Raw genomic sequence first — 41,854 nt, 5'->3', positions numbered from 1 at the left:
CCTCGACTGGGTCCGGGAACGGCTGGGTTAGTCACGCTGCACCAGGCCGGACGCACGACGAAGGCGGCTCCCACGAGTGAGAGCCGCCCTCGTCCGGGTCCGCTAGCTGTCCACCCGGACGATTGTCGAGCCTGAGCCGTCGGCGCCGTCGGAGTACTGCAGGCGGCCCAGGTACCTCGTGCCGGCGGTCAGGCCGGCCCAGGAGGCGGTCACGTTCGTCTGTGCGGCCACCTGGACGGACTGGCTGGCCGGGGTGACCGTGAGGTTGCCCTCCGCGTTGAGCAGCTCCCAGTGGTTGAGCTTCACCGCCTGCTCGTCGGCTCCGGCGAACAGGTCGACGTACACGTCGTACGACCCGCCGGCCGGCGCCGGGAGGTTCACCTCCTCCTCGGCCGATCCGCCGGCACTGCTGCCGAGCAGAGTCGTCGTACCGCTGCGGTAGACGAAGACGTCGATGTCGGTGCCCGCCGGGTAGTCCGCGTCGAACGTGGAGAACCGGGCGTGCTTGGTGCCGGCCGGGACGTTCACGGTGAACTTGGCCACGTGGTCGTTGACCGCCGGGTTGGTGGTCGGGAACGACACCCCGCCCGGGTTCTTCAGCGCGGCCTCTGCCACGGTGGCGGCTGTCAGGCCGACCGCGGTCGTGTTCAGCGTGCCGGTGTACCCGGCCGTGATCGGCACCTGCAGCGACCCGGCGGTCCCGGTGCCGCTGACCTGCACCGGCGCCTTCACGGTCAGCGGCTTGATCGCCACCGTGCTGGTCACCGCGTGCTTCGACGACTTCCACGTCAGCTTGCCGAACGTGTACTGCTCCAGCGGCGCGCCGGTGTTCTCGACCGTCACCTTGTACGTCGCCGTCCGGCCCGGCAGCGTGACCAGGATCCGCGGTGACACCGTCACCTCGAAGCCCTTCAGCCCCTCGACCTTCGGAAAGTAGACCTCCGGCAGCTTGCCGACGTTGCGGACGGTCCGGGTGACGGTCTGCTTGCCGGCCAGGTCGCCGACCGCGATGGTCGGGTAGTTCAGGTCACTCGGGTCGATCTTGCCGTTGGCACACAGCCCGTGGGTCGCCGGCACCTGCCCGGAACCGCAGACGAACTTGGTCCAGTCCTCGTACGACGAGTCGTAGACCAGCCCCGGGTCCATCGCCTTCTTCGGCTGGACGAGGCCCGAGCCGTAGCCGAACGGGGTGCCCGGCGAGCCGGAGTCGTTCTGGATCGGCTTGCCGCTGGTGTCCTTGTCGGTGCCGGTGGTGAGCAGGGCGGACTTGATCGCCATCGGCGACCAGGTCGGGTGCTTGCCCTTCAGCACGGCCGCTGCGCCGGCGATGTGCGGCGAGGCCATCGACGTGCCGCTCATGAACGCGTACTCGCCGCCGGCCGCGCTGAACGCGGTGGTCGCGGCCAGGACGTTCGTGCCCGGCGCCATCACGTCCGGCTTGAGCAGGTCGCCATTGCCCGCGAGCGCCGGACCGCGGCTGGACGAGCTCGCGACCTTCGGTGCGGTCACCCGGACCGGCGTACCGGCGCTGATCGTGGCGGTCGGGTTCGCGGTGCCGCCGACGTACGCCTTGATCTCCGGCGCGGCCACGTGGTCGAGGTGCACGGTCGGAACCGAGTGCAGATCGGCGTCCAGCGTGCCGGCGGTGATGTTGACCAGGATCATGCCGACGCCGCCGGCGTTCTTGACCTGCAGGCTCTTCTCGACGCGGGCGTTGCCGCCGCGGTCGCAGACGACGATCTTGCCGGCCACCTTGGCCGGGTCGAGGGTGCCCGGCATGCACAGCAGCAGGTTGGCCGGGTTCGCGCCCGCGAGGCCGGCGTCCTTGGCCAGCACGACCGGCGTGCTCGGCAGGCCCGAGCCGATCCCGGCGCCGGTGTAGGCCTCGCCGTTGCCCAGCGTCACCGTGGTCTGGATGTCGCGGTCATGGGTGCCGTTGGCAACCGTCGTCACCCACGGGTAGTTCTTGCCGACCGTGCTCGCTTCGGGGCCGGTGTTGCCGGCGCTGGTGGCCACGAACACGCCCGCGCGGGCCGCGCGCAGGAAGGCGAGGCCGGTGGCGTTCACGAACGTCGAGCCGGAGCCGGAGATCGAGTAGTTCAGCACGTCGACGCCGTCGGCGACCGCGGCGTCGATACCGGCCACGATGTCCGCGTCGGTGCCGCTGCCGCCGCCGCTCTGGTCGACCGCCCACAGCACCTTGTAGATCGCCAGCCGGGCGTGCGGGGCGATGCCCGAGCCCTTGCCGTAGTCACGGCCCATGACGCTCATCTCGACGCCGTGGTTGCCGCCGGCGGTGCTGGCGGTGTGGGTGCCGTGGCCGCCGTAGTCGCGCGGCGACTTGTACTCCTCCGGGATCGGCCGGGTGCCGATGCCCTTGTCGAAGTACCGGGCACCGATCACCTTGTTGTTGCAGGCGACGGGCGCCTCCTCGCCGGCTTGGCAGGTGCCCTTCCACTTCTTCGCGACGATGGCGTCCGACGTCTTCGACGTCTTGATCGGGGCGAAGCTGGCCCGCTCCGGCACGAAACCGGAGTCGAGCACGCCGATGATGACGCCGTCGCCGGCCTTGTCGACGCCGCCCGCCTGCTGCCAGGCGCCGCCCTTTCCGGACAGGCCGAGGAACCGCGGGGTGTCCACGGTGTCCTGGTGCTGCAGCTCGCTCGGCTCCACGCTCTTCACGCCGGACGACTTGGCCAGCTTGACCGCCTCGTCGTGGGACATCTGTGCGGCGAAACCGGCGTACGTGTAGCTGTAGTCGTAGAGCTTCTTCACGGCCGGCGCCTTGGCCAGGACCTCCTGGCGCTCACGGGCCAGGTGCTGCACGTAGCCGACGACCTGACCGGCGCTCTTGAGCAACTTCCCCCCGGGAGCGACCCGGGTGGCGGGCAGGCCGGGGATGTCACCTCCGTACTCCGCCACCGGGGCGTCGTCGAGCTCGACGATGTAGGAGCCGGTCGACGACTCCTTGACCTGCGGATCGGCGACTGCGGGTGTTTCCTCGGCCTGGAGCGCGTCCGCGGCCCGGGCCGCGAGCGGTAGGCCGGCCAGCGACGCGACGAGCGCGGTGGCGACGATGATCGGAGTGCGGCGGGACACGAAGTTCCTCCAGGGCTTGGACGGCGCGATGGTGGAGCATGGCTCGCTGGACCGGTGACGACCGCACACACCACCCCCCAGCGGTGATCAGCGTCACGCGGGCCCGAGTATGCCGGTGGCGGGCACCGATGTCACGCTCGGCACCGCAGGTGTCAGCTGACAGCAAGGGAAAACCCGATGCCCGACCTGAGCGAGTCCATCACCGTGTCCGCGCCGGCGACGTCGGTCTACGGCCTGGTCAGCGACCTGCCCCGGATGGGCGAGTGGAGTCCCGAGTGCACCCGCGTCACCTGGTCGCCCCGTACGCCGGGCCCGGCCGCCGGTGCGCGGTTCGTCGGCCACAACCGGGTGGGCGCCATCCGCTGGTTCACCTTCGGCCGCGTGGTCGACGCCGTACCGGGCGAGCGCTTCAGCTTCTCCATCAACTTCGGGCCGGTGCCGATCTCACTGTGGACCTACGACTTCGCCAGTCTGGACGCCGGCTGCTGCCAGGTCACCGAGTCCTGGACCGACCACCGCCCAGCCGCCCTCCGCGCCCTCTTCCGCCCACTCTTCGGCGACCGCACCCGCCGCAACGACCGAGGGATCAAGGTCACGCTGGAGCGCCTGAAGGCCGCTGCCGAAGCTTCCGGCGGGCGATGACACCGACGATCACGAGCAGCACGACCGCGGCACCGGCGTAGGTGACGACCTGGACCCAGCGGGGGCTCTGCGAGCCGTCGTGCTCGGCCCCGCCCTCGACTCCTGTGGTCCGCACCGTGACGGTCATCGCTCCGCCGTCGTGGGCGAAGACCGCCGTACGGCCGGTTGTGGTGGACGTCGTACAGGGCACCGCGTGGCTCGCGTCGGGGCTGTGCGCCGAACAGGCCACCGAACTGACGTCGGCCGGCGTGGTCACGCGGATCTGGTCGACCGGGACTCTCAGGTCGGACCGTTCGGTCATCCGGCGGGGGTCGGGCCAGTTGAGTTCGTAGCCGCCGGGTACCTCGTCGAGGGCGCCGTGGACGCGGTACTTGAGGATGAAGGTCGTCTCACGCCGCCCGCCCGGCAGGTAGGGCAGGGGCTCGCCGAGCTGGATCCGCAGGTCGGACAGCCGGGTGTCCCAGCCGTCGATCCCGGTGCTCGTGAGCGGCCGCTGGTTCGGGTCCAGTTCTTTGGTCCGCAGCGGGACCGGGTTGCCGTCCGGGTCGGTGGCGGTGATGTCGGACACCTCCCAGACCCGGTCCGTCCCGCGGTCGCCGACCGAGGCGTCGAGCCGGGCGTCGTCCGGCCGCCGGAGCTGGACGACCCGGTCGAGTGGGCGCCCGGACTCGCCGCAGTCGTAGTCGATCGTCTCGGTGACGTCCAGGCCGCCGTCGGGGCGGACGTCGTACTGCGCCGTGACGCGGGTCACGGCCACGCTGCCGGGGTAGAACTGCGGCGTCTGCCCCACCACGATGACGAGGACCGCGGCCACGACGATGCCGAGGAACACCAGGGCGAGGATCCGGTTCACGGCGCCGTCGGTCATGATCGGAGTGTCGCCGACGGTGGGTTCAGGCGGGCTCCCGGTTTGGCCGGGGGCCGGACTTGTTGGTAATCTGGCTCTTCGCGCCCCCACGGGTGATGCTCAGCCGTGCGCGCGACAACCTTCCTGTACTGACCGCATACTCCTGATCGAGGCTCTGCTCCGTGGCGAACATCAAGTCCCAGATCAAGCGCAACCGCCAGAACGAGGCTGCGCGACTTCGCAACAAGTCGGTGAAGTCGACCCTCAAGACGGCTGTTCGTCGCTTCCGCGAGGCCGCCGACTCCGGCGACGCCGCGAAGGCGCAGGAGCACGCCCGCGTGGCCGGCCGCCTGCTCGACAAGGCCGCCAGCAAGGGCGTCATCCACGCCAACCAGGCCGCCAACCGGAAGTCGTCCATCTTCAAGAAGGCCGCTTCCCTCTGACGCAGCTCTGACGATCGGCCGTCCACCCGGACCGGCCGATCGTTGTGTCCCCTGAACCCAGCCGGTCGTCCGGCTGGGTTCCTTGTGTCCGGGGCGGGGTTGCTACGGCTACCGGCGGCCGTGGGCGCGGCTGACGGTGATGACCATCCGCTCGAGGGCGTAGCCGGCGTCTCCGGACGCGCCCTTCACGTCGGCGTCGGCCTGGGCCACCGCCTTGATCGCGGTCGCCAATCCACCCGGCGTCCAGCCGCGAGCCTGCTGCTTGAGCTGCTTCAGCTTCCACGGCGGTACGCCGACCTCCCGGGCCAGATCCGCCTCGCGCAGACCGCCGGGCGCGCTGGAGAACTTCGCGAGCCCCCGCAGACCGCCCGCCATCGCACTCGTCATCAGCACCGGCGCGACGCCACAGTCGAGTGCCCACCGCAACTGCTCGAGAGCCGGCTCCGTCCGCCCCGCGATCGCCGCGTCCGCGACCGCGAAACTGGTCACCTCGGCGCGACCGCCGAAGTACTGACCGATCAGCTCCGTGGTGACCGGCTGACCGCCCGAGTCCGACACCAGCTGCGAACACGCGCCCGCCAGGGCCCGGAGGTCATGACCGACCGCGTCCACCAGCGCGGACGCCGCCCGCTCGTCCACGCTGCCGCCGTGCAACCGGATCTCCCCGGCCACGAACTGCGGCAGCTCCCACGCCTTCGGCGCGGTCGCGACGACCTCGGTGACGGATGCCTTCCGCAACTTGTCGAGGACCGCCTTGCCCTTCTGGCCACCGGAGTGCACGAGCACCACCAGGACGTCCTCCGACGTCGCGCCGGCGTACTCGATCAGGTGCGGGGCCATCTCGGACGGGAGGTTCTCGAGCGCCCGCAGGACCAGCACCCGCTCCGACGCGAACAACGACGGGCCGGTCAGCTCCGCTAACACCCCGACGTCCAGCCCGACCGCGTCCAGCTCGGTCACCTCGACCTCGGCGCTGCCCTTGGACACCGCCGCGATCGCTGACCGGACGGCCCGGTCCGCAAGGAACCCCTCGGACCCCGTCACCAGCAACACGTCGCCGAGTTTCGGCGCAGCACCCCTACGACCAGCCACCCCGCCAGCCTCCCACACCCCACCGACACTCGGTTACTCCACCCGCAGGTCCGACATGAGCTCTGCCGGCCAAGACCACCCTCGCCCGCGCCGCCCGCCCGAACCCGACCTCGAGGGCGACAACTGACGGGGCGGTGACCATCCTCTGAGGGTCTTGAACAGGTAATAACCTGGTCAACGCCCCCAGATCCTGTCCACGGTTCCGGCTGGTCGCGCTCGCACTACGCGACCCGCAAGCCCGGATACCCATTGGAAGGGAGGCCTGGTCGGGGGCGAGGATGAGTGCATGGCCAAAGCCGTGCAGCCTGTCGACGCTCTCATCGTCGTCGACGTGCAGACCGCCTTCGTCTCGGGCGAGAACCCCGCACCCGACGCGATCCGCCTGCTCGACCACGTGAGCGACTTGCTCGACCGGGCGCGACAGGCAGGCGCGGTCGTCGTCCATCTGCAGAACGACGGGGCGCCAGGCGCCGACGACGAGCCGGGCACCCACGGCTGGGAGCTGTACCTGCCGACCGAGCCGGGACCCACCGAGCACGTGATCCGCAAACCCAGGGACGACGGGTTCGACGGCACGTCGCTCGGCGGAGTCCTCGTCGGGGCCGGTGTCCGGTCGGTGGCGATCTGCGGTCTGATGTCGGAGATGTGCGTGCAGGCCACCGCCAGAACGGCGCTGGCCCGCGGTTACCGCGTCGTTGTCCCACACGACGCGCACGCCACGTACGACGCCCCCGCAGTCCCCGGCGTCAGCGACGCCGTCCCGGCCCACGTGGTCTCTCGAGTCGCCGCCTGGGCCCTCGGCGATCGGGCAGAGAACACCGTCCCGGCGGCCGCCGTGACCTTCACCCGCAGGTCATCGTGAGATCGCCTGCTGGTTCGTGGTGATACTCAGCCGATCGCCCGAGTTGGTGATCGACAGGGCGCCCGTGGTGCTCGTGGTGACGGTCCGGGTGGACTGGTGGGACAGGAGCTCGAGGGTCCTCGGTGCTGGATGACCGTAGTCATTGTCACGGCCGGCGGAGATGACGGCCAGGCGGGCGCCGGTCGCGGCGATGAAGGCAGGGTCCTGCTGGGCCGAGCCGTGGTGCGGGACCTTGAGGACGTCGGCGCGAAGATCGACGCCGGTGGCCAGGATGGCGCGCTGGGACTCGGGCTCGAGGTCGCCGGTGAGCAGGATCCGGAGGCCGGAGGCTTCGGCCATCAGGGTGATGCTCGCGTTGTTCTCCGGGGATCCCTCGCCGGTCGACGGTGCGCCCGATCTGCCGTCCGGGGGCAACGCGGGGACGCGCGCGGGCCAGAGGTTCGTCCACCGGAGCGACCCGACCTCCCGTCTTTCTCGATAGGTCACCGTGCGCAGGGCGATCCCGTGGTGCGCTGCGAGATCAGCGACTCGGTCGTACTCGGCCGGCGGCGAGAAGTACGGCGTCACCTCGATCTCGCCGACCTTCCGATTCTCGAGTACGCCGGCCAACCCGCCCACGTGATCGGCGTGGAAGTGACTGAGCACCAGGACCGGGATGTACTCGACACCGAGGTCACGCAGACACCGATCCATCGCCGCAGGGTCCGGACCGGTGTCGACGACGACAGCCGCGGTGTCGCCGGCTCGCAGGACCAACCCGTCTCCCTGACCGACGTCGCACATGACGAAGAGCCAGTCGTCGGGCGGCCAGCCGATCGAACCGACCGGACGCAGGATGACGACAGCCAGCAGGACGACCGCGAGCACCATGGCGATCGGGCGCGCGAGGATGCGGTGCAGGCCGAACACCAAGGCGATGAGAGCACGGTCAGCAAGGTCACCCCGACGGCGGTAGCCGGCCAGGCGTTCGCGGCGCCCGGCAGGTCGGCGCCTTCGCGGGCTATCAGAATGATCCAGCGAGCGGGCCAGCCTGCTGCCCAGCCGATGAGTTGAGCTGCCTCGGTGCTGATGAGAGCCACGCCGGCCGCGGCGAATCCGAGAATGGTCGCCGGCCCCACGGCCGGTCCCGCCAACAGGTTCGCGCCAACGGCAACCAATGACACCTCGCCGGACAACCAGGCGACGACCGGCGTACAGGCGAGCTGGGCGGCGAGCGGACAGGAGATCGCGTCGGCCAGCCACGTCGGCATCCACTGCGCGAGCGCATCACGCCAGCCGGGGCCGAGGACGACGATGCCTGCGGTCGCGAGCACCGACAACGCGAACCCGGCCGACCTCGCGAGCGACGTGTCGAGCAGCAGCAGCGCGATCACCGCGAACGACAGGCTGCGGACTGCGCGACGCCGGGAGCCCCCGCCTGTCATCGCGGCCAGCGCGATCAGACCCATCGCGGCCGCACGGAGAACACTGGGCTGCGGTCTGGCGAGGACGACGAACACGACGACCGTCATCAGACCGACCGCGGTCAGTCCGCGAGCTCGTACGCCGATCAGTCGGGCGAACGGAAGGATGAACGCGAGCAACAGGGTCAGATTGGTGCCGGACACAGCTGAGAGATGCGTCAGGCCCGTTGTCCGGAAGTCCTCGGTGAGATCGCCGGGCAGGCCGGACTCGTCGCCCATCACCAGCGCAGGGACCAGGCCGCGTACGTCGTCCGGCTGGTCCGCGACGGATTCGCGGAGTCCCTCGCGGACTTGCTCGGCAGCGCGCAGCCACCAGGGTGGCCGTTCCGCATTCCTCGGCGCCGAACGGATCGAGAGCATCGCGGCCACGTCGGATCCCCGTTCGACCGCCTCGAGCCGGCCGTTCGCATCGACGCGCTGCCCGAAGCCCACTTGTTGCCAGTGCGTCGAGCCGATGACCAGCACCGGCGTCCGCACCCGGGTGGTGGTCCCCCGTGCCCGGACCTCCTCGATGGTTGCCTTCAGCACCACGTACGGCGGCCGCCGGCCGCCTGGGCTGCGTCGCACCGATGGATCGCTGTCGACCTTCAGTTTCACGCCCACCGAGGCGCTGTCGGCCGCCAACCCCACGACCGGGCCGGCTTGGAGCCCCTTGACCTGCAGTGCAGCCGCCACGCCCATCCCCGCGACCACAGCCAGCACGCCGACCACGGCCCACCCGGCCTGCCGGACAGCACGTCGCAGGAACAGAGCCAGCGCACCAGCCAAGGTAAGGGCGACGGCTGCGGTCAGGAAACCGATGAGAGGGGGTCGGGCCATCAGGACGACCGAGGTCAGCCAGGCGATGGCGGCCGGAACCAGGAGGCGGGCGTCCAGTGGTTCGCGGGGGTTGGTGGACTCGTCAGATGCGGACATGGGATTTCAGGGAGTCGAACTTCTTGGGGCCTACGCCGGAGACCTCCTGGAGTTGGTCGATCGTGGTGAACGGGCCGTTCTGGGTGCGGTAGTCGAGAATGCGTTGCGCCAGGACGGGGCCGACACCGGGGAGTGCCTCGAGTTGGTCGAGCGTGGCGGTGTTGAGGTTGACCGGGGTGCTGGCCGGGCTAGCGGGGTTGGCGGTCGCACCCGGGCCACTCGTAGCGCCGCCTGGCGGTGGCGCGGGTCGGCCGACGATGATCTGCTCGCCGTCGGTGACCTGGCGGGCGAGGTTGAGGGTGGTGAGGTCGACACCGGGCAGCGCGCCGCCGGCAAGGCTGAGTACGTCGGCGATGCGAGAGCCGGTGGGTGCGTGGACGAGACCGGGACGGCGTACCTTGCCGGCGACGTGGACGACCACAGTGCCGGCAGACGGGCTCGGAGCACCAGGCGAAAGCTGTGTCGCTCCTGCCACCGGGGACCCCGTGGCGACGACGGACGGTGGACGCGCGTCGGGCAGTGTTTCGGGGCGGGCTCGGAAGACAGACCACGTCGCCCAGGCCAGGCCGACGGACAGTACGGCGGCCAGGACCACGACATGACGTGGTGACAGGGTCCAGCGGGCCTCACGTAGTCGCTCGGGCCGGACAGTTTCGGGGATCCATCCACCTCGCACCTCCTCATCACGCTCCTCCAGTTCTTCCTCGGTCTCGTCGTGCCGAGGTGGCCGCGGCGCAAGACGCGCCAGCGCACGCTCGCGCGCACCCGGGTCGGGCGCGGCGGCACGGCGAAAGACCTTCACGCCAGAGAAAGTACGAGTCCGCGGACCTCCCTGACGGGCGATTCGCAGCCTGTGGAAAACCCGGACCGGTGGAGTCAGTGCGGTGCGATCACCACGGCCAGGAGCCCGGGACCGACGTGCGCGCCGATGACCGCGCCGACCTCGCGGAGGACGATCTCCTCGGTCTGCGGGAGCCGGTCGGCGAGGTTGTCGGCCAGGGTCTGGGCCTTCTCCAGGTTCGCCAGGTGGTGGACGGCGACCTGGACGGGCATGTCGCCGGCTCGCTGGACGGCGATGTCGGCCAGCCGGGCGATGGCCCGGCTGGACGTGCGGACCTTCTCGAGCGGGACGATCCGGCCGCTGCTGATGGTCAGCAGCGGTTTGACGGCCAGCGCCGTCCCGAGGAGGGCCTGGGCGGCGCCGATGCGTCCGCCGCGGCGGAGGTACTCGAGGGTGTCGACGTAGAAGTACGCCGAGATCGGAGCCATCCGGACCCGGGCGGCGGCCTCGACGGCGGCCTGGTTCTCGCCCTTGGCGGCCGCCTCGGCCGCGGCCAGGACCGGGAACCCGAGTCCCATCGCGATCGAGCGGGAGTCGATCACCCGGACCGGGATCGGCGACTCCTTCGCGCCGATCATGGCGGACTCGACCGTGCCGGACATCTCGCCGGACAGATGGATGGACACGACCGACTCGGCCCCGGCCGCGGCACACGCGGCGTACGTGTCGGCGAACGTCTGGGGCGCCGGGCGACTGGTGGAGACAGGGGTGAAGGTCTTGAGCGCCTCCGCGACCGCGTCGGCCGAGGTGGCGCCGTCGTCGTACGACGTGCCGCCGATGACGACCTGCACCGGGACGACGGTCAGCGGGAGGCGGAGGACCTCGTGCCTGGACAGACCGGCCGTGGAGTCGGTGACGACGTGCACGCGGGCTGACATGCAGCGAGGTTACCGGACGGTTTTTGCCGGCGCGCGCTCTCCGACCCCAGGGGAGTTGTCGGCGCGCGGTGCCAGACTCCGGAGCATGAGGGAGACCGCCGCAGAGATCACCGAACTGCAGGCGCTCCTCGACGCGGCGTACCAGCGCTCGACGGAGCATCTGCGCAGCATCATCACGGGCCCGCGCCGGCTGGACGCCGACGCGCTGGTGCGGGTTCTGACCGGCATGTGCACGCTCAACGTGGCCACGGTCACCGCCCGCGGCGAGCCGCGGATCAGCGCCGTCGACGGGCACTTCATCCATGCCCGGTGGGTGTTCAGCACGGCTGGGACGGCGGCCAAGGCCCGGCACCTGCGGGCCAGACCGGCGACCAGCATCTCGTACGTCGACGGCGAGCGGATCGGCGTGTTCAGTCACGGCGACGTCGAGTTCCTGACCCCGGAGCACCCGGACTTCGAGGAGATCGAGGCCCACCTGACCAAGTACTACGGCAGCTCCCCGTCGAGCTGGGGGCCGGACATCGTGTACTGCCGTCAGCAACCGACCTGGATGGTCGGGTACGGCGACCAGAAGGCACTGCTCGCGGAGACGGAGAAGCAGACCGCGAAACGGAAGAAGTAGGGCACAAGGCAGCGAGGTGAAGGCCACCCCTCCGGAGCCTTCACCTCGCTCGGCTGACTTCCCTGTGAGTCAGCCTTCACCTGTTGCGCTGACCTCCCCTGTCGGTCAGCACTCACCTCCCGACGCCGGCTCCCCCTCGTTGCCGGCGCTTCACCGCTGCGCTGACTCCCCCTCGTCGTCAGCCGAGTTCAGTCCTCGCCGAGCCACTCCCCGTGCCGGTTCCGCGAAATACCGGTCTGACCGCGAGCTCGTCGAGGTCCCGGGAGGCCCCAGTGGCTGACCCCGCCGGCGGGTGACCAAACCCGCCGGCTTCCCCGTGTCAGCCGGACCGGCACTCGTCCCCTGTGTCGTGTGCTCGATCCAGTACTGGGACCCCGCCCCGGGTGTGGTGCCCTGACGGCGCACGGCACCCGGTTCAGGCAGGACAGATCCGCACGACGCAGCACTCCGGAGCTCTCGACAGCCGATCGGCGCCCCCACCGTCCGGCCGCCGGATGCCCTCCGCGTCGCCTCCCCAAGCTGGTCGGCAGTCCGGCGCAGCACCATGGCCTCATCACGGTTCACCGCCCATTCTCTGCCTGCGCGCCCGGTCTCGGACTCTGCTTCGTGGAACCTGTCCTACGGCTGTAATTCTTCGGCCGGCGGGCATGTCAGGACGAGGCAGATGTACCGGCAGTTACCCGGCAGCTTCAGCGGATGCGCGTCACGAAAGCGCGGTGAGTACGTCGTTCGCCAGCCGCTGAACGGCGGCCGCCGGGTCCGGCTCAGGCCATCCGGAGGCGACCGAAGCGGTCGCGCACGACTGCTGCAGCACCGCCCACGCGGTCGGCAGCATCGGCGGGTCCATCGACTCCTGCCACGCCATCAGCTGGCCGCAGAGGACATCGGCCTCCGCGGACTTCCCCAGGGCGTGCAGCACGGCGACCGCCTCAGGCAGTACTTCGAGCAGGTAGACGACTCGTCCCTCGAGGAGCAGCCGGTTGACCGCGTCCCGGATGCACACCTGGGCCTGCTCCGCGTCGCCGCCCTCACGGGCGAGTCGTGAGCGGTAGAGCATCACCAGGTAGTCGAAGTACCCCCGATGCCCGCGGATGTCGGCGTCGGCCTCGTCCAGGAGCGCTCGTGCCTCGTCGTACCGGCCGTCGTGGTACTCGACCATCGCCTGGCAGCCGGCGACCTTCGTACGCTCGGGATCGTCGGAGGCCTGGCTGTCCCGGGCGAGCGCGGCCCACCGCCGTGCCTCGGAGAGATTGCCCAACTCCAGGTCGACCCGGCTGAGTGCCATGTACGCGATCTCGTCCGGGTAGACGCCCGGATTGACCAGCGCGGCCTCCCAGGCGAGCAGCAGCTCCTTGGCTTCGGGCAGCCGGCCCCACCGCAGCAGGGCGAGCCCGCAGGTCGCCTGAACCGTCGCGGAGCGCTGCACGTCACCGTGCTTGCGCGCGTCGTTCACCAGGCCCGGGATCTCGGCCAGGCTCTGGATGTCCAGCAGGTGCGAACCGGACGACACCCAGCCGCCGCGGGCCACCAGACCCATCTCGGTCTCGCCGGGGATGAGCTGACGCGCTTCTTCGTAGTACCGCCGGGCACCGTGGACGTCGCCGGTCAGACTGGACAGACGTCCGGCGATGGCCAGGAGCCGTCCGCTGACCTCCTTGTCCGGGACGTTCTCCGCGCACACCGTCGCCCAGCGGATCCCGCTCTCGGCCACGCTCGCCTGGTACTGCCACGCGATCCGGAAGCCGAGCACGATCCGCGCGGCCACCTCCCACTGCCCCAGCTCGGCCGCACGCTCCAGAGCGACCTCGAACAGCGCCGAGTTCGCATGCGCGGCCCGGTACCGCCGGTCCCGGTCGGGCGACGACCACGCGCCTTCGAGGCCGGAGACGTACGTCGAGCACCACGCCACCGCGCGGTCGCGGAACTCGGTCAAATCATCGCCCTGCGACGACAGTCCGGCGTACGCGTGCTCCCGGATCGTCTCCAGCAGCTTGTAGCGAGCGCCGTACAACTGCTCGAACTCGTTGACCGGCTGCAGCAGCGACTTCTCCACCAGCTCGGCCAGCAGCATCGGTACGTCGGCCTGGTCGATCGGATCGCCGGTACACACGCCCGCGACCGCGTCCAGCGTGAACGGCGACCCGAGCACGGACGCCCGGTAGAGCAACTGCCGGGCGGCGTCGGACAGTGCGTCGACGCTCCACGCGATCGTGTCCGCGAGCGTGCGCTGGTGTGGGGCCCCGAACCTTCGCGGCCCGGACAGCAGCCGGAACCGGTCGTCGAGCGCCGCCAGGATCGTCTCCACCGACAACGACCCCGCCCGCGCCGCCGCCAGCTCCAGCGCGAGCGGCAATCCGTCGAGCCGCCGGCACAGCCGGGCGACCGTCGCAGCGTTCTCCTCGGTCAGGTGGAAGTCAGGACGGACGCGGGCGACCCGTCGGCAGAACATCTCCACCGCCGGACTCGCGGCGATCTCGTCGAAGTCCTTGTCGTTCGCCGGCAGACCCAGCACCGCCACCCGCCGGACCACCTCGTCGGGCAGGCCGAGCGGGATCCGCGACGTGACCAGTACGCCGACGCCCGGGAAGCTGCGGACCATTCGGTTGGCCACGGCCGCGACCCCGTCGAGCACGTGCTCGGCGTTGTCCTCGACGATGACCAGGTCACCCGGTTCGCGTCCGGACAGCACGTCGTCGAGGTCCGACGTACCCGGTGCGGTGCCGAAGGCGTCCAGGATGGCTGTGGATACGGCGGCATCGCGCTGGACGGTCGTGAGGTCGACGACCACGACGGTCGTGTCGACGCCGGAGAAGCGATCGGCCGCGGCCAGGGCGAGCTCGGTCTTGCCGACACCACCCGGGCCGACGAGGGTGACCAGCCGGTTCTGCCGGAGCAGTCCTTCCAGTTCGTGCAGCTCCTGCTCGCGACCGACCAGGCCGTCGGGAATCGGTCTCGTGCCTCGCCAGCGCAGTCCGGTCGGCGCGGGGGCGGCGACCGAGATGACCGGTCGCACCGTCCGGTGCCCGGCCGCGGCCAGGAAGCGCTCGGCGTCGCCATCGTGCAGGCCGAGGGCCTCACCGAGCAGCCGGACGGAGTCCTTCCGGGGGCGCGCGACCCGGCCGGCCTCGATCTCGCGGATGGATCGCACGCTCAGGCCGGCGCGGTCGGCGAGCTCCTCCTGCGAGAGGCCGGCCTGGACCCTCAGGTCGAGCAGGAGATCGGCGAAGCCCCGCCGTCCCTCAGCCCGGCCATCCGTGTCCGACAAAGCCCGTCACCCCTCTTGAGCCTCACGTTCCCGTCACAACATAGCGTGACTGGGCCGTCCGCGCCGGGGACGCCCGGTGAGCAAGATACGTCACACGTCACACCGCACGGTTGACGAGGGCAACAAGTTTACTTCGAATTTCCATTACCGAACCGGCAGAGAATTGATTCAAGCGGTTGCGCTAACCGTCGTCGGCTTCTTGTCGGCCGAGTACAGAGAAAGCACTCCGGTCCAGTCCTCGAGCCGGGCGCTGGTGTCGGCGCGGCCCGATTCGGCGTTCAGCAGGCTGCCGTCGCAGATGCCGCGGGTGGCGCGGATCAGGAGTTCGGTGCCAAGCCCCACCGACCGGGCCCGAAGGATGTCAAGCGCTGCCATGGCCGCAATTCAAGCGGAGTCGTGTTTCGCATGCGTAACGCCGTCCGCAACATCACGATAAGTCACAAGAATTCCGGAATGTCCGGTTACCTGGTGGTCCATTAACCGGGCAGCCAGGAAAGCCGGACCTGGCGGCGCGGATTGTCGACGTTGGTGTCCACCAGGCAGATCGACTGCCAGGTGCCGAGCATCATCCGGCCGTCCAGCACCGGAACGGTCGCGAACGGCGGGATCAGCGCGGGCAGCACGTGGTCGCGGCCGTGGCCCGGCGTGCCGTGCCGGTGCCGCCAGCCGAAGTCACGCGGCAGCAGGTCCTCGAGCACGGCGAGCAGGTCCGTGTCGCTCCCCGCGCCGGTTTCCAGGATCGCGATCCCGGCGGTCGCGTGCGGCACGAACACGTGCAGCAGTCCGTCACCCTGGGCCTGGTGGGCCTCGGCGTTCACGAACTGCTCGCACCTGCTCGTCAGGTCGAACACGACCTCGGACCCACCAGTGGCTACGTCAATCAACTCAGAACGCATCTGCGCAGCCTAGCCGTCCCGCGCGGTGGCGGGACGGCCGGAACGCGCCACTAGGCCGGGACGATGTTGACCAGTTTCGGCGCCCGGACGACGACCTTGCGGACACCGCGGCCGTCCAGCGCCTTCTGTACTGCCTCGGAGGCCAGCGCCAACTGCTCCAGGTCGGCGTCGGTGATGTCCGGGGACACCTCCAGCCGGTCCTTCACCCTGCCGGCGATCTGGACCACGCAGGTGACCGTGTCCTGGACCAGCAGGGCCGGGTCGACCTTCGGCCAGCCGGCCTTGGCGACGGTCGGCTCGTGGCCCAGCGTCTCCCACATGTCCTCGGCGGTGTACGGCGCGACCAGGCTCAGCAGGATCGCCACCGTCTCGGCCGCCTCCCGGACCGCTGGGTCGGCCGTGCCCGGGCCGGCGTCGATCGCCTTCCGGGTCGCGTTCACCAGCTCCATGATCCGGGCGACCATGACGTTGAACCGCATCGAGTCGATCAGCTCGGCCGCGTCCGCCACCGTCCGGTGGGTGATCTTGCGCAGCTCGACGTCACCGGTCGAGGGATCCGAGCCCAGCGGCGCCTCGACCGATCCCGCCAGCCGCCAGGCCCGCTGCAGGAACTTCAGCGAGCCTCCCGGCGACATGTCGGCCCAGTCGATGTCGTCCGACGGCGGGCCGGCGAACACCATGGTCAGCCGGACCGCGTCGACGCCGTACTCGTCGATCTGGTCGCCCAGGTTGACGCCGTTGCCCAGCGACTTGCTCATCGCCTTGCCCTGGTTGATCACCTGGCCCTGGTTCAGCAGCCGGGTGAACGGCTCGACCGCGGTCAGCAGGCCCATGTCGTGTAGCGCCTTGACGAAGAACCGCGCGTACAGCAGATGCAGTACGGCGTGTTCCTTGCCGCCGACGTACTGGAACACCGGCATCCAGCGCTCGGCCGCCTCCGGGTCGAACGGACCCTCGGTGTAGTCCGGCGACAGGTAGCGCAGGAAGTACCAGGACGAGTCCACGAAGGTGTCCATGGTGTCGGTGTCCCGCTCGGCCCTGCCACCGCACTTCGGGCAGTCGACCTCGACCCAGTCGCGGGCCGCCGCCAGCGGCGAGACGCCCTTCGGTGCCAGGTCGGCACCGCGCAGGTCGGGCAGCTCCATCGGCAGCTGGTCGTCCGGGACCACCACCTCGCCACACGACGGGCAGTGGATGATCGGGATCGGGCAGCCCCAGTACCGCTGCCGGCTCAGCAGCCAGTCACGCAGGCGGTAGTTGATCGTCCGCTCGCCCAGGCCCTTGCTTTCCAGCCAGTCGCTGATCCGGGCCTTGGCCTCGTCGACGGCCAGACCGTCCAGGCTGATCTCGTCGTTCGCGCTGTTGATCGCCGGGCCGTCGCCGGTGTACGCCTTGCCCTCGAACCCTTCCTCGGGCTGCACGGTCCGGACGATCGGCAGGCCGAACTTCTCCGCGAACTCCCAGTCCCGGGTGTCCTGGCCGGGCACGGCCATGATCGCGCCGGTGCCGTAGTCGGCCAGCACGTAGTCGGCCGCCCAGATCGGGATCCGCTCACCGGTCACCGGATTGATCGCGTACGAGCCCAGGAAGACGCCCGTCTTCTCCCGCTCGGTGCTCAGCCGGTCGATCTCGGTCTCGCCCTTGACCTTGGCCAGGTAGACGTCGAACGCCTCCTGCTGCTCCGGGGTGACCAGTTCGGCGGCCAGCTTGGCGTCGGGCGCGACCACCATGAAGGTGGCGCCGAACAGCGTGTCCGGCCGGGTGGTGAACACCCGGATCGGCTCGTCGCGGCCCTCGACCTGGAAGTCCGCGAACGCACCTTCGGACCGGCCGATCCAGTTGCGCTGCATCAGCAGGATCTCTTCCGGCCACTGCAGCAGGTCCATGTCGTCCAGCAGCCGCTGGGCGTACTCGGTGGTCTTGAAGTACCACTGGGTCAGCTCGCGCTTGGTGACCTCCCAGCCGCACCGCTCACACCGGCCCTGCACCACCTGCTCGTTGGCCAGCACGGTCTGGTCGTTCGGGCACCAGTTCACGTACGACGCCTTGCGGTACGCCAGCCCACGCTCGTAGAACCGCAGGAACAGCCACTGCGTCCACCGGTAGTACTCCGGGTCGGACGTGTGCAGCCGCCGCGACCAGTCGAAGCTCAGGCCGTAGCGCCGAATCGACTCCGCCTGGGTCTCGATGTTGGCGTAGGTGTAGGTCGCGGGGTGCTCGTTGCGCTTGATCGCGGCGTTCTCCGCCGGCAGGCCGAACGAGTCCCAGCCGACCGGGTTCAGGACGTCGTACCCCTGCTGGAACCAGTAGCGGGCCAGCACGTCGTGCAGCGCGAACACCTCGCCGTGGCCCATGTGCAGATCGCCGGACGGGTAGGAGAACATCGTGAGCGCGTACCGGCGCTCCGCCGAGCCGTCGTCACGCGTCTTGAACGGGTCCAGCTTCTCCCAGACCGACCGCCACTTGGCCTGCACGGCGTCGAAGTCGTACCCGCCCCGGTCGATCGGGGCGTCGTCCACCTGCTCGCTCACGGTCCTACTCCTGATTTCGTGTGTCGTTGAGCCTAAATCTGCCAGAAGGCGTTCCCGGAAATGAAAAAGCCCCTCACACAGGAGGGGACGCCGCACTGACCGGCGCTCTAGCGCTGGATGCCAGTACGGCTAACTAAGGAGCAGGCTCACTCGCATGTGATCAGTCTAGCGCGTCCGGCCCGAGTCCGGACAACAAGGCGTCGAGGGCGAAGTCGAACCGCGCCTCGGTGCCTCTCGGAGCGGATCGGCTGACCGCCTCGGCCAGCAGCGGGAAGGTGGCTGGGTCGAGTGCTTCGAACTGATCCACCGGGTCGCCGTCGGCTGCTGTGACCACGTGCCCGACGACGAAGCCGGTGACCGCGTAAAGCACGTCCAGAGCGTCAGCGGGGTGCAGTCCGGCCGCGCGCATGGTTTCGAGCGCGGCCTCCATCACTCGAAGGTTCTGCGCGGTGACCGCCGGCCGGGACGCGACCAGGGGCACCACGTTCGGGTGGGCGAGCAGTGTGGATCGCAGGCCGCGTGCGTAGTCCCGCAGGCCTTCCTGCCATGAGACCGCCTCGAACGTCGGCGGGGCGATCTGGGCGACGAGCTGCTCGACCAGACCGTCGAGCAGAGCGTCCTTGTTCGGCAGGTGGTGGTAGATGGTCATCGCCTCGACTCCCAACTCCGCGCCGAGCCGGCGCATCGACAGCGCCTTCAGTCCCTCCCGATCGGCCAGCGCGAGCGCGGCCCGGAGGATCGTGGCGCGGGTCAGACCAACGCTGTGACCGGGCCGACCGGGCATCGAGCCTCCTCGTTGAACATTCTTACGTCGTAAGTATAGGCTGATTCTTACACCGTAAGAATCAGAGGAGGACCCATGACCATCATCACCGCGCCGACGCGCTCGCCGGCGTACCTCAGGCCGGCCCTGTACGCCGGCGTGCTGCTGACCCTGGTCGCCACGGTCACCCCGCTGGTCGACTTCGCGACGGCCGACGGCATCGGCGACCACGTCCGGTCGGCGTACCCCGATTGGCCGGCCGACGACGTCGCCAAGGACCGGATGGCCATCACCGTCTACCTGATGGCCGTCGGAATCCTCGGGCTCGTGGGCTGGATGTGGACGCTCGCGGCCGTAGCCGGCGGCAAGCGAAGTGCACGCGCGATCGGGACCACGCTCTTCGCGCTCGGCGTGACCTTCCACCTGACCACCTTGTCCGTCGGCGGTGAGGCCTACAGCACGATCGTGCCGCCCCTCCACGGCACCATCGCCGCACTACCGTCGCTGGCCGGCCTGATCGTCGTCGTCGGCCTCTGGCGTCGCCGGCAGCGCTAAACGAACTCAGTGCCGCCGGTACGGCGGTGGTCTCCCGGGGTGCGGCCGTAGTGGCGGCGGAAGGCTGTCGAGAAGGGACGCACGTCGGAGTAGCCGCAGGCGCGGGCGACGTCGGTGACGGTCATCGAGGGGTCCAGCAAGAGCTGCGCCGCCAGCTCCAGACGGAGCCGACGCAGGGTGGACATGATCGACGCACCGGTCTGCTGGTGGAACAGGCGCTCGGCGTGCCGCTCCGACAGATGAGCGACGGCAGCGACGTCCCGGACGGTGATCGGCCGGGAGAGGTTGTCGCGCAGGTGCCGCTGCATGGCTTCGACCACCACAGGGCCACGTTCGCGCCGGACCGGCTCGACGGCCAGGTCCTCGCCCAGAGCGAAGGCGCGGGCGGTTTCCATCACCAGCGTGGAGCCGAGTGCGGTGAGGGCCGTGCTGTAGCCGGATACCGGGGCGGCCGCTTCAGCCGCCAGCGCGGTGATCAGAGCCGGCAAGGAGCCGACCCGGTGTGACAGCACCGGCCCGTCGGGCCTGGTCAGGCCGGACCACCAACCGAGATCAACGGTCGAGGCCACCGGGCGGTTGCCGGACGTGGCCGGGCGGAAGGTGAATCCCCAGAAGGCGATGCCGAGCGGCTCCGACCGGCTGGACTCGATCTCGTGGACGTCGCCGGGCCGGGCGAGGAACACCGCCCCAGGCTGGACGTCGTACTCGGTGTCGCCCGAGTTGAACCGGCCGGCGCCGGAGTACGCCAGGCAGACCTCGTGGAACGAGTGGCTGTGCCAGTAGTTGCGCCAGTACTCCGGCTGGTAGTGCCCCCAGCTCAGGAAGTCCGCACGGAAGCCGTCGACCTCGCAGGACTCGAGCAGCCCTGCGAGGTCGACGAAGCGATCTGCCGCGGCGACAGACTCCAGCGTCAAGAAGCACTCCTGCCGGTCGGGTCCACTCCCCGCAGCATCATGCCCTGTCCGAGCGAGTGGTCGTGCGTCTTGACCGTCGGCGGGTCCCCCGGGTCGCGGTACTGGATCAGCCAGGTGGTCCGTGCCTCCTCACTGACGTTCACCCCGGACCCGTGCACGGTCAGGTAGGTGAAGAACAGTACGTCGCCCGCCTCGGCCGGCTGCGGTGTCGCCGACTCGAACGGTACGTCGGGCAGGTGGAACGAGCCCTCCGGGTCGTGCTCGCGCGGGCCGTCCTTGTGGCTGCCCGGGATCACCCGCACGCAGCCCTTCTCCTCCGGCGCGTCGTCGAAGTGGAAGATGGCCGCGCCCACCCGGTGGTACTTGTGCGGGAAGAACGGATAGTCCTGGTGCAGCGGGAACGGCGAACCGTTCTCCGGCGGCTTCACGAACAGCTTGGTGTGGTGCAGTTGCACACCCTCCACGCCCATCACCGCGGCGGCCACGTCGGTGAACCGCGGATCCACCAGCAGACGGGAGAAGGCGGCGTCGTAGAACTGCGCGTCGTGCAGGTGCTGCAGCCGGGTCGCGCCGTCGGACAGGCCCATCGCCGACTTCCAGGTCGGGTCGTCCTTGCGGTTCAGGGCGGCCAGCAGGTCGTGGCTGCGCTGCCGGTAGTAGGCGGCTTCTTCCTTGCTGAGCAGGCCTTTCACCAGGACGAAGCCGTCCTCGGTGTACTGCTGGGCCAGCGTGGACAGGTCCGCGCCGCTCGAAGTGATCGTCATCTCGAGGTCCTCCAGATCGGGTACTTCGAGACTAGGAACATCGGCGCCCGGACGGCAGGACCGCTCCGGACGCCGATGTTCGTCAAACGGACACGGTTACAGATCCCGCTCCCCGAGCCGGACGCTGATCCGGGGATCCGTGGACACGACAGGGGAGCTCGATCGCACCCACGGGTCACCCCCGAAGTAGGTCGAGAAGATCTTCTCGGCCGTCCGCGTCGCCAGCGCCTGCGACGTCAGGGTCGGGTTCGGCCCGCCGAGGCCGTTCGACAGGGCGGAGTTGTCGGCCACGAACAGCCGCTTCACCGCCCGGGTCTCGCCGCGCGGATCGAGCACGGAGTCGTTCTCCGAGGACCCCATCCGCATCGAGGACTGGACGTGCAGGATCAGTGGCGCCCAGTCGATCCGGTACACCGTGCGCGCACCGGCACCGCGCAGCAGCTCGGCCGCCTTCCGGGCCATGAACTCGCGGTTCCGCAGCGTTCGCGCGGTCCGCTGCCGCTGCTTGAAGGTGACCTTCGGGATCGGTCCGTGCTCGTCCGCCGGCAGCGCCGACAGGGTGACCCGGTTCTGCGCTTCGACGTCCTCGTCGGTGATCACCAGCACGCTCAGCAGCCGGTCCAGCCCGTGCGCCAGGATCTCCTTGAGCTCCGGCCCCATCACCCGCCCGGCCGGCCCGTCCCAGGGCCCGGTCCGGCCGCGGCCGTTCGTGTACCGACCGCGGATCCCGCTGTCCGACAGCGTCCCGGAGAACGCCATCAGCGCCGGCGGGAGGCCGACGTTCTCCAGGCCGCCGTACGGCGGGAAGTCGAGCCTGGCGCTCGATCCGACGCCCTTCGGGTTGCCGGTGTAGTCGTCGAAGACACCGAACACCCAGTCGAAGAAGTGGTCGGTGTACCCGCGGCCGACCCAGCCGTTCGGGTTCGGCAGACCGCTGTTCATCCACAGTCGCGGGTTCTCCGTGCAGCCGCCCGACATCACCACGACGCGAGCGTCCTCACGATGTTCCGAGCCGCCGGACAACCAGGTCGCGCCGGTCGCCGTCAGAACGCCGTTCCGCTTCTCCGCGTGCACGCAGGTCACGAACGCGCCGGTGACCAGCTCGACCGGCTTCCCGCCGCGTGACCACACCTCCGCGGTGAGCGCCATCGGCACGTAGCTGTTGTCCGTCGACCGCTTGGCGAACTGGTTGCGCGGGGCACCGTTCGGCCGCATGCAGCCCTGGAAGCAGTACCCGCAGAACGTGCACCCGGTGGCCTTGGGATAGACGAGCAGCTCCGGGGACGACGTGGTGCCGGCCGTCCCGCCCGGCTGCAGGATCGCGTTCTCCTGCGGCCGGTACGACGGCCCATGTGTCGTCTTGGTGGTCTGCACCGGCAGCCCGAGGGTCTCGGCGCCGCGGAAGAACAGCTGCTCCTTGTGGCCCATCGCCGCGGTCATCACCGGCATGGTCGCCTCGACCCACTCGAAGTACGGCACCAGCTCGCCGTACGTGAACGGGAACCGGTGCTTCACGTCGTACGCCGAGCGGTCGGCGCCGTCGTACCCCTCGAAGACGCCCGGATACGCGCGCGGGTAGTTGCCGTAGAAGTGCTGCGTGGTGCCGCCGACGCCGGACAGCTGCCAGACGAACGAGTTCTGCGGCCACTCCCGGAACCAGGCCGGCTTCGACCGGTCCGACGGCCCCCAGCGGAGGTAGCCGGTCAGCGGGTTGTTCGCGTCGTCCTCGAAGGCGGGTTGCGAGCCCACCGCCTCCGAGCGCCGCGCCGAGCAGGCCGATCCGCGCCAGGAAGGCCCGTCGGGACAGTACTTGCGCACGGACCATACGTCCTCCGCGGTGGGGACCAGTTCGGGTACTGGTCTCACAACGAGCGGCACCGACAGCGGTTACTCCCGCGGATGCTCGTCCACCGGTACGACGATCGGCCGCAGCCGGGCCCAGAGCACGAACAGGGCGGCGAACACCAGCATCGCGATCCCGCCCCAGAGGTTGATGTTGAGCCCGCCGGCCTTGGCCACCTCCGCCGGATCGGCGATGATCCCGAGGATCGTGAGCACCAGCCCGTAGCTCCCGATCAGTGCCGCGATCACCACCCGGATGTCGAACGCCCCGGCCTTCTGCTTCGGGGTCGACGTCTGATCAGCCATCACTGCGCTCCTTGTCAGCCGAAGACGATGTTCAGGGCGATGGTCATCGCCAGCGAGATCCCGGCCAGCAGCACCGGCCGGCGGTACCAGCCGTGGTCACCGCGGACGGTCACCTCGGTCCGCTGTTCCTTCGGTGTCAGCGAGTAGACCAGGCCGACCAGTTCCTCGTCCCGTTTCGGTGCGGTCGCCAGACTGACCAGCACGCTGACCACGATGTCGACCACGAAGGCTGCACCGGCACCGACGAAGCTGGCGCCCTGGCCGGGCAGGTCGATGACGCCGTTCTCGGACAGGATGAACACCAGTACGGCGGTCGCCGTACCGCTGACCAGGCCGACCCAGCCGGCCGTCGCGGTCATCCGCTTCCAGAACATGCCGAGGATGAAGGTGGCGAACAGCGGTGCGTTGAAGAACGAGAACAGCTGCTGCAGGTAGTCCATCAGGTTGCTGTAGCCGGACGCGATCGCCGCGGTGCCGATCGCGATGACGGTGCCGACGACGGTGACCCAGCGGCCGGTGCGCAGGTAGAACTCGTCCGGCCGGTCCTTGATCACGTACCGCTCGATCAGGTCGTAGGACACGACGGTGTTGAACGAGCTCAGGTTGGCCGCCATACCGGCCATGAACGAGGCCAGCAGACCGGTGATCGCCAGCCCGAGCATGCCGTTCGGCAGCAGGTCGCGCATCAGCAGCAGCAGCGCGTCGTTGTAGTCCACCTCCCCGCTGCCGTTGGCCTTGAAGTCGGCCAGCTCGGGCACGAGCACGGCCGCGATCATGCCCGGGACGATCACGATGAAAGGGACGAACATCTTCGGGAACGACCCGATGATCGGCGTCCGCCGGGCGGCCGACATGTTCTTCGACGCCATCGCCCGCTGCACTTCGACGAAGTTCGTCGTCCAGTAGCCGAACGACAGCACGAAGCCCAGGCCGAAGACGATTCCGATCACCGACAGGAAGTTGCTGCTGAAGCCGCTCAGTGCGTTGCCCGGCCAGGCACTCAGCTGCTCGCCGCCACCCGGCGAGCCGGTCACCTTCTCGGTCAGGCCCTGCCAGCCGCCCACCTTGTGCAGACCGACGATGGTCAGCGGCAGCAGCGCGGCGACGATGACGAAGAACTGCAGCACCTCGTTGTAGATCGCGGCGGACAGGCCGCCGAGAGTGATGTAGCTGAGGACGATCACGGCGGCCACGATCACCGAGACCCAGATCGGCCAGCCGAGCAGCACGTTGACGATGGTGGCCAGCAGGAACAGGTTCACCCCCGCGATCAGCACCTGCGCGACCGCGAAGCTGATCGCGTTCACCAGGTGCGCGGGCGGCCCGAACCGGCGCAGCATGAACTCCGGCACGCTGCGCACCTTCGAGCCGTAGTAGAACGGCATCATCACGACGCCGAGGAACAGCATCGCCGGGATCGCGCCGACCCAGAAGTAGTGCACCGTGGGCATGCCGTACTCCGCGCCGTTCGCGGACATGCCCATGATCTCGATCGCGCCCAGGTTGGCCGAGATGAAGGCCAGGCCGGTGACCCAGGCCGGCAGCGACCGGCCGGACAGGAAGAAGTCGAGACTGTTGGAGACCGCCCGCTTGGCCAGGTACCCGATGCCGAGCACGAAGGCGAAGTACAAGGCGATGATGAGGTAGTCGATCGCCGTGGCATCCAGCCTCAGGATGGAGTCTTGCGCGGGCATCGGCCCTCCGAATCGTCGTTGTGACGCATCGTGGTGTTACCGGTGGGGAACGTTACTCCTGTCGTGCGGCACAAGCGCGCCGACCCGCTCCTCCTCCGACATGAGGTGCCCAGCGGCATGCCTCCGACCCAGATCTCCACCGTTGGATGGTCCGCCTGCCGGTCTCCGCTGCCTAGGCTGCGGGGGTGATGTCGCGGAAGCCGGGGCGGTTGACCCTGCACGGGGAGAGCGGCCAAGGTGACAGGTGCGGCCGCGAACGGCGTCGAAGCGGTCGACCTAGTTGCTAAAGGCAACGTCGACGTCGTGCTGATGGACCTCCGGATGCCGGTCCTCGACGGCGTACGGGCGACCGCCCGGATCACCGCCGGCTTCCCGGGCGTCGCGGTCCTGGTGCTCACGCCGTACGCCGATGACGACTCGATCGCCACGGCCCTCCGGGCCGGCGCCCGGGGCTACCTGACCCAGGACGCGGAGACGTGCCCTAGACCCGCACCTCGGCGACGACAGGGCGGTGGTCGCTGCCGGTCGAGCTCATCACCCAGGCCTTCGTCGGGGTGACACCGCGCACCATGATGTGGTCGATCCGCGCCATCGGGAACTGCGCCGGCCAGGTGAACCCGAACCCGTGCCCGGACGCTCCCTGCGCCGACCGCAGTCCGGCGGTCAGCGGGGCCAGGCTGCGGTCGTTCGCCGTCCCGTTGAAGTCGCCCATCACGATCACGCCGTTCAGCTGCTCGTCGGCGATCTGCCGGCCGAGGGCCTTGATGGTGTCGTTGCGCTGATCGGAGGTGAAGCCACCGGTGCCGACCCGGACCGAGGCCAGGTGGGCGACGTACACCGCCACCTTGCCCGCCGGCGTACTGACCTCGGCACGCAGCGCACGCGTCCAGTCGAAGCCGACGTCGACCGACTTGCTCTCGGCCACCGGGTACTTCGACCAGAGCGCGACCGTGTCCCGGGAGACCTCGTACGGGTACTCGTCGGCGAACGCCGCCTTGTACACCTTCATGTCCGCCGCGGTGATCTCCTCGAGCGCGAGCACGTCGGCGTCCGCCGCGAGCAGGTCCCGCGCGGTCCGCTCCGGATCGGGGTTGGCCGCGTCGACGTTATGCGACAGGACGCGCAGGTCGTAGGCACCGCCGCCCTTGCCCGGGATCAGCAGGTTGCCGAACATCAAGCCCCAGACCACCGCGGGCAGCAGCAACGCGACCCCAGCGATGGCGGACCGGCGGAACAGCGCCGCTACTGCGAGCACCGGTACGGCGAGGCCGACCCAGGGCAGGAACGTGTCGAGCAGGCTGCCCAGGTTGCCGAACGAGTTCGGCACCCAGCGGTGGAACAGCAGCGTCATCGCGGACAGGACGGCGAGGACGGCGATCGTCCAGCCACGGCGCCACCGGCTCCCCTGGCGGCGCCGGCGGGTCGTGGTGCGCGTCGGCGGCTTCCGGGAGGCGACGGCGGTCTGGCGGTCCGGCATGCAGCGATTGTTGCGGACACCCGGTTCGGACCAAAGTCCGCGCCGGGCCGAACACGGTATTTCATCCCTACGGACGACCGGGTCGGGACGAATTGATCAGCGTTCCGTGAGTGCGCTGGTGCGTACGGCGGATGCACCCGACAATGCCGGTATGCCGCCCGAGCAGACCACCGAGCCGTTCGTCGTGAAGCGCCGCGGGCTCGGCACGACGAAGACGATGCTGTACCTCGGCACCCTCGTGTTCGGGCTGATGGTGCTGCTCACGCTGGTCGCCGTACTGGTCGCGGTGGTCGAGGACGAGCCGGTCCGCGAGCCGCTGGAGGCGGTCTGGCTGTCGTGGGGCGGGATGCCGCTGATCTTCGCGGTCGGTCTGCCGGTGCTGCTGCTGGTCGGTCTGGTGACGACCGCCGAGGAACGGCACGAGGGCGGCCGGGACGACGTCCTGCTGTCGATCGACGAGGCCGGCGTCTACCTCGGCGGCGAGCAGCCGCGCACCGTCCCGTGGAGCGAGGTGCGCGGCATCTGCCGGGTCGAGCGGCGCGAGGTCGACACCGAGGGCGCGGAAGCGTGGCACCCGTACCTCGTCGTCCTCCTGTACGACGACGAGGCCCTACCCCGCAACTCCAAGGCGTGGGGGCCGTCGAAACAGTGGCCCGGCACCGTCGAGATCCTCGGAAAACCCCTCCCGTACGACACTCTGGTCACCGCCGTAGCCCGCCACGCCCCCCACGTCCAGGTAACCAACCGAGGCCGCGTCCCGGACTGAACCCGGGGTACCTCGGAGGTGCTCACGGCCGGCGAATCAGTCGCCACCCGACCGGGAGCTCGCCGCGCAACCACCCCACCACCAACCGGCCGCTCCGCCACTCGCACCCCGCGCATCCGGTGGGCTGACCCACCCCACGACGGGTTGGCCAACCGGAATCCCGTTAGCCAACCCGCCGTCTCGTTGGCTGACCGACGGGAGTGGATGGCTCGCCGGTCCGGTCCGCCGTTCGATGGGCTGACCCACCAGACTGTGGGTTGGCTCACCGGAGTCCGGTTGTTGAACCCACACCCTCGTGGGTCCACCTATCGGAGCCGGCACGGAGCGGCGATCAGCCTGCGGGCGCTCCGTCCGACCACCGGCTGGGTGCGGTCTCCGCATGACCACCGGTGCGATGGGCGCGGTCAGGCCGGACATGCGTGGTCAGGCCGGACGCGCTCGTTCCGCCTCACCGCCAACGTGCCCGGCGCTCCGCGCACAGTGTCAGCCGGGCGGGCGTTCTGTCCGGCCCCAGCAGCACTCGCCGGGGCGCCTTTCCTCCCGCACCCGAGCGCAGCGAAGGGGCGGGGAGCTTTCAGCCCTTGGTGCCGAGCAGCTTCTCCAGATCCGTGAGGACGTCCAGGGCACCGAGCGGGCCGAGACCGAGGAACCAGACCTCGTCGTCGACGCGGGCCACCATGCCGTTCTTCACCGCCGACAGCGCCTTCCACAGGTTGCCGTTGACAACGACATTCTCGGCGGTGGTCTCCGGCTTCCCGTAGCTGGAGTAGAAAATCCAGTCACCGTCGGCCTTCGAGATGTTCTCCTGCGACACCTCGACCGCCAGGTCCTGCACGTCCTGGATCTTCGGCCGCGGCAGCCCGATGTCCTTCAGGATCACGCCGATGAACGACAGGTTGCCGTACAGCCGGATCTCCGCCGGCCGGAACCGGACCAGCGAGATCGTCGGCGACCCCTCGACCTTCGACTTCACCTCGTCGGCGCGCTCCTGGTAGTCGTTCAGGATCTCGTCAGCCCTGGTCTCCTCGCCGACCGAGTCCGCGACCAGCAGGAAGTTCTCCTTCCACGGGAACCCGGGCCGGATGCTCATCACCGTCGGCGCGATCGCGCTGAGCTTGTCGTACAGGTCGTTCGCCCGCAACTTGCTGCCGAGGATCAGGTCCGGGGTCAGCGCCGCGATCGCCTCCAGGTTCAGCTCGCTGATCCCGCCGACGGTCTTGATCCCCTGCGCCTTGTCCGCCAGGTACGACGGCACGCCGGCCTGCCCCGCGGTCGTCGCCATCCCGACCGGCGTGCGGCCGAGCGCGAGCACGTCGTCGAGCTCACCGCTGTCCAGGACGACGATCCGCTCGGGCTTCTTCGCCAGCGTGGTCTCGCCGAGCGCGTGCTTCACCGTCCTCGGGAAGGCGCCCGGTTGCGCGTCCGAGCCGAGCTTGGCGGTCTCCTCGTCGGCGGTCTTGAACAACCGTCCGCCGGTCGCCACCTCGGTGTCGCCGACACCTGCGTCGGTGGTCGTGGTGTCGTTGCCACCACATCCGGCCAGGACGAGCAGGGCAGCCGTAACGACTATGACGATGCGAGTTTTCACGAACCTGAGCCTACATAGCAGTGGTTAGGCTGCCCTAATTAGATCCAGCTGTTCACCCGCCGTGAGCGTGACCGTCACCAAGTCCCCGGCCACCGCGATCCGGTGCGTACCGGAGCGCGCGGCCCGAACGGTCGCCGCCGTGATGCGACCGTCCCGCCAGGTGACGTCGAACGACAACCCGCCCCGAGCCCGCAATCCGCGGAACGAGCCGTCCGGCCAGTCCGCCGGCAGCGCGGGAAGCAGCCGGATCGTGTCGGTGTGACTCTGGATCAGCAGCTCGGGAATGCAGCCGGTCATGCCGAAGTTGGCGTCGATCTGGAAGATGTCGCCGTCGCGGTGCAACAGGTTGTCCGACACGAGCCGGCTCAGGTAGTCGCCGATCACCGCGGACGCCTTCTCCGGCTCGTACAGCCGGGCCCAGAGCGCGACCAGCCAAGCGGCGGTCCAGCCGCCGTTCGTCGCCCCGGAAGTCCGCAGCTCCAGCGACGCACGAGCGGCTGCGGCCCACTCCGGCGTACGGTCCGGGTCGATCTCCGCACCCGGGTAGAGGCCGTAGAGGTGCGACTGGTGGCGATGCTGCGGCTCGGAGGGTTGCCAGTCGGTCGGCCACTCGTGCAGCCGGCCGTCCGGCGTGACGCGGATGCCGGGCAGCCGGTCGCGAGCCGCGGCGGCGCGGGCGGCGAGTTCCGAGCTGAGCCCCAACGCTGCTTCCGCCTCGACCAGGTTGGCGAACAGTTCACGGATGAGCCAGCTGTCGTACGTCGAGGTGAGGTCGACCGAGGCCTTCTCGCCGGACGGCAGCACGAAGTGGTGCTCCGGCGCGGTCGAGGGAACGAACTGCAGCCGGCCGTCGCCGTCCTCGACCAGCATCCACAGCACGAACTCGGCCGCACCGGCGATCAGCGGGTACGCCCGGTCGCGAAGCCAGTCCTGGTCCTGCTGGAACCGGTAGTGCTCCATCAGGTGCGCGGTCAGCCAGACGCCGCACGTCGCGCACATCGACCACACCGGGTCGTCGCCGCCGTCGCCCACCGGCCAGGTCGCGCGCCAGATGTCGGCGTTGTGGTGGGAGACCCAGCCCGGGGCGCCGTACAGGATCCGGGCGGTCTCGGCGCCGGACTCCGCCAGGCCCTCGAGCAGGTCGGTGAGCGGGTGGAAGCACTCTGCCAGACCGGTGAGGTCGGCGGGCCAGTAGTTCATCTGGGTGTTGATGTTGTTGGTCCAGTCGCTGGCCCACATCGGCCGGCGGTCCTGGTTCCAGATGCCTTGCAGGTTGGCCGCCTGCGTCCCGGGGCGGGACGACGCCATCAACAGGTAGCGACCGAAGTTGACGGCCAGCGCGACCAGGTCCGGGTCGTTGCGGCCGGCAGCGACCGACCTGATCCGCTCATCGGTCGGCAGGTCCACCGGCTCACCGAGCCGCAGCTCGGCACGCTCGTACAACGAGACGTGATCGTCCAGGTGCCGCCCACGAAGCTTCTCCACGGACACCGCGTTCACCGCGGCGGTCGCCTCGCGCAACGCCACCAGCGGATCCCGTCCCGGGGACACCTTCCAGCCGGCGAACGTGCTGGCCGCTGACAACACCACGGTCAGGCTGTCGGCGCCGCGGACGGCGACGCCTTGATCCGTCACCGTTGCCGTGCCGTTCTGCTTGATCGCACGGAGTGCGACACCGAAGCCGATCCCTCGTCCTTCCTCGTACCGGATCGGGTCCGGGCTCTGCCGGTACTCGATGGTCAGATCGGACGGTGCGTGACCGACGACCCCATAGATGCCGTCAGCAACCTCCGCCTCGACCGGATGCTGACTCGTCAGCTCGAGGTCGAGGTCGATCGACCCCGGCCGGTCGGCGGTGATCGTCCACACCATCACCTGATCGGGTGTGGACACGTACGTCTCCCGCCGGAACCGCGCGCCGTCGACCGTGTAGTCGACGGCGGCGATCCCGGTGTGGAGGTCCAGACCTCGTCGGTAGTCCTGTGGTTCCCCGGTCGCGCGGATCAGCAGGTCGGCGAGCGGTTGGTACGACTCGACCAGCGGGCCCTGCAAGGCTCGCGTCCGCTCCGTCGCCGCCAGCTGATCACCTTCGTCCAGCAACATCTGCCGTACGTCGGCCAGCACCGCCGGACCGTCCGTCACGGTCAGCGTGCGCGGGCCGTCGCCCGACCAGACGTCGTCGAGGTTGAGCACGATCCGCTCCTCGGCGATCCGGCCGAACACCTTGGCGCCGAGGTGGCCGTTGCCCAGCGGCAACGCTTCGAACCAATCGGCGGCGGGGGTGTGGAACCACAGTTCGTGCGACATCTACTTACTTGCTCCCGGACTTGTACTTGTCGTAGGCCTGCTGCTGGATCTCGAGGTACCGCTTCATGCCGGTGCTGTCGAGGCCCTTCACGTACGCGTCCCACTCGGCGTCGATGTTCTTCGACCCGGTGATGAAGGCCAGCTGGTTCTGGTTCACGTAACTGTTCAGGTTCGTCTGCAGCGTGGCCAGTTCACCACTGAGGCTCGGGTCCGGCCAGACCGACGTCTGCGGGAACCACTGCGCCTTGTCCTCGTGACCCTCGTACAGCTTGGTCGCCTGGAACAGCCGCCGTTCGAGGCCGGCGCCGGTGTAGATGTCGGCGGGCACGACCTGGGCGTTGCGGTAGGCCAGGGTGTTGTTGTACTGCCCGAGCGCACCCCAGTTGATGTTCTTCGGCGCGTCCTGCTTGGGCTTGTACAGCGGCTTGACCTTCTCGTCGAGCGCGATGTCACCCGGACCCGGCTTGGTCCAGCCGACCCCCTCCGGGCCCATGTTGGTCGTCATCTGGCCCTCGTCGGTGTAGATGTAGTCCAGCATCTTGATCGCCGCGACCTGGGCCTCCTTGCTGGCCTTGTTGGTCAGCAGGAACGTGTAGCCGGTCGACGTCGGGTGGTTCAGGCCGGTGTAGCTCTTGCCCTCGGGACCGGTCAGCGGCGGCACCGCGTCGTACTGCTTGTCCCGGCCGTCCTTGGAGTCGAGCTGGACGAAGATGCCCGGCCACAGCACCGGCACCGCCCCGAGCACGACCGCCTTCGGGTTGTTGCCCTGCGCCTGCAGCGCGGCGGCGTTCTGGGTGAACGCGGCCTGGTCGATCAGCCCCTCCTGGTAGAGAGAGTTGATGTACTTCAGCCCCGCCTTCCACTGCTCGGACGTCACCGGCGTGACGACCTCGTCGCCGTTCAGGGTGACCAGCGACCGGACCCCGTTGTTCGCGCCGACCGGGTCGTAGGCGAAGGCGTTCATCAGGTACGGGATCAGGCTGCTGTCCTGGACGTCGGTGGTCATCGGGATCTCGTCGGCCTTGCCGTTGCCGTTCGGGTCCTGCGTCTTGAAGGCGGTCAGCACTTTGCGCAGGTCCTCGGTGGTCTTCGGCATCTGCAGGCCGAGCTTCTTCAGCCAGGCGCTGTTGATCCACAACTTGTCCGGATAGGTGCAGTGGTAGCAGTCGGCCCACTGCGGCAGCGCGTAGATGTGACCGTCCGGCGCGGTCGACATCTCCTTGTACGTCTTGTTGGAGTCGAGCGCCTTCTGGATGTTCGGCGCGTGCTCCTCGATCAGGTCCTCCAGCGGTACGGCGACGCCCTGCTGGCCGAGCTTGAGCACCTCGGCCTGGGTGAACGCGTCGACCCACGGGATCAGGAAAAACAGGTCCGGGTAGTCGCCGCTGGCCAGCGAGATCTGCCGCTTCTCCTTGGCCGGGCCGGCGTCGTACGTCGTGGTCTGCCAGCGGAACTGGATCTTGAACTTGTCGCTCATGATCTTGGTGACCTGGTTGGTGTCCAGGTTGGTGTTCTGGTCGGCCGGGGTGAAGGTGTCGATGATGACCTTGCCGTCGGCCGAGGTCTCGTTCGCCGCCCCCTGCGCCGACTTGTCCGAGCTGCACGCCGCGAGGGCGAGCGTGCCGGCCACCGCGAGCGCGGCGACTATGCCCACTGTTGAGCGCATTCGTTGTTCCCTTTCTCCGGTTATCCCTTGACCGCGCCGACCATCACGCCCTTGGTGAAGTGGCGGGCGACGAACGGGTAGATGATCAGTACGGGCAGGCTCGAGATGACGATGAGCGCGTACTTGAGGACGTTGGCCAGCTGTTGCTGTTCGAGCTGCTGGGCCAGGTTCTGGGTGGTCGAGCCTCCGGTCACCGTGTTCAGGATCAATACGTTGCGAAGCACGATCTGCAACGGGTACAGGCTCGGGTCCTTCAGGTACACGAGCGCGTCGAAGTAGCTGTTCCACTGGAAGATCGCGTACATCAGCGCGATCACCGCGATCACCGGCTTCGACAACGGCAGCACGATCGACCAGAGGAACCGCAGGTCGCTCGCACCGTCGATGGTGGCGGCCTCGTACAGCTCGTCCGGGATGGTCGAGCGGAAGAACGTCCGCGCGATGATCACCTGCCAGACGCCGATCGCGCTCGGGATCACCATCGCCCACCGGGTGTTCAGCATCCCGAGGTCCTGCACCACCAGGTAGGTCGGGATCAGGCCGCCGGAGAACAGCATGGTGAAGATCAGCAGGCTCATGATCACGTTGCGGCCGAAGAAGGTCCGGCGCGACAGCGGGTAGGCGATCGCGATCGTCAGCGTGACGCTGATCAGCGTGCCGCCGATCGCGTAGATGAACGAGTTGAGGTAGCCCTGCATGATCTGTGGATCGCCGAAGGCCACCTTGTACGCCTGCACACTCGGCTCGACCGGCCACAGCAGCACCCGGCCGGCGCTCACCGCGGACGCGCTGCTGAACGAGTTCGCGACGATGTAGATCAGCGGGACCGCGACCAGGATCAGCGCGACCCAGAGCATGATCTTCACGCCGAACAGGAAGATCGTGTCGGTCCGGGTCTCCGCGATCACGGCCGACTCGGGCCGTTGCGTCGTACGGCGGGATCCCTGCAAGGAAATGGTCATGACCGGAGTCCGTTTCCGGTGATGCGCTTGGCGGCGAAGTTCACGCCGACCAGCAGGAAGAGGTTGATCACCGAGTTGAAGAGCCCGATCGCGGTCGCCATGCTGAAGTCGCCGTTCAGCAGACCGGTCTTGTAGACGTAGGTGGCGATGATCTCGGACTGCGCGAGGTTGAGCGGGTTCTGCAGCAGGAACGCTTTCTCGAACCCGATCGACATGATGTTGCCGACGCCGAGGACCAGGATGATCACCGCGGTCGGCATGATGCCGGGCAGGTCGACGTGCCAGATCCGCTGCAACCGGGTGGCGCCGTCGATCGTGGCCGACTCGTGCAACGCCGGGTCGATGCCGGCGAGCGCGGCCAGGTAGATGACGGCGGAGTACCCGGTGGTCTGCCAGACGTCGGACCAGACGTAGATGTGCCGGAAGTAGTCCGGATTGCCGAGGAAGTCGACCGCCGGGACACCGAACAGCCCGATCGCGTCGTTGACGAAGCCGAGCCGCGGTGACAGCACCAGGATCGTCATCGAGACCACCACGACGGTGGAGATGAAGTACGGCGCGTAGGTGACCAGCTGGGTGATCTTCTTGAACCGGCCGTTGCGGATCTCGTTCAGCGCGATCGCCAGGATGATCGGAATCGGGAAGCTGGCCAGGACGGTGTAGGCCGCGAGGATGAAGGTGTTCTTCACCAGCGTCCAGAACACCGGGTTGGCGAAGAACAGCTCGAAGTTGCGCAAGCCGACCCAGTCGCTGCCCCACGGTCCCTTGACAGGGGTGTAGTTCTTGAACGCGATCACCGCGTTCGCGATCGGGATGTACTTGAAAATCACGAAGTACGCGAGCGGTACGACGACCAGCAGGTACAGCTGCCAGTGCCGGCGCAGGCTGCGGCGGGCCGCGGTCCGGCGGCTGGGGCGCGGAATCGGAGTCGGTTGCACCGCCTCCCGCCGTACCGGAGCCGGCGGCGGTGCGGCCGGTTTCAGGGTTGCGCTCACTCCGCATCCTTCCAATATCCGATAGGATTTCGGGTCGTCCTTCCGGGAGGATGACACACAACCGCGGGCAGCGGAAGAGCCTCACTCCGGCCGATACCAGACCTTGACCGATCGGCTCAGATCCCTTTGTCCACAGGGCTTTCGTCGCGTTGCCTAAGGCAATCGAACGGCAGGAAGCACGAACCGGCCCGGCCGGGTTTCCCGCGGGATCCGGACAGGCCGCAGTCCCGGACGGAGTCGTTCTGAGCCACCGACTCCGGTCCGTACCGCTTTTATTTCCTTAGTGAACTATGTCGCAGTCAACCCGCCCGGGCACACCGCTGTCAACCCCCACCGGATGCCGGGGTGAGGCGACGCCGCTAGTCCACCACCGCACCACACGAGAGGTTGAGGACGGCGCCGGTGATCGGGCCGGCGTGGTCGGAGGCGGCGAACGCGGCGGTGGCACCGACCTCGGCCTTGCGCGGCAGGCGGCCGAGCGCCGTGCCCTTGAGCAGGTGGTCGAGACCGTCCTCGGGGATGTCCCACTCGGGGTGGGTGTCCGGGGTGAAGTTCGGGCGGAGAGCGACGACGCGTACGCCGTACTTGCCGACCTCGCCGGCCATCGTCCGGACCAGACACTCGATCGACGCGCAGGCCAGGCTGAAGCCGCCCATCTCGAAGTCGGCACCGGACTCGCGGGCCGCCGACGAGGACAGCATCATCAGTACGCCGCCGCGCTGCTCGATCATCCGCCGGGCGACGGCGGTCGCGGTGACGAAGTTGGTCCGGGCCGCGTCCTCGACCGGCTGCACGAACTCGTCGACCGAGAGGTCGACCAGCGGGACGTCCTGCTTCACCCGCACGCTCACCGCGTTGAACGCGATGTCGATCCGGCCCGCGATCGACGCCACGTGCTCGTTCACCGAGTCGGCGTCGTACGCGTCGACGACGGCCACGGACGCGGTACCACCGGCGGCGGTGATGTCCGCGGCGACCTTCTCGAGCTTCGCCGGACTCCGGCCGGCCAGGTGGACGGTCGCGCCCTCGGCGGCGAATGACCGGGCGATCGCACCGCCCATCGCGCCGCCGCCGCCGTACACGATCGCGGTCTTGTTCTCGAGCAGCATGATGCAGATCCTCTCGCCGGTACCGACTGTCTCAAGGGCGACGGAGCCGGCCGGCGATCCTCTACATCGGGGCGCGAAGAACCTGACCCGACGATGAAGAACCTGACCCGACCATCACGGGGGAACGGCCGGGCCAGGCACTACCGATGGTACCTCCGATCACCACTCGTGGCCGGGTAAATCGGAGGCGGACTCGCCGGATCGTCCCTACCCTGACGCCATGCAACGTCGCTCCTGAAAGCGCACTCCGCCGCGCACCCGCGGGTGCGCCGCCGTCGTGCGTCACGTCAAGCGTTTGACCTGTAGCCCGGGTCGCGCTTCGTCATGTCCGCACACGCTTCCCGGGAGCATTCACGATGTCTCTGCCCGCGTTCCGGTCGGCCGATCCGGTCCGGACCTACTACTCCTACAACGGCGCCTGGGCGTTCTTCTCCGCGCTGACCTTCACGCTCAGCATGGTGTACTACGTCCGCGACGCCGGCCTGGACCCGCTCCAGATGGTCCTGGTCGGGACCACTCTCGAGCTCGCCTGCTTCCTGTTCGAGGTGCCGACCGGGATCGTCGCCGACCTGTACAGCCGCCGGCTGTCCATCATCATCGGCTTCGTCCTGATCGGCGCCGGCTTCCTGCTGCAGGGGCTCGTGCCGGCCTTCCTGGCGATCCTGGCCGCACAGGTGCTCTGGGGTGTCGGCTTCACCTTCACCTCCGGCGCCGACCAGGCCTGGATCACCGACGAGATCGGCGCCGAGCGGGCGGGCTCGGTGTTCGTCCGCCGTCAGCAGATCGGTCTGTTCGCGACGATCGCCGGCACCGTCGGCGCCGGCGCGCTCGGACTGGTCAGCCTGCCGCTGCCGCTGACCTTGTCGGGCGCCGGGATGATCCTGCTGGCGCTGGTGCTCGCCGCGTTCATGCGCGAGGACAACTTCCACCGGACGCCGAAGGCCGAGCGCGAGACGTTCCGGCAGATGGGCCAGACGTTCAAGCACGGACTCGCGGTCGCCCGGCGGCGTCCCGTCGTACGGATGCTGGTGCTGATCAGCCTGATCTCCGGTCTGTCCAGCGAGGCGTTCGACCGGTTGTGGTCGGTGAAGATCCTCGAGTTCGACTTCCCGACGACCTTCGGCACGTCGGACCCGGCCTTCTGGTTCGCGGTGATCACCCTGGTCGGCACGCTCCTGTCGCTGGTGACCTCGCTGATCCTGAACCGGCTGTCGCCGGATCGGCTCAGCGCCGCGCATCCGAACGGCATCCTCGCGCTGCTCAGCCTCCTGCAGGTGGCCGGCGTGATCGCGTTCGCGTTGCTCGACCACCTCTGGCCGGCGCTGGCCGCGATGTGGCTGCGGACGATCACCGGCACCCTGTCCTGGCCGATCGAGTCCGCGTGGCTGAACCGGCACGTCGACTCGCGGTCCCGCGCGACGGTGATTTCGATGGTGTCGCAGGCGAACGCGATCGGTCAGGTCGTCGGCGGTCCCCCGCTCGGCGCGGTCGGGCGCTCGTCACTGCGCGCGGCCCTGCTCGTGTCCGGCCTCATCCTCACCCCGATCCCCCTGCTGTACCTGCGGCTGCGGCCGGCCCGCGAGGACGTCAGTCTTCCGGCCTGACCCGGACCTCGACCCGGCGACGGTCGTACGTCGACTTGACCAGACTGGCAACCGCGGTGAGGAACAAGGTGCCGGCGATGCAACCGAGCGACGTGAGGATGCCGATGTGCGGCAGGTGGATGGCGCCGATGTCGTCGATGTGCGAACCGTGCAGGGCCTCGATGATCAGCTTCACGCCGATGAACGCGAGGATCACCGACAGCCCGACGTTCAGGTAGATGATCCGTTCCAGCAGCCCGCCGATGAGGAAGTACAACTGCCGCAGGCCCATCAGCGCGAACGCGTTGGCGGTCAGCACGATGTAGGCGTCCTGGGTGAGCCCGAAGATCGCCGGGATCGAGTCAAGCGCGAAGATCACGTTCGCCATCCCGATCGCGGAGATCACGATCACCAGCGGCGTCACCATCCGCCGGCCGTCGACGCGCGTCGTCAGCTTCGCGCCGTCGTAGTCGTGCGACAGCGGAAGGATGCGGCGCATGCCCCGCAGTACGGCGTTCTCCTGGAAGTCTGTGCCGCCGTCGTCCCCCTCGAGCGCCAGGCGGACCGCGGTGTACACCAGGAACGCGCCGAAGATGTAGAACACCCAGCTCGCGGCCGCGATCGCCGCCGCGCCTGCCAGGATGAAGACCGCGCGCAGCACCATCGACACCACGATGCCGACGTAGAGCACCTTGTCCTGCGCCAGACCCGGAACGGCGAACCTGGCCATGATGATCACGAAGACGAACAGGTTGTCCACGCTCAGGCTGTACTCGGTGATGTAGCCCGCCACGAACTCGCCGCCGGTCGTCCTCGGCCCCGGCGCGAACAGGAACAAGCCCACGGCGAACATCCCCGCCAGGCCGACGTAGAACAACACCCACCGGGTCGCGTCCTTGATCGTCACCGAGTGATCCCGCCGCGCGATCACGATCAGGTCGAATGCGACGATCGCCAGCAATCCGGCGATCGTGAGCACCCAGACGGCAGGGGGCATGACAGAGACCATGGCGAACCTCCGGACGACGGCATGAACAGCTTGGCCCGGAGGTCTCTTCCGCCCGGGCGATCGGCCGGCGATCACCCGGGCCGGCAGCACCGGTTCGGCCGCCCGGGCCTCCCGTGATGACGACACTGCCGCTGTCGGGGCGCCGGGGCTCGCGCACCCGAGAGGAATACTCCCCTCCACAACACAGCAACTATATCCAGCACCAATACAACCATCAGATCGTATACCGGATACTGGCTGCACGCCAGGTGCACGGTCTCCCTGCAGCCTCACCCGCTCCGCCGGCGCCCATCCCCCGTTCGTGCTGTCGTGGTCACGGGGTGACGGGCGCCCTGCGCCGGAGGGTTTTCAAGTGGTGCAGGTTCTCGCCGGTGAAGATCGTGAGCGCGGTCCAGATGAGGGCGAAGCCGGCCAGGCGTTCGGGGGGCATGGGTTCGGCGAAGACGAAGACGCCGAGGGCGAATTGGACGGACGGCGTCAGGTACTGCAGCAGGCCCAGGTAGGTGAGTGGGATCCGCGTGACCGCGCCGGCGAAGAAGAGGAGGGGAATCGCGGTGGCGGGGCCGGCGGCGATGAGGAGGAGGGTAGTCGTCCAGCCGGCGTGGATGAAGGTGGCGCGACCGACGAGGTCCAGCCAGACCAGGTAGCCGAGGACGACCGGCAGGATGATCGTCGCTTCGACGGCGAGGCTTTCGACTGCTCCGGTGGCCGCCTTCTTCTTCAGGACGCCGTACGCCGCGAAGCTGAGCGCCAGCCCGACCGCCACCCACGGCACCTGTCCGTAGTCGAGCGTCAGCCACGCCACCGCGAGCGCGGCCAGGCCGAGCGCGAACCACTGTGGTCGCCGCAGCCGTTCGCGGAACAGCACGACGCCGACCAGAACCGTGATGAGCGGGCTGATGAAGTAGCCGAGCGACGTCTCCACCACCCGCTCGTGGTTGACGCCCCAGATGTAGAGGTACCAGTTGACGGCGATGATCACCGCGGCCGCGGCGAGAAGCTTCAGCGCGGCCGGACGCTGCCGGAGCTCCCGCCACCAGCCGGCGCGTGGCCGTACCCGGAGCAGCAACGCGATGATCCCGAGCGTCCAGACGAACCGGTGCGCGAGTACTTCGACCGCGCCGGCGTTGTCGAGCAGACGCCAGTAGAGCGGAAGCAGACCCCAGATCCCGTACGTCGCCGCACCGTAGAGCAGACCTCGGTTCATCGACTCGTGCTCGTCCGAGCCGGGCACCCGAACCGGCGATCCGGCTGTCGGGGTAGGCGCAGGCATCTGGGTTCTCCCTCCGTCTCGTCAGCTCACTTCACGACCCGGTACTTCAGGTGGGTGACGCCGGGCGCCTCCACGGCCCGCACCTGTTCGAGCCGCACGTTCGCGGCCCCGGATTCACCGAAGATGCGCGAACCGCCGCCGAGCAGCAGCGGGACGACGTGCAACTCGAGCTCGTCCAGCAACCCCGCCGCCAGATACTGCTGCACGACGTTGCCGCCGCCCCACAACATCACGTCCTTGCCGCCGGCGGCCTTCTTCGCCTGGTCGAGCGCGGACTCGATCCCGTCGGTGACGAAGTGGTACGTCGTACCGCCGGCCATCTCCACGGACTCCCGCGGGTGATGCGTGACGACGAACACCGGATAGTGGTACGGCGGGTCGTCGCCCCACCAGCCCTTCCACTCCTCGGCGTCGTTCCAGTCGCCGCCGCCGATCGGGCCGAACATGCCCCGGCCCATCACCGCGGCACCGATGTTCTCCCGGACCTCCTCGACGACCCGGGCGCTCTCGTTCTCCTCGCCGCCTTCCTTGCCGTGGGACTCGCGCCAGGTGGCCAGCGGGACCACCCAGTCGTGCAGGCTCTCGCCACCCTCGCCGAGCGGGTTCTGCACGCTCTGGTTCGGGCCGGCGACGTAACCGTCCAGCGAGATCGAGATATGGCACTTGAGCTTGCTCATCGTTCCTCCTGGTGGGCTTTGCACCCAGCATGGAACGGCCGACAGATGACGTCTAATGCCAATTTCTCCAGGAACACATTGATATTCTTGATTTATGCTCAGCCCAGTCCAGCTCAAGGTTCTCGCCACGGTGGCGCGCTACGGGTCCGTGACCGAAGCGGCCAGAGAGCTGCACTACTCCCAGCCGTCGGTGAGCCATCATCTGTCCCGCCTGGAAGCGGCCACCGGCGTCAAGCTCGTCCAGCGTGTCGGCCGTGGCATCCGGTTGACTCCCGAAGGAGAACTGCTCGCCAACCGCGCAGCCGAGATCATCGGACGCATCGAAGCGGCGACCACGGAACTGGCCGCCCACGTCGGGTTGCAGGCCGGCCGGGTCCGGCTGGCCGCCAACGCGTCCGCGCTGAGCACGCTCGTTCCGCGCGCGGCCACCGCGTTGGCCGAGGACCACCCGGCGCTCGAGCTGAACCTGATCGAGCGCCACCCCGTCGAGGCCCTGCAGTCGCTGCGGCACGGCGAGATCGACGTCGCCCTCATCTTCCGGTACGCCGACGCCCCGCAAGAACAGGACGGCTTCCGCCTCACCCACGTCGGCTACGACTCGATCTATCTCCTCAGCCTGCAACCCGACGACAGCATCGCCAACCACCGCGACTCCGCGTGGATCGGCGGCTGCGAACGATGCCAGGAAGAACTGGTCACCGTCTGCCGGCAGGAAGGCGTCACGCCGCGGATCGCGTCGCTGAGCGACGAGATCGTCGTCGTCCAGGCCTTCGTCGCCGCCGGCATCGGCGTCGCCACCATTCCCGGCCTCGCCCTCCAGGCCCACCGCCACCCCGGCATCCAGGCCACCGAGGTGCCCAACTACCGCCGCCAGCTCTTCGCCGTCACCTACGGCGAACCGCCGGACCCGCCCGCCACCACCGCCCTGATCGAAGCCCTCCAGAACGCCGCCCGCTGAGGCGCCGACAACGGTTCCGAGGATGTGACTGTCCAGTTCCTGACGCCGTACTGGCGTTCGCCGACCGGGAGCGGCAAGGGTTGACGGCAGTCGAGGAGACGGGAAGGGCGTATGACGAGCAGCAACGCCGGAGACGACCGCACCACCGACAAGCACCGGGAGGCGACCGGCTTCCAGGAGCAGGCGCCGTACGACGAGTCGATCGATCTGCGCACCGACTTCGTCATGGTGTACGGCCTCAACGACAGTA

Annotated in this window: 35 protein-coding genes and 1 pseudogene; 9 read left to right on the top strand and 27 right to left on the bottom strand. The window is 68.9% G+C overall.

The window, feature by feature from the left end:
- Positions 1-102: 102 nt before the first annotated feature.
- Positions 103-3,099 (bottom strand): S8 family peptidase, encoded by a 2,997-nt coding sequence (locus E1218_RS14170; protein WP_132320128.1) that lies wholly within the window; start codon positions 3,097-3,099, stop codon positions 103-105.
- 177 nt (positions 3,100-3,276) lie between these two features.
- Here E1218_RS14170 and E1218_RS14165 point away from each other — a divergent pair, with 177 nt between their 5' ends.
- Positions 3,277-3,741 (top strand): SRPBCC family protein, encoded by a 465-nt coding sequence (locus E1218_RS14165; protein WP_132320126.1) that lies wholly within the window; start codon positions 3,277-3,279, stop codon positions 3,739-3,741.
- Here the strand turns inward: E1218_RS14165 and E1218_RS14160 are convergent.
- Positions 3,692-4,609, bottom strand: a complete 918-nt coding sequence (locus E1218_RS14160) for a DUF2207 domain-containing protein (protein WP_132320124.1) — start codon at positions 4,607-4,609, stop codon at positions 3,692-3,694. The two genes, E1218_RS14165 and E1218_RS14160, sit on opposite strands and share 50 nt — an antisense overlap.
- Positions 4,610-4,770: 161 nt before the next feature.
- On the opposite strand from E1218_RS14160, the gene rpsT reads away from it, so the two are divergent.
- Positions 4,771-5,031 carry a 30S ribosomal protein S20 gene (rpsT, locus tag E1218_RS14155; RefSeq protein ID WP_132320122.1) on the top strand — a complete coding sequence of 87 codons (261 nt, stop codon included), beginning with the start codon at positions 4,771-4,773 and terminating at the stop codon, positions 5,029-5,031.
- 108 nt (positions 5,032-5,139) lie between these two features.
- Here the strand turns inward: rpsT and holA are convergent, their stop codons facing one another.
- Positions 5,140-6,123 carry a DNA polymerase III subunit delta gene (holA, locus tag E1218_RS14150; protein WP_132320120.1) on the bottom strand — a complete coding sequence of 328 codons (984 nt, stop codon included), beginning with the start codon at positions 6,121-6,123 and terminating at the stop codon, positions 5,140-5,142.
- Positions 6,124-6,409: 286 nt separating this feature from the next.
- On the opposite strand from holA, the gene E1218_RS14145 reads away from it, so the two are divergent.
- Complete coding sequence (locus tag E1218_RS14145) at positions 6,410-6,985, top strand: isochorismatase family protein (RefSeq protein ID WP_132320118.1); 576 nt, start codon at positions 6,410-6,412, stop codon at positions 6,983-6,985.
- On the opposite strand, the gene E1218_RS37260 is transcribed toward E1218_RS14145, so the two are convergent.
- The 4 genes and pseudogenes from E1218_RS37260 to E1218_RS14130 all read right to left on the bottom strand — a co-directional run bounded on the left by E1218_RS37260 (position 6,977) and on the right by E1218_RS14130 (position 11,082).
- Positions 6,977-7,768, bottom strand: coding sequence for a ComEC/Rec2 family competence protein (locus E1218_RS37260; protein WP_233712219.1), 792 nt, complete (start codon positions 7,766-7,768; stop codon positions 6,977-6,979). The two genes, E1218_RS14145 and E1218_RS37260, sit on opposite strands and share 9 nt — an antisense overlap.
- Positions 7,769-7,968: 200 nt before the next feature.
- Positions 7,969-8,667, bottom strand: a pseudogene (locus E1218_RS37255) (ComEC/Rec2 family competence protein); the annotation flags it as partial.
- Positions 8,668-9,349: 682 nt separating this feature from the next.
- Entirely contained in the window at positions 9,350-10,165 is an 816-nt protein-coding gene (locus E1218_RS14135) for a ComEA family DNA-binding protein (RefSeq protein ID WP_233712218.1), read from the bottom strand.
- Between the two features lie 74 nt (positions 10,166-10,239).
- On the bottom strand, positions 10,240-11,082 hold the full coding sequence (locus tag E1218_RS14130; protein ID WP_132320116.1) for a DegV family protein: 843 nt from the start codon (positions 11,080-11,082) through the stop codon (positions 10,240-10,242).
- Between the two features lie 85 nt (positions 11,083-11,167).
- On the opposite strand from E1218_RS14130, the gene E1218_RS14125 reads away from it, so the two are divergent.
- Positions 11,168-11,704, top strand: coding sequence for a pyridoxamine 5'-phosphate oxidase family protein (locus tag E1218_RS14125; RefSeq protein WP_132320114.1), 537 nt, complete (start codon positions 11,168-11,170; stop codon positions 11,702-11,704).
- Positions 11,705-12,407: 703 nt separating this feature from the next.
- Here the strand turns inward: E1218_RS14125 and E1218_RS14120 are convergent.
- The 5 genes from E1218_RS14120 to E1218_RS14100 form a co-directional block, all read right to left on the bottom strand.
- Positions 12,408-14,969, bottom strand: coding sequence for an ATP-binding protein (locus E1218_RS14120; RefSeq protein WP_132320112.1), 2,562 nt, complete (start codon positions 14,967-14,969; stop codon positions 12,408-12,410).
- A 168-nt stretch (positions 14,970-15,137) separates the two neighbouring features.
- Positions 15,138-15,344, bottom strand: a complete 207-nt coding sequence (locus E1218_RS14115; RefSeq protein WP_132320110.1) for a hypothetical protein — start codon at positions 15,342-15,344, stop codon at positions 15,138-15,140.
- Between the two features lie 101 nt (positions 15,345-15,445).
- Complete coding sequence (locus E1218_RS14110) at positions 15,446-15,865, bottom strand: YjbQ family protein (RefSeq protein WP_132320108.1); 420 nt, start codon at positions 15,863-15,865, stop codon at positions 15,446-15,448.
- Positions 15,866-15,915: 50 nt separating this feature from the next.
- On the bottom strand, positions 15,916-18,396 hold the full coding sequence (gene leuS / locus E1218_RS14105) for a leucine--tRNA ligase (protein WP_233712217.1): 2,481 nt from the start codon (positions 18,394-18,396) through the stop codon (positions 15,916-15,918).
- Positions 18,397-18,556: 160 nt separating this feature from the next.
- Positions 18,557-19,180 carry a TetR/AcrR family transcriptional regulator C-terminal domain-containing protein gene (locus E1218_RS14100; RefSeq protein ID WP_132320106.1) on the bottom strand — a complete coding sequence of 208 codons (624 nt, stop codon included), beginning with the start codon at positions 19,178-19,180 and terminating at the stop codon, positions 18,557-18,559.
- A gap of 75 nt (positions 19,181-19,255) precedes the next feature.
- On the opposite strand from E1218_RS14100, the gene E1218_RS14095 reads away from it, so the two are divergent.
- Positions 19,256-19,714 carry a hypothetical protein gene (locus E1218_RS14095; protein ID WP_132320104.1) on the top strand — a complete coding sequence of 153 codons (459 nt, stop codon included), beginning with the start codon at positions 19,256-19,258 and terminating at the stop codon, positions 19,712-19,714.
- On the opposite strand, the gene E1218_RS14090 is transcribed toward E1218_RS14095, so the two are convergent.
- The 5 genes from E1218_RS14090 to E1218_RS14070 form a co-directional block, all read right to left on the bottom strand.
- Entirely contained in the window at positions 19,711-20,628 is a 918-nt protein-coding gene (locus tag E1218_RS14090; RefSeq protein ID WP_132320102.1) for a helix-turn-helix domain-containing protein, read from the bottom strand. The two genes, E1218_RS14095 and E1218_RS14090, sit on opposite strands and share 4 nt — an antisense overlap.
- Positions 20,625-21,392 (bottom strand): phytanoyl-CoA dioxygenase family protein, encoded by a 768-nt coding sequence (locus E1218_RS14085; protein WP_132320100.1) that lies wholly within the window; start codon positions 21,390-21,392, stop codon positions 20,625-20,627. The genes E1218_RS14090 and E1218_RS14085 overlap by 4 nt, the downstream gene beginning before the upstream one ends.
- Before the next feature lie 96 nt (positions 21,393-21,488).
- The gene (locus E1218_RS14080; RefSeq protein ID WP_233712216.1) at positions 21,489-23,141 is read right to left on the bottom strand and encodes a GMC oxidoreductase; all 1,653 of its coding nucleotides are present in this window, start codon (positions 23,139-23,141) and stop codon (positions 21,489-21,491) included.
- A 138-nt stretch (positions 23,142-23,279) separates the two neighbouring features.
- Positions 23,280-23,540 (bottom strand): hypothetical protein, encoded by a 261-nt coding sequence (locus E1218_RS14075; protein WP_132320098.1) that lies wholly within the window; start codon positions 23,538-23,540, stop codon positions 23,280-23,282.
- 14 nt (positions 23,541-23,554) lie between these two features.
- A complete protein-coding gene (locus E1218_RS14070) occupies positions 23,555-25,234 on the bottom strand; it encodes a sodium:solute symporter family protein (protein WP_132320096.1) in 1,680 nt (559 codons plus the stop codon).
- Between the two features lie 237 nt (positions 25,235-25,471).
- Here E1218_RS14070 and E1218_RS14065 point away from each other — a divergent pair, with 237 nt between their 5' ends.
- The gene (locus tag E1218_RS14065; protein ID WP_132320094.1) at positions 25,472-25,792 is read left to right on the top strand and encodes a response regulator; all 321 of its coding nucleotides are present in this window, start codon (positions 25,472-25,474) and stop codon (positions 25,790-25,792) included.
- Here the strand turns inward: E1218_RS14065 and E1218_RS14060 are convergent.
- Positions 25,716-26,711, bottom strand: coding sequence for an endonuclease/exonuclease/phosphatase family protein (locus E1218_RS14060; protein ID WP_132320092.1), 996 nt, complete (start codon positions 26,709-26,711; stop codon positions 25,716-25,718). The two genes, E1218_RS14065 and E1218_RS14060, sit on opposite strands and share 77 nt — an antisense overlap.
- A gap of 151 nt (positions 26,712-26,862) precedes the next feature.
- On the opposite strand from E1218_RS14060, the gene E1218_RS14055 reads away from it, so the two are divergent.
- The gene (locus tag E1218_RS14055) at positions 26,863-27,477 is read left to right on the top strand and encodes a hypothetical protein (RefSeq protein ID WP_132320090.1); all 615 of its coding nucleotides are present in this window, start codon (positions 26,863-26,865) and stop codon (positions 27,475-27,477) included.
- 574 nt (positions 27,478-28,051) lie between these two features.
- Here E1218_RS14055 and E1218_RS14050 read toward each other — a convergent pair.
- The 6 genes from E1218_RS14050 to E1218_RS14025 all read right to left on the bottom strand — a co-directional run bounded on the left by E1218_RS14050 (position 28,052) and on the right by E1218_RS14025 (position 36,104).
- A complete protein-coding gene (locus E1218_RS14050) occupies positions 28,052-29,065 on the bottom strand; it encodes an ABC transporter substrate-binding protein (protein WP_132320088.1) in 1,014 nt (337 codons plus the stop codon).
- A gap of 24 nt (positions 29,066-29,089) precedes the next feature.
- Positions 29,090-31,372, bottom strand: coding sequence for a glycoside hydrolase family 95 protein (locus E1218_RS14045; RefSeq protein ID WP_132320086.1), 2,283 nt, complete (start codon positions 31,370-31,372; stop codon positions 29,090-29,092).
- Positions 31,373-31,376: 4 nt separating this feature from the next.
- The gene (locus E1218_RS14040; RefSeq protein WP_132320084.1) at positions 31,377-33,038 is read right to left on the bottom strand and encodes a type 2 periplasmic-binding domain-containing protein; all 1,662 of its coding nucleotides are present in this window, start codon (positions 33,036-33,038) and stop codon (positions 31,377-31,379) included.
- Between the two features lie 20 nt (positions 33,039-33,058).
- Positions 33,059-34,000 carry a carbohydrate ABC transporter permease gene (locus E1218_RS14035; protein WP_132320082.1) on the bottom strand — a complete coding sequence of 314 codons (942 nt, stop codon included), beginning with the start codon at positions 33,998-34,000 and terminating at the stop codon, positions 33,059-33,061.
- Positions 33,997-34,995, bottom strand: a complete 999-nt coding sequence (locus E1218_RS14030; protein ID WP_132320080.1) for an ABC transporter permease — start codon at positions 34,993-34,995, stop codon at positions 33,997-33,999. The genes E1218_RS14035 and E1218_RS14030 overlap by 4 nt, the downstream gene beginning before the upstream one ends.
- Before the next feature lie 359 nt (positions 34,996-35,354).
- Positions 35,355-36,104 carry an SDR family NAD(P)-dependent oxidoreductase gene (locus E1218_RS14025; RefSeq protein ID WP_132320078.1) on the bottom strand — a complete coding sequence of 250 codons (750 nt, stop codon included), beginning with the start codon at positions 36,102-36,104 and terminating at the stop codon, positions 35,355-35,357.
- Positions 36,105-36,460: 356 nt separating this feature from the next.
- On the opposite strand from E1218_RS14025, the gene E1218_RS14020 reads away from it, so the two are divergent.
- Positions 36,461-37,708, top strand: coding sequence for an MFS transporter (locus tag E1218_RS14020; RefSeq protein ID WP_132320076.1), 1,248 nt, complete (start codon positions 36,461-36,463; stop codon positions 37,706-37,708).
- On the opposite strand, the gene E1218_RS14015 is transcribed toward E1218_RS14020, so the two are convergent.
- From E1218_RS14015 to E1218_RS14005, 3 genes are all read right to left on the bottom strand, one after another.
- Positions 37,692-38,684 (bottom strand): TerC/Alx family metal homeostasis membrane protein, encoded by a 993-nt coding sequence (locus E1218_RS14015; protein ID WP_132320074.1) that lies wholly within the window; start codon positions 38,682-38,684, stop codon positions 37,692-37,694. The two genes, E1218_RS14020 and E1218_RS14015, sit on opposite strands and share 17 nt — an antisense overlap.
- A 325-nt stretch (positions 38,685-39,009) precedes the next feature.
- A complete protein-coding gene (gene rarD, locus E1218_RS14010; RefSeq protein WP_233712215.1) occupies positions 39,010-39,969 on the bottom strand; it encodes an EamA family transporter RarD in 960 nt (319 codons plus the stop codon).
- Between the two features lie 26 nt (positions 39,970-39,995).
- Positions 39,996-40,646, bottom strand: a complete 651-nt coding sequence (locus tag E1218_RS14005) for a dihydrofolate reductase family protein (protein WP_132320072.1) — start codon at positions 40,644-40,646, stop codon at positions 39,996-39,998.
- Between the two features lie 94 nt (positions 40,647-40,740).
- Between E1218_RS14005 and E1218_RS14000 the strand changes: the two genes are divergently transcribed.
- Positions 40,741-41,604 carry a LysR family transcriptional regulator gene (locus E1218_RS14000; RefSeq protein WP_132320070.1) on the top strand — a complete coding sequence of 288 codons (864 nt, stop codon included), beginning with the start codon at positions 40,741-40,743 and terminating at the stop codon, positions 41,602-41,604.
- The last annotated feature ends 250 nt before the right edge of the window (positions 41,605-41,854 follow it).

It is taken from the genome of Kribbella turkmenica (genome assembly GCF_004348725.1).
Classification (GTDB): Bacteria; Actinomycetota; Actinomycetes; order Propionibacteriales; family Kribbellaceae; genus Kribbella; species Kribbella turkmenica.
This window is presented reverse-complemented; position numbering and strand designations above follow the sequence as displayed.

Bases quoted from the DNA above. Each gene is read 5' to 3' on its own strand.
- E1218_RS14165 (WP_132320126.1), top strand. From the start codon at position 3,277: ATGCCCGACCTGAGCGAGTCCATCACCGTGTCCGCGCCGGCGACGTCG.
- E1218_RS14160 (WP_132320124.1), bottom strand. From the start codon at position 4,609: ATGACCGACGGCGCCGTGAACCGGATCCTCGCCCTGGTGTTCCTCGGC.
- E1218_RS14145 (WP_132320118.1), top strand. From the start codon at position 6,410: ATGGCCAAAGCCGTGCAGCCTGTCGACGCTCTCATCGTCGTCGACGTG.
- E1218_RS37260 (WP_233712219.1), bottom strand. From the start codon at position 7,768: ATGTGCGACGTCGGTCAGGGAGACGGGTTGGTCCTGCGAGCCGGCGAC.
- E1218_RS14130 (WP_132320116.1), bottom strand. From the start codon at position 11,082: ATGTCAGCCCGCGTGCACGTCGTCACCGACTCCACGGCCGGTCTGTCC.
- E1218_RS14125 (WP_132320114.1), top strand. From the start codon at position 11,168: ATGAGGGAGACCGCCGCAGAGATCACCGAACTGCAGGCGCTCCTCGAC.
- E1218_RS14115 (WP_132320110.1), bottom strand. From the start codon at position 15,344: ATGGCAGCGCTTGACATCCTTCGGGCCCGGTCGGTGGGGCTTGGCACC.
- E1218_RS14110 (WP_132320108.1), bottom strand. From the start codon at position 15,865: ATGCGTTCTGAGTTGATTGACGTAGCCACTGGTGGGTCCGAGGTCGTG.
- E1218_RS14100 (WP_132320106.1), bottom strand. From the start codon at position 19,180: ATGCCCGGTCGGCCCGGTCACAGCGTTGGTCTGACCCGCGCCACGATC.
- E1218_RS14095 (WP_132320104.1), top strand. From the start codon at position 19,256: ATGACCATCATCACCGCGCCGACGCGCTCGCCGGCGTACCTCAGGCCG.
- E1218_RS14085 (WP_132320100.1), bottom strand. From the start codon at position 21,392: ATGACGATCACTTCGAGCGGCGCGGACCTGTCCACGCTGGCCCAGCAG.
- E1218_RS14075 (WP_132320098.1), bottom strand. From the start codon at position 23,540: ATGGCTGATCAGACGTCGACCCCGAAGCAGAAGGCCGGGGCGTTCGAC.
- E1218_RS14070 (WP_132320096.1), bottom strand. From the start codon at position 25,234: ATGCCCGCGCAAGACTCCATCCTGAGGCTGGATGCCACGGCGATCGAC.
- E1218_RS14060 (WP_132320092.1), bottom strand. From the start codon at position 26,711: ATGCCGGACCGCCAGACCGCCGTCGCCTCCCGGAAGCCGCCGACGCGC.
- E1218_RS14055 (WP_132320090.1), top strand. From the start codon at position 26,863: ATGCCGCCCGAGCAGACCACCGAGCCGTTCGTCGTGAAGCGCCGCGGG.
- E1218_RS14045 (WP_132320086.1), bottom strand. From the start codon at position 31,372: ATGTCGCACGAACTGTGGTTCCACACCCCCGCCGCCGATTGGTTCGAA.
- E1218_RS14040 (WP_132320084.1), bottom strand. From the start codon at position 33,038: ATGCGCTCAACAGTGGGCATAGTCGCCGCGCTCGCGGTGGCCGGCACG.
- E1218_RS14035 (WP_132320082.1), bottom strand. From the start codon at position 34,000: ATGACCATTTCCTTGCAGGGATCCCGCCGTACGACGCAACGGCCCGAG.
- E1218_RS14025 (WP_132320078.1), bottom strand. From the start codon at position 36,104: ATGCTGCTCGAGAACAAGACCGCGATCGTGTACGGCGGCGGCGGCGCG.
- E1218_RS14020 (WP_132320076.1), top strand. From the start codon at position 36,461: ATGTCTCTGCCCGCGTTCCGGTCGGCCGATCCGGTCCGGACCTACTAC.
- E1218_RS14015 (WP_132320074.1), bottom strand. From the start codon at position 38,684: ATGCCCCCTGCCGTCTGGGTGCTCACGATCGCCGGATTGCTGGCGATC.
- rarD (WP_233712215.1), bottom strand. From the start codon at position 39,969: ATGCCTGCGCCTACCCCGACAGCCGGATCGCCGGTTCGGGTGCCCGGC.
- E1218_RS14005 (WP_132320072.1), bottom strand. From the start codon at position 40,646: ATGAGCAAGCTCAAGTGCCATATCTCGATCTCGCTGGACGGTTACGTC.
- E1218_RS14000 (WP_132320070.1), top strand. From the start codon at position 40,741: ATGCTCAGCCCAGTCCAGCTCAAGGTTCTCGCCACGGTGGCGCGCTAC.